At 63.0% G+C, this 57031-nt stretch carries 52 protein-coding genes (2 of these 52 cut by a window edge); 30 read left to right on the top strand and 22 right to left on the bottom strand.

Translation table 11 applies throughout. From position 1 onward, the window contains the following. On the bottom strand, nt 1-476 hold the 5' portion of the coding sequence (locus ABIE49_RS23455; protein WP_192736552.1) for a shikimate kinase. The gene continues 199 nt to the left of window position 1, outside the view; 476 of the gene's 675 nt are visible here — the first part of the coding sequence; it begins with the start codon at nt 474-476; its stop codon lies beyond the left edge, outside the window. A 189-nt stretch (nt 477-665) separates the two neighbouring features. On the opposite strand from ABIE49_RS23455, the gene ABIE49_RS23450 reads away from it, so the two are divergent. The 4 genes from ABIE49_RS23450 (at nt 666) to ABIE49_RS23435 (ending at nt 4781) form a co-directional block, all read left to right on the top strand. Further along, entirely contained in the window at nt 666-812 is a 147-nt protein-coding gene (locus ABIE49_RS23450) for a histidine kinase (protein ID WP_192736475.1), read from the top strand. Between the two features lie 17 nt (nt 813-829). Further along, entirely contained in the window at nt 830-1825 is a 996-nt protein-coding gene (xerD, locus tag ABIE49_RS23445) for a site-specific tyrosine recombinase XerD (RefSeq protein WP_192736551.1), read from the top strand. 187 nt (nt 1826-2012) lie between these two features. Continuing rightward, nucleotides 2013-2975 carry an acetyl-CoA carboxylase carboxyltransferase subunit alpha gene (locus ABIE49_RS23440; protein WP_192736474.1) on the top strand — a complete coding sequence of 321 codons (963 nt, stop codon included), beginning with the start codon at nt 2013-2015 and terminating at the stop codon, nt 2973-2975. A 288-nt stretch (nt 2976-3263) separates the two neighbouring features. After that, nucleotides 3264-4781 carry a L,D-transpeptidase family protein gene (locus tag ABIE49_RS23435; RefSeq protein ID WP_192736473.1) on the top strand — a complete coding sequence of 506 codons (1518 nt, stop codon included), beginning with the start codon at nt 3264-3266 and terminating at the stop codon, nt 4779-4781. Nucleotides 4782-4940: 159 nt separating this feature from the next. Here ABIE49_RS23435 and secA read toward each other — a convergent pair whose 3' ends face one another. Further along, nucleotides 4941-7778, bottom strand: a complete 2838-nt coding sequence (gene secA / locus ABIE49_RS23430) for a preprotein translocase subunit SecA (protein ID WP_192736472.1) — start codon at nt 7776-7778, stop codon at nt 4941-4943. Nucleotides 7779-8141: 363 nt separating this feature from the next. Here secA and ABIE49_RS23425 point away from each other — a divergent pair, with 363 nt between their 5' ends. Together ABIE49_RS23425 and argJ are read left to right on the top strand one after the other, a co-directional pair. Next, nucleotides 8142-9068: a peptidylprolyl isomerase gene (locus ABIE49_RS23425; protein WP_192736471.1), complete on the top strand. Its 927-nt coding sequence runs from the start codon at nt 8142-8144 to the stop codon at nt 9066-9068. A 188-nt stretch (nt 9069-9256) separates the two neighbouring features. Next, nucleotides 9257-10513, top strand: a complete 1257-nt coding sequence (gene argJ / locus ABIE49_RS23420) for a bifunctional glutamate N-acetyltransferase/amino-acid acetyltransferase ArgJ (RefSeq protein WP_192736470.1) — start codon at nt 9257-9259, stop codon at nt 10511-10513. 120 nt (nt 10514-10633) lie between these two features. Here the strand turns inward: argJ and ABIE49_RS23415 are convergent, their stop codons facing one another. Beyond that, on the bottom strand, nt 10634-11959 hold the full coding sequence (locus ABIE49_RS23415; RefSeq protein ID WP_192736469.1) for a TadE/TadG family type IV pilus assembly protein: 1326 nt from the start codon (nt 11957-11959) through the stop codon (nt 10634-10636). A 170-nt stretch (nt 11960-12129) separates the two neighbouring features. On the opposite strand from ABIE49_RS23415, the gene mutT reads away from it, so the two are divergent. Then, nucleotides 12130-12540 (top strand): 8-oxo-dGTP diphosphatase MutT, encoded by a 411-nt coding sequence (gene mutT, locus ABIE49_RS23410; RefSeq protein WP_192736468.1) that lies wholly within the window; start codon nt 12130-12132, stop codon nt 12538-12540. 825 nt (nt 12541-13365) lie between these two features. On the opposite strand, the gene ABIE49_RS23405 is transcribed toward mutT, so the two are convergent. Continuing rightward, complete coding sequence (locus ABIE49_RS23405) at nt 13366-13566, bottom strand: hypothetical protein (protein WP_192736467.1); 201 nt, start codon at nt 13564-13566, stop codon at nt 13366-13368. 1268 nt (nt 13567-14834) lie between these two features. On the opposite strand from ABIE49_RS23405, the gene ABIE49_RS23400 reads away from it, so the two are divergent. Genes ABIE49_RS23400 through ABIE49_RS23390 form a run of 3 tightly spaced genes read left to right on the top strand, consistent with a single transcriptional unit; the run spans nt 14835 to nt 19377 of the window. After that, complete coding sequence (locus tag ABIE49_RS23400; protein WP_192736466.1) at nt 14835-15770, top strand: class I mannose-6-phosphate isomerase; 936 nt, start codon at nt 14835-14837, stop codon at nt 15768-15770. Continuing rightward, entirely contained in the window at nt 15767-18049 is a 2283-nt protein-coding gene (locus ABIE49_RS23395; RefSeq protein WP_192736465.1) for a glycosyltransferase family 4 protein, read from the top strand. Before ABIE49_RS23400 ends, ABIE49_RS23395 begins: the two co-directional genes overlap by 4 nt. Before the next feature lie 32 nt (nt 18050-18081). Then, nucleotides 18082-19377: a glycoside hydrolase family 130 protein gene (locus ABIE49_RS23390; RefSeq protein ID WP_192736464.1), complete on the top strand. Its 1296-nt coding sequence runs from the start codon at nt 18082-18084 to the stop codon at nt 19375-19377. Between the two features lie 103 nt (nt 19378-19480). Here ABIE49_RS23390 and ABIE49_RS23385 read toward each other — a convergent pair whose 3' ends face one another. Together ABIE49_RS23385 and ABIE49_RS23380 are read right to left on the bottom strand one after the other, a co-directional pair. Then, nucleotides 19481-19609, bottom strand: a complete 129-nt coding sequence (locus tag ABIE49_RS23385; RefSeq protein ID WP_354066933.1) for a hypothetical protein — start codon at nt 19607-19609, stop codon at nt 19481-19483. Between the two features lie 184 nt (nt 19610-19793). Next, entirely contained in the window at nt 19794-20636 is an 843-nt protein-coding gene (locus ABIE49_RS23380; protein ID WP_192736550.1) for a methyltransferase domain-containing protein, read from the bottom strand. Nucleotides 20637-20854: 218 nt separating this feature from the next. Here ABIE49_RS23380 and ABIE49_RS23375 point away from each other — a divergent pair, with 218 nt between their 5' ends. From ABIE49_RS23375 to ABIE49_RS23355, 5 genes are all read left to right on the top strand, one after another. Continuing rightward, complete coding sequence (locus ABIE49_RS23375; protein WP_192736463.1) at nt 20855-21694, top strand: calcium-binding protein; 840 nt, start codon at nt 20855-20857, stop codon at nt 21692-21694. Between the two features lie 139 nt (nt 21695-21833). Then, nucleotides 21834-22643, top strand: a complete 810-nt coding sequence (locus ABIE49_RS23370) for a ComF family protein (protein WP_192736462.1) — start codon at nt 21834-21836, stop codon at nt 22641-22643. Nucleotides 22644-22687: 44 nt separating this feature from the next. Next, nucleotides 22688-22963, top strand: a complete 276-nt coding sequence (grxC, locus tag ABIE49_RS23365) for a glutaredoxin 3 (protein ID WP_192736461.1) — start codon at nt 22688-22690, stop codon at nt 22961-22963. Beyond that, nucleotides 22960-23838, top strand: coding sequence for a carbon-nitrogen hydrolase family protein (locus tag ABIE49_RS23360; protein WP_192736460.1), 879 nt, complete (start codon nt 22960-22962; stop codon nt 23836-23838). Before grxC ends, ABIE49_RS23360 begins: the two co-directional genes overlap by 4 nt. Further along, a complete protein-coding gene (locus ABIE49_RS23355; RefSeq protein WP_192736459.1) occupies nt 23835-24314 on the top strand; it encodes a DUF1178 family protein in 480 nt (159 codons plus the stop codon). The genes ABIE49_RS23360 and ABIE49_RS23355 overlap by 4 nt, the downstream gene beginning before the upstream one ends. A 135-nt stretch (nt 24315-24449) precedes the next feature. Here the strand turns inward: ABIE49_RS23355 and ABIE49_RS23350 are convergent, their stop codons facing one another. From ABIE49_RS23350 to ABIE49_RS23340, 3 genes are all read right to left on the bottom strand, one after another. Then, entirely contained in the window at nt 24450-25349 is a 900-nt protein-coding gene (locus ABIE49_RS23350; RefSeq protein ID WP_192736549.1) for a DMT family transporter, read from the bottom strand. A 341-nt stretch (nt 25350-25690) separates the two neighbouring features. Continuing rightward, nucleotides 25691-26449 carry a bifunctional 2-polyprenyl-6-hydroxyphenol methylase/3-demethylubiquinol 3-O-methyltransferase UbiG gene (gene ubiG, locus ABIE49_RS23345; RefSeq protein ID WP_192736458.1) on the bottom strand — a complete coding sequence of 253 codons (759 nt, stop codon included), beginning with the start codon at nt 26447-26449 and terminating at the stop codon, nt 25691-25693. Between the two features lie 3 nt (nt 26450-26452). Continuing rightward, nucleotides 26453-26932, bottom strand: a complete 480-nt coding sequence (locus ABIE49_RS23340; RefSeq protein WP_192736457.1) for a PH domain-containing protein — start codon at nt 26930-26932, stop codon at nt 26453-26455. Between the two features lie 198 nt (nt 26933-27130). Between ABIE49_RS23340 and ABIE49_RS23335 the strand changes: the two genes are divergently transcribed. The 5 genes from ABIE49_RS23335 to ABIE49_RS23315 all read left to right on the top strand — a co-directional run bounded on the left by ABIE49_RS23335 (nt 27131) and on the right by ABIE49_RS23315 (nt 34641). Beyond that, nucleotides 27131-28384 carry an aspartate kinase gene (locus ABIE49_RS23335; RefSeq protein WP_192736456.1) on the top strand — a complete coding sequence of 418 codons (1254 nt, stop codon included), beginning with the start codon at nt 27131-27133 and terminating at the stop codon, nt 28382-28384. A gap of 481 nt (nt 28385-28865) precedes the next feature. Continuing rightward, a complete protein-coding gene (ptsP, locus tag ABIE49_RS23330) occupies nt 28866-31133 on the top strand; it encodes a phosphoenolpyruvate--protein phosphotransferase (protein ID WP_192736455.1) in 2268 nt (755 codons plus the stop codon). A 54-nt stretch (nt 31134-31187) separates the two neighbouring features. Continuing rightward, on the top strand, nt 31188-32267 hold the full coding sequence (gene prfA, locus ABIE49_RS23325; protein WP_192736454.1) for a peptide chain release factor 1: 1080 nt from the start codon (nt 31188-31190) through the stop codon (nt 32265-32267). 196 nt (nt 32268-32463) lie between these two features. After that, on the top strand, nt 32464-33348 hold the full coding sequence (prmC, locus tag ABIE49_RS23320) for a peptide chain release factor N(5)-glutamine methyltransferase (protein ID WP_192736453.1): 885 nt from the start codon (nt 32464-32466) through the stop codon (nt 33346-33348). A gap of 531 nt (nt 33349-33879) precedes the next feature. After that, nucleotides 33880-34641, top strand: coding sequence for a DUF4167 domain-containing protein (locus ABIE49_RS23315; RefSeq protein WP_192736452.1), 762 nt, complete (start codon nt 33880-33882; stop codon nt 34639-34641). A 63-nt stretch (nt 34642-34704) separates the two neighbouring features. Here ABIE49_RS23315 and ABIE49_RS23310 read toward each other — a convergent pair whose 3' ends face one another. Further along, complete coding sequence (locus ABIE49_RS23310; RefSeq protein WP_192736451.1) at nt 34705-35442, bottom strand: methyltransferase domain-containing protein; 738 nt, start codon at nt 35440-35442, stop codon at nt 34705-34707. Nucleotides 35443-35650: 208 nt separating this feature from the next. On the opposite strand from ABIE49_RS23310, the gene gloB reads away from it, so the two are divergent. Beyond that, nucleotides 35651-36418, top strand: a complete 768-nt coding sequence (gloB, locus tag ABIE49_RS23305) for a hydroxyacylglutathione hydrolase (protein ID WP_192736450.1) — start codon at nt 35651-35653, stop codon at nt 36416-36418. Continuing rightward, on the top strand, nt 36418-36864 hold the full coding sequence (locus ABIE49_RS23300) for a cupin domain-containing protein (protein ID WP_192736449.1): 447 nt from the start codon (nt 36418-36420) through the stop codon (nt 36862-36864). Before gloB ends, ABIE49_RS23300 begins: the two co-directional genes overlap by 1 nt. A gap of 92 nt (nt 36865-36956) precedes the next feature. On the opposite strand, the gene yddG is transcribed toward ABIE49_RS23300, so the two are convergent. From yddG to ABIE49_RS23285, 3 genes are all read right to left on the bottom strand, one after another. Next, nucleotides 36957-37832, bottom strand: a complete 876-nt coding sequence (gene yddG / locus ABIE49_RS23295) for an aromatic amino acid exporter YddG (RefSeq protein ID WP_192736548.1) — start codon at nt 37830-37832, stop codon at nt 36957-36959. 156 nt (nt 37833-37988) lie between these two features. Then, a complete protein-coding gene (phbB, locus tag ABIE49_RS23290) occupies nt 37989-38714 on the bottom strand; it encodes an acetoacetyl-CoA reductase (RefSeq protein WP_192736448.1) in 726 nt (241 codons plus the stop codon). Nucleotides 38715-38943: 229 nt separating this feature from the next. Next, a complete protein-coding gene (locus ABIE49_RS23285) occupies nt 38944-40122 on the bottom strand; it encodes an acetyl-CoA C-acetyltransferase (RefSeq protein WP_192736447.1) in 1179 nt (392 codons plus the stop codon). Between the two features lie 315 nt (nt 40123-40437). Here ABIE49_RS23285 and phaR point away from each other — a divergent pair, with 315 nt between their 5' ends. Beyond that, nucleotides 40438-41037, top strand: coding sequence for a polyhydroxyalkanoate synthesis repressor PhaR (gene phaR, locus ABIE49_RS23280; RefSeq protein WP_192736446.1), 600 nt, complete (start codon nt 40438-40440; stop codon nt 41035-41037). Between the two features lie 187 nt (nt 41038-41224). Here phaR and ABIE49_RS23275 read toward each other — a convergent pair whose 3' ends face one another. Next, a complete protein-coding gene (locus ABIE49_RS23275) occupies nt 41225-42916 on the bottom strand; it encodes an EAL domain-containing protein (protein WP_192736445.1) in 1692 nt (563 codons plus the stop codon). 230 nt (nt 42917-43146) lie between these two features. Between ABIE49_RS23275 and ABIE49_RS23270 the strand changes: the two genes are divergently transcribed. Further along, nucleotides 43147-43434 (top strand): hypothetical protein, encoded by a 288-nt coding sequence (locus ABIE49_RS23270; RefSeq protein ID WP_249133637.1) that lies wholly within the window; start codon nt 43147-43149, stop codon nt 43432-43434. 26 nt (nt 43435-43460) lie between these two features. On the opposite strand, the gene ABIE49_RS23265 is transcribed toward ABIE49_RS23270, so the two are convergent. From ABIE49_RS23265 to mtgA, 3 genes are all read right to left on the bottom strand, one after another. Continuing rightward, nucleotides 43461-44096: a hypothetical protein gene (locus tag ABIE49_RS23265; protein WP_192736546.1), complete on the bottom strand. Its 636-nt coding sequence runs from the start codon at nt 44094-44096 to the stop codon at nt 43461-43463. A 143-nt stretch (nt 44097-44239) separates the two neighbouring features. Beyond that, entirely contained in the window at nt 44240-44425 is a 186-nt protein-coding gene (gene rpmF, locus ABIE49_RS23260; protein ID WP_027540899.1) for a 50S ribosomal protein L32, read from the bottom strand. 157 nt (nt 44426-44582) lie between these two features. Further along, entirely contained in the window at nt 44583-45260 is a 678-nt protein-coding gene (gene mtgA, locus ABIE49_RS23255) for a monofunctional biosynthetic peptidoglycan transglycosylase (protein ID WP_192736444.1), read from the bottom strand. Between the two features lie 187 nt (nt 45261-45447). Here mtgA and ABIE49_RS23250 point away from each other — a divergent pair, with 187 nt between their 5' ends. Both ABIE49_RS23250 and ABIE49_RS23245 read left to right on the top strand, forming a co-directional pair. Further along, complete coding sequence (locus tag ABIE49_RS23250; RefSeq protein ID WP_192736443.1) at nt 45448-46368, top strand: polyprenyl synthetase family protein; 921 nt, start codon at nt 45448-45450, stop codon at nt 46366-46368. A gap of 1 nt (nt 46369) precedes the next feature. Then, complete coding sequence (locus ABIE49_RS23245) at nt 46370-47059, top strand: DUF1345 domain-containing protein (RefSeq protein ID WP_192736442.1); 690 nt, start codon at nt 46370-46372, stop codon at nt 47057-47059. A 50-nt stretch (nt 47060-47109) separates the two neighbouring features. On the opposite strand, the gene ABIE49_RS23240 is transcribed toward ABIE49_RS23245, so the two are convergent. The 3 genes from ABIE49_RS23240 to ABIE49_RS23230 form a co-directional block, all read right to left on the bottom strand. Beyond that, on the bottom strand, nt 47110-48315 hold the full coding sequence (locus ABIE49_RS23240) for a serine hydrolase domain-containing protein (protein WP_192736441.1): 1206 nt from the start codon (nt 48313-48315) through the stop codon (nt 47110-47112). A gap of 370 nt (nt 48316-48685) precedes the next feature. Next, nucleotides 48686-50491: a caspase family protein gene (locus ABIE49_RS23235; RefSeq protein ID WP_192736440.1), complete on the bottom strand. Its 1806-nt coding sequence runs from the start codon at nt 50489-50491 to the stop codon at nt 48686-48688. A 220-nt stretch (nt 50492-50711) separates the two neighbouring features. Further along, a complete protein-coding gene (locus ABIE49_RS23230) occupies nt 50712-51140 on the bottom strand; it encodes a GFA family protein (RefSeq protein ID WP_192736439.1) in 429 nt (142 codons plus the stop codon). Between the two features lie 101 nt (nt 51141-51241). Between ABIE49_RS23230 and ABIE49_RS23225 the strand changes: the two genes are divergently transcribed. The 3 genes from ABIE49_RS23225 to ABIE49_RS23215 all read left to right on the top strand — a co-directional run bounded on the left by ABIE49_RS23225 (nt 51242) and on the right by ABIE49_RS23215 (nt 53700). Continuing rightward, nucleotides 51242-51616: a nuclear transport factor 2 family protein gene (locus tag ABIE49_RS23225; RefSeq protein WP_192736438.1), complete on the top strand. Its 375-nt coding sequence runs from the start codon at nt 51242-51244 to the stop codon at nt 51614-51616. A 32-nt stretch (nt 51617-51648) separates the two neighbouring features. Next, nucleotides 51649-52023 (top strand): nuclear transport factor 2 family protein, encoded by a 375-nt coding sequence (locus ABIE49_RS23220; protein WP_192736437.1) that lies wholly within the window; start codon nt 51649-51651, stop codon nt 52021-52023. Between the two features lie 69 nt (nt 52024-52092). Next, complete coding sequence (locus ABIE49_RS23215) at nt 52093-53700, top strand: Na+/H+ antiporter (RefSeq protein ID WP_192736436.1); 1608 nt, start codon at nt 52093-52095, stop codon at nt 53698-53700. Between the two features lie 48 nt (nt 53701-53748). Here the strand turns inward: ABIE49_RS23215 and ABIE49_RS23210 are convergent, their stop codons facing one another. Beyond that, nucleotides 53749-55089 (bottom strand): Rieske 2Fe-2S domain-containing protein, encoded by a 1341-nt coding sequence (locus ABIE49_RS23210; protein WP_192736435.1) that lies wholly within the window; start codon nt 55087-55089, stop codon nt 53749-53751. 143 nt (nt 55090-55232) lie between these two features. Here ABIE49_RS23210 and ABIE49_RS23205 point away from each other — a divergent pair, with 143 nt between their 5' ends. After that, entirely contained in the window at nt 55233-56369 is a 1137-nt protein-coding gene (locus ABIE49_RS23205) for a hypothetical protein (protein WP_192736434.1), read from the top strand. A gap of 168 nt (nt 56370-56537) precedes the next feature. Here ABIE49_RS23205 and ABIE49_RS23200 read toward each other — a convergent pair whose 3' ends face one another. After that, on the bottom strand, nt 56538-57031 hold the 3' portion of the coding sequence (locus tag ABIE49_RS23200; RefSeq protein ID WP_192736433.1) for a hypothetical protein. 271 nt of this gene lie beyond the right edge of the window; only the last 494 of its 765 coding nucleotides appear in the window; its start codon lies beyond the right edge, outside the window — the gene reads right to left on this strand; its stop codon occupies nt 56538-56540.

Below are 57031 nucleotides of genomic sequence, written 5' to 3'. Positions count from 1 at the left end.
GCTTCGAGCAGGCGGGCGACCGTCGCAACCGGATCCTCGGTCTGCAGCAGCGGCCGGTCGGCGCGACGTTTGACGCGCTTCATGATCACGTCGATGTCTGCCTTGAGCCAGACCGACACCGCTTTGTCGGCGATCCGCTTGCGGGTTTCCTCGCGCATGAAGGCGCCACCGCCGGTGGCAAGCACCGCCGGGCCTCCATCGAGCAGCCGGGCGATCACGCGGGCCTCGCCGTCACGAAAATAAGGCTCGCCATATTTCGAAAAGATTTCGGGAATCGTCACCCCGTCATGGGCAATCTCGATCTCGATATCGGCGTCGAAAAACGGCAACCGCAGCCGCGCCGCCAGCCGGCGGCCAATGGTGGATTTGCCGACGCCCATCATACCGACAAGCACGACCGAACGCCGCCCCAGTGCCGCCGCGATCTCGGCCTCCTGGGGGGTGCTTGCTTGTGCCGGTATGGCGGTCTCGGGCATCCCAAACTCTGTCATCAGCGGATTTTCCGCGTTTCTGCGCCACCTATACTACCCCCGCCGATACCCATGCCAGAGACTCTTGCAACGGAGATTGGAACATGTAGGTAGTCAGGCGCGTCCAACCCCGATGATTTCAATGGTTAATTCGCGGCCTAAAGTCACTTTCAAGCCCGCCCTCAAGGCGCCCTGATGCCCAGTCTGTTCCGCTTTTTGACGGTCGTCGGCATTATCGCCGGCATCGGCTATGGCGTGGTCTTCGCGCTGGCGAATTTCGTCAATCCGAAGCCACGGGAAATGACCGTGACCATCCCTCCGGATAGGTTCCTCAAGAAATAGGCACTATGGTCTCAAGGATGGGCCCCAGGAACACTTCCAAGACCACTTCGAACAAGACCACTTCGAAGACGAATTCAGACCCAAAGCTGACCAACCTGTTCCTCGACATGCTCGCGGCGGAACAGGGGGCGGGCGACAATACGCTCGACGCCTATCGCCGCGACCTCACGGATTTCTCCGAGTTTTTGGGCCGCGCCGGCCAAAGTTTTACCGGTGCCGAGACCCAGACGCTGCGCGATTACCTCGCCGACCTCGACACGCGCGGCTTCAAATCGTCCAGCGTGGCGCGCCGGCTGTCGGCGATGCGGCATCTGTTCCGCTTCCTGCTCAACGAGCGAATCCGCAGCGATGATCCCGCCGCGATCCTGTCCGGCCCGAAACGCGGCCGCGGCCTGCCCAAGGTACTGTCGATCGCAGACGTCGACCGCATGCTGACGCGGTCCAAGGAGCTCACCGAAACCGACGCCCCGCCCCAGCAGCGGCTTCGCGCGCTGCGGCTGCATTGCCTGCTCGAAGTGCTCTATGCCGCCGGCCTGCGCGTTTCCGAACTGGTGGCGCTGCCGCTGTCGGCGGCGCGCCGCGACGCCCGCATGATCGTGGTGCGCGGCAAGGGCAACAAGGAACGGCTGGTACCGCTGAACGAGGCGTCGCGGCAGGCGATGGCTGATTACCTCGCCGCGATGGAAGCGCTGAAGCCGGAGAAGAAGAAAAACGCCCCCGCCTCGAAATGGCTGTTTCCCTCCTTCGGCGAAAGCGGGCATCTGACGCGACAGCATTTCGCGCGCGACCTCAAAGAGCTCGCATCCGCCTCGGGGCTGGCGCCGCGGCTGGTCTCACCGCATGTGCTGCGTCACGCCTTCGCCAGTCACCTCCTGCACAACGGCGCCGACCTGCGCATCGTGCAAACGCTGCTCGGCCACACTGATATTTCGACCACGCAGATCTATACCCATGTGGTCGAGGAGCGGCTCAAGAGCCTGGTGCGCGACCTGCATCCACTGGCGGAGAAGTAGACTTCCGCGTATCCAGCAAGTATGCCGCCTTGACTTCGACGCCTTCTCCCCCGAAACAGCCTCACTCTATCGCCACCCGCCATGGGCCTCCGCCCAGAACGTCAGCTAAATCGTTGAAGAGACTAATCTTCTTTCTCAAAGACGAAACCACTTCGCCCGCAGCTAAGTTCCTCCCTATATTGGTTTGATGCCGGATCAGATGCGCAGCTACCTCGACTTCGAAAAACCCGTCGCCGAACTCGAGGCCAAGGTCGACGAGTTGCGCGCGCTGGCTGCGACCGGCAGCGACATCGGCGATGAGATTGCGCGCATCGAGGACAAGGCGTCGCAGGCGCTGACCGACCTCTATGCGAGCTTGACGCCGTGGCAGAAGACGCTGGTGGCGCGCCATCCGCAGCGGCCGCACTTCACGGATTTCATCAACACGCTGATCACGGAATTCACGCCGATGGCGGGCGACCGCAAGTTCGGCGAGGACGAAGCGCTGATGGGCGGCTTCGGCCGCTTCCGCGGCGAAGCCATCTGTGTGGTCGGCCAGGAAAAGGGTGCCACCACCGAAAGCCGCATCAAGCACAATTTCGGCATGGCGCGCCCTGAAGGCTATCGCAAAGCCGTTCGCCTGATGGAGCTGGCCGACCGGTTCGGCATCCCCGTGCTGTCGATCGTCGATTCGGCCGGCGCCTATCCCGGCATCGGCGCCGAGGAACGCGGACAGGCGGAAGCCATCGCGCGGTCCACCGACGCCTGCCTGTCGCTCGGCGTGCCCAATGTCGCGATCATCACCGGCGAGGGCATGTCCGGCGGGGCGATTGCGATCACCACCGCCAACCGCGTGCTGATGTTCGAACACGCGATCTACAGCGTGATCTCGCCCGAAGCGGCATCCTCGATCCTGTGGCGGGACGGCACCAAGGCCCAGGAAGCCGCCACCAGCATGAAGATCACCGCCCAGGACATGCTGCGATTCGGCGTCATCGACCAGATCCTGAAAGAGCCCCCCGGCGGCGCCCATCGCGACCCCGCCGCCATCATCGCCTCCACCGGCGATGCCATCGCCCAGGCCTTCAACGACTTCCGCAACCTCGATGCGGATGCGGTGCGCAAGCAGCGACGGCAGAAATTCCTCGATATCGGCCGCAAACTGGGCTGAACGGCTTCGATTCTTCACTTTTTGGGGAAATCGAGGGGCCGCGAGCCGCGACAGCCGCAGTCCCATCGCAAGATCGCCGATTTTTCGCCAAATCGTTGAATTTGGCCGCAATTATGCCCCGACCGTGTTCTTTAAGATCTGTTGACCATGCCCGCCAAGGTACCGGCTTGTGCGGCGGGTTCGAGTTGCGACAAATCGGCCTAAAGGGTAAGATTTTATACATCGGCTTCAGGGCATGACGCTGTGGTTGGGGTGCGAAAATTGCCCGATGGGTGTGGAGCTTAGCTTTTGATTTATCGCTCGCTGGTTCGCGCGCTCATCACGTCGGCTGCCCTCGCGGCCAGCGTCATGCTGGCCGGCTGCAACAGCGACGAGATTTCGCTGGCCAACAATGCCAAGGCCAACCAGCCGGTCCCGCCAAAGCTGATCCAGGCCATGGTCGAAAAGGACATGGACCTGAATTCGCCGATCCTGGTCCGGTTGTTCAAGCAGGAAGCTGAACTCGAAATCTGGAAACAGGATCGCGCCGGCCGCTTTGCGCTGCTGAAGACCTATCCGATCTGCCGCTGGTCGGGCGATCTCGGACCGAAGATCAAAGAGGGCGACCGCCAGGCGCCGGAAGGCTTCTATTCGATCTCGCCGGCGCAGATGAATCCGCAGTCGGCTTATTACCTGTCGTTCAACACCGGCTATCCCAACGCGTTCGACAAGGCGCTCGGCCGCACCGGATCGCAGCTGATGGTGCATGGCGATTGCTCCTCGCGCGGCTGCTACGCGATGACCGACGAGCAGATCGCGGAAATCTATTCGCTGGGCCGCGAGTCCTTCTTCGGCGGCCAGAAGTCGTTCCAGCTGCAGGCCTATCCGTTCAAGATGACGCCGATCAACATGGCGAAGCATCGCAACAATCCGAACATGCCGTTCTGGAGAATGATCAAGCAAGGCTACGATCATTTCGAGGTGACGAAGCGCGAGCCGAAGGTCGATTTCTGCGAGAAGAAGTACGTGTTCGACGCCATCAGGGCGCCCAACGCCACGCGCGACCCGGTGTTCGACGCGTCGGGCAAATGCCCGGCCTATGCGATCCCAGAGGAAGTCGCCGACGCCGTGCGTGACAAGCAGCAGGCCGAGGCCGCTGAAACCGCCAAGCTGATTTCGAAGGGCACGCCGGTCGCGCGGCTCAACACCGGCATCGACGGCGGCATGCACAAAGTATTCGCCGCGCGCGTTCCTGAAGCCAGCACCGGGCTCTCGGAAGGCGGCGACAGCCAGGGACTGGCGGCGCTTTCGCTGGCCCGCGCCCCCGGAACCATCCCCTCCCACGTCAACCCGCCGCGCGCGCCTTCCGACAATCTCCTGCTCGGCGCGCCGCAGGAGCCGAAGCTTGCGGCGGTCGCCAGCGCGCCAACGGCCGGACCGACAGCCTCCACCCCGGCCCCGACACGGGTCGCCAACGCCGCGCCGGCCACGCAATCCGACGGATGGTTCTCCAGCCTCGCCCGCAAGGTCGGCATTGGCGGCGGTGATGCGACCGCGAGCACCTCAAGCACACCGCAGCCCGCGCCCGCGAAGCCGAAAGTTATTGAAGCCAAGCGGTCCGAGCCGCCGCCGCGTCACGAAGCCGCGGTACCCAAGACCTCAGCGCCGAAGGCCGAACCCAAGCAGGCCGCAGCCCGGCCGCCGCTGAAACCGTCGGTGACCGATACGTCGGCGCCAGCCGCTGCGGCAGCTCCCGCGCAGGTCGCCGGATCCGCGCCGATCGTCTCGTCGAACTCGTTCGACAGCCGCTTCGGGGCGATGAAGTAAGCCTCCAAGCCGCAGAAGCGTAGGGTGGGCAAAGCGAAAGCGTGCCCACCATTCAACCTGAACTTATCGGGAGAGAAGATGGTGGGCACGGCGCTTTCGCGCCTTTTGCCCACCCTACGAATCCGCGTTCACGGATGTCAGCGCACGATGACAAGCAGCTCAGCCGTATTTGCCGTGGCAATGCTTGAACTTCTTGCCGGAGCCGCAGGGACAATCCTCGTTGCGGCCGACTTTACCCCAGGTGGCGGGATTCTTGGGATCGCGGTCGGCGGCGCTGACCTCGGGGACCAGCGAGGCATTGGCGAACGCCATCTCGTCTTCACCGGTGTCCGGATTGAGCTTGTGCGCTTCCATCACCGGCAACGCCGGCTGCTGCTCTTCCGGCGGAACGATCTCGACGCGCATCAACTGCGCCGTCACCGCCTCGCGCAGGTGCGCGATCATCGCCTCGAACAGGCTGAAGGCTTCCGACTTGTATTCCTGCAACGGATCGCGCTGGCCGTAGCCGCGCAGGCCGATGACCTGGCGCAGATGGTCGAGCATCACGAGATGCTCGCGCCAGAGATGATCCAGCGTCTGCAGCAGAATGGTCTTTTCGACGTAGCGCATCACGTCGGGGCCCCATTGCGCGACCTTGGCCGCCATGCGCTCGTCGACATGCTTCTCGATGCGCGCCAGCAATTCCTCGTCGGCGATGCCCTCTTCCTTGGCCCATTCATCGACCGGCAGGTCGACGTCGAGCACGCGCTTCAACTCGTCCTTGAGGCCGGTGACGTCCCACTGCTCGGCATAGGCGTGCTCGGGCACGTGCTTGGTCACGACGTCTTCGACGAAGGCGTGGCGCATGTCGGCGACGGTCTCGGCGACGCTGTCGTCCTTCATCAGGTCGACGCGCTGGTCGAAGATCACCTTGCGCTGGTCGTTCTGGACGTTGTCGAATTTGAGCAAATTCTTGCGGATGTCGAAGTTGCGCGCCTCGACCTTCTGCTGCGCCTTCTCCAGCGCCTTGTTGATCCAGGGATGGATGATCGCCTCACCCTCTTTGAGGCCGAGCCGCGTCAGCATGGTATCGAGCCGGTCAGATCCGAAGATCCGCATCAAATCGTCTTCCAGCGACAGGAAGAATTTCGAGCGTCCGGGGTCACCCTGACGGCCGGAGCGGCCGCGCAGCTGGTTGTCGATGCGCCGCGATTCGTGGCGCTCCGAGCCCATAATGTAGAGCCCGCCGGGCTTGGTGATGGTCTTGGCCGGCTTCGAACCCTTAGCGGGTTCGATTTCGACGACGTCCACGGCCTTCAGCACAATCTCGCGGAAGCGCTCGATGTCGGCCTTGATAAGTTCGATCTTGGCGGCCTTCTCGGCCTCGTCGGTGATGTGCGCGGTCTCCTGCAGGATCCGCATCTCGAGCGAACCGCCGAGCTTGATGTCGGTACCGCGGCCGGCCATGTTGGTTGCGATTGTGATCGCGCCGGGGACGCCGGCTTCCGCGACGATATAGGCTTCCTGTTCGTGGAAGCGCGCGTTCAGCACCGCAAACAGTTTCGCAGGCTTGCCCGCGCGCGCCGCGGCATAGAGCTTCTCCATGCCGGATTCCGAACCGAAATCGATCTGCTTGTAGCCGTGGTTCTTCAAATAGTCGGCCAGCACTTCCGACTTCTCGATCGAGGCGGTGCCGACCAGCACCGGCTGCAGCCGCGCATTGGCGCGTTCGATCTCGGCCAGAATCGCGGCGTATTTCTCGGTCTGCGTGCGATAAACCTCGTCGTCCTCATCGAGGCGCGCCACCGGCACGTTGGTCGGGATTTCGACGACCTCGAGCTTGTAGATGTCGAACAGTTCGTCGGCTTCGGTCAGCGCGGTGCCGGTCATGCCGGCGAGCTTGGCGTACATCCGGAAATAGTTCTGGAACGTGATCGAGGCCAGCGTCTGGTTTTCCGGCTGGACCTGGACATGCTCCTTGGCTTCCAGCGCCTGGTGCAGGCCTTCGGAATAGCGCCGGCCCTGCATCATGCGGCCGGTGAATTCGTCGATGATGATGACCTCGCCGTCGCGGACGATGTAGTCCTTGTCGCGATTGAACAGCGAATGGGCACGCAGCGCCTGATTGATGTGGTGGACCACCGAGACGTTCTCGACGTCGTAGAGCGACTCGCCCTTGAGCTGGCCGGCGTCGCGCAGCAGGGTTTCGATCTTCTCCATGCCGGCTTCGGTCAGCGTCACCGTGCGCTGTTTCTCGTCGACGTCGTAGTCGGTCTTGTCGAGCTTGGGCAGGAAGGTGTCGATGGTGTTGTAGAACTCCGAGCGGTCGTCGAGCGGGCCGGAGATGATCAAGGGCGTGCGCGCCTCGTCGATCAGGATCGAGTCGACTTCGTCGACGATGGCGTAGAAGTGGCTGCGCTGGACCATGTCCTCCAGGCGGTACTTCATGTTGTCGCGCAGATAGTCGAAACCGTATTCGTTGTTGGTGCCGTAGGTGATGTCGCGCGAATAGGCTTCCTTGCGCTCGGCATCGTCGAGGCCGTGGACGATCACGCCGACGGAAAGGCCAAGGAAATTATAGATCTGCCCCATCCATTCGGAGTCGCGGCGGGCGAGGTAGTCGTTGACGGTGACGACGTGGACGCCCTTAGCCGCAAGCGCGTTGAGATAGACCGCAAGCGTCGCGACAAGCGTCTTGCCTTCGCCGGTCTTCATCTCGGCGATGTCGCCCTCGTGCAGCACCATGCCGCCGATCAGCTGGACGTCGAAATGGCGCTGGCCGAGGGTGCGCTTGGCCGCCTCGCGCACAGTGGCAAATGCCGGAACCAGGAGGTCGTCGAGCGTCTTGCCGTTAGCGAGCTGCTCGCGGAATTCGGCGGTTCGGGCCTTCAGCGCCTCGTCCGACAGCGCGGCGAGCGTGGGCTCGAGCGCGTTGATGGCGCTGACGCGGGACTGGTATCCCTTCACCCGCCGGTCGTTTGCGGAGCCGAAAAACTTGCGGGCGAGCGCGCCGATCATGCCGAGTTCCTGTCTATGCCGTGTCTTGCTATGCCGTGTCTTGCGTTGCGGCCGTGACGTGATCCACCAAGTTGCCTATCAACTCACCGTGACGCATCGCGGCAAACGCCCCGATCCGGGGGTCATCCGCCAAGTGAGTGGGATTCAGGCAAGCTAAGGTTCAACGGCAAAAAGCCCAGTAAAATAAGCGCTATCGCCATCGATTGGTTCCGGCAGAGATATGGCTGGGCTTGAGCCTTGTCAACGCCGCCAAGATGTCAAGGAATTCATCATTTTGACAGACTTTTCGCGTTGCCAAGGTGCCATGATTGGGCGAGTGTCCCGCCGCCTCACACATACCCATCTTTAAGACAAGGATTTTGCATGACCTCCCCGTTCCCGGAAACGAAGACCGGCCTGCGCTTCGGCTTGGCCTCCTTGAAGGTTTCCTTGGCCCTGACGACCTGCATGGCTGCGGTTCTGGCCGCCGGCCTGCCGGCCCGCGCCCAGGACAACCCCGTTCTGGCGAAGGTTAACGGCGTGGAGATCCGTCAGAGCGACGTGGCGCTGGCCGAAGAGGAACTTGGCCCCAGCCTCGCCCAGATGGACCCGGCGACCAAGAAGGACAACGTGCTGGCCTTCCTGATCGACCTCAAGATCGTCGCCAAGGCCGCCGAGGACAAAAAGGTCGAGAATTCCGAGGACTTCAAGCGGCGCATGGCATTCACGCGCAGCCGTCTTTTGATGGACAGCCTGCTGGCCACCGAAGGCAAGGCGGCAACCACCGAAGAGGCCATGAAAAAGGTCTATGAGGAGGCCTCCAAGCAGATCACCGGCGAAGCCGAAGTCCACGCCCGGCACATCCTGGTCGAGACCGAGGACGAGGCCAAGGCGATCGCGGAAGAGCTGAAAAAGGGCGCCGATTTCGCTGATCTCGCCAAGAAAAAGTCCAAGGACCCCGGCGCCTCCGACGGCGGCGACCTCGGCTTCTTCACCAAGGAGCAGATGGTGCCAGAATTCTCGGCCGTGGCGTTCGTGCTCGAGCCCGGCAAGATCTCCGATCCCGTCAAGTCGCAGTTCGGCTGGCACATCATCAAGGTCGAGGAAAAGCGCAACCGCAAGGCGCCCGACTTCGAGCAGGTCAAGCCCCAGATCGAAACCTACGTGACGCGCAAGGCGCAGGCCGATTACGTGGCCAAGCTGCGCGAGGCCGCCAAGGTCGAGCGCATGGACAAGCCGGCCGAGCCGGCGGCGAAGCCTGCCGAGGCTGCCAAGCCTGACGCCTCCAAGATGGCGCCGGCGAAGAAATAAAATCGACTTCGCCGTCCGACTTCAGTATTTAGGCATCATGCCCGGCCCACTCAGGTGTGCCGGGCATCCATGTCTTAGGGCCTTCATCAACGGATGCTGAAGACGTGGATGGCCGCGAATCCCAAGGCGCCTCGCGCTGCTGGATCCGGCCACATCGCTTCCAGTCTTCCTGTCGATAAGGCGCCCCCATGTCATCAGCCGTTTCCCCCCTCGCCCCGACCGAAGTCCCCGACATGCCCGTGATCGCGGGCGTGCGGCTTGCCACGGCTGCCGCCGGCATCCGCTACAAGGGGCGCACCGACGTACTGCTCGCGATCATGGACAAGGGGACGAATGCGGCCGGTGTCTTCACCCAATCGAAATGCCCAAGCGCCCCGGTGGAATGGTGCCGCGCCCAACTCAAAGGCGCAGGCTCTTCCAAGGGGCTTGCGCGCGCGCTGGTGGTGAATTCCGGCAATGCCAATGCCTTCACCGGCAAGACCGGGCGGCAGGCCACGACCTTGACGGCGTCGATTGCCGCCAAGGCTGTGGGGTGCAAGCCAAATGAAGTGTTTCTCGCCTCCACCGGCGTGATCGGCGAGCCGCTTGACGCCACCAAATTCGACGGCGTGCTGGGCACGCTGGCCGACAGCGCTACGCCGGCGGACTGGATGGGCGCGGCCCGGGCGATCATGACCACCGACACCTTTCCGAAGGTCGCGACCGCGACCGTGAAACTCGGCAAGGCCAAGGTCACCATCAACGGCATGGCCAAGGGCGCCGGCATGATCGCGCCTGACATGGCGACCATGCTGTCGTTCGTGTTTACCGACGCGCCGCTGTCGTCGGCCGTGCTGCAAGCGCTGCTCAAGAGCGGCGTCCAGGATACCTTCAATGCGCTGACCATCGACAGCGACACCTCGACATCCGACACGCTGCTGGCGTTCGCCACCGGAACGGCCGCCACTGCCGGCGCGCCAAAAATCACTCGCGCCGGCGATCCGAGGCTGAAAGCCTTCACCAAGGCGTTCCGCGCGGTGCTCGCCGATCTTGCCGAGCAGGTCGCCCGCGACGGCGAAGGCGCGCGAAAACTGGTCGAGGTCATCGTCGAGGGCGCGACCACCAACATCTCGGCGCGCCGGATCGCGATGTCGATTGCGAATTCGCCGCTGGTCAAGACGGCGATCGCCGGCGAGGACGCCAATTGGGGCCGCGTGGTGATGGCGGTCGGCAAGGCCGGCGAGCCCGCCAACCGCGACAAGCTGTCGATCTCGTTCAACAGCATCCGCGTCGCCAAAAACGGCGCGCGCGATCCGTCTTACAACGAGGCGGAGGTTTCCGAGGCGATGAAGGCTCCGAAGATTCAGATCAAGGTCTCGCTCGGCCTCGGCAAGGGCCGCGACCGCGTGCTGACCTGCGACCTCACCAAGGAATACGTCGCCATCAACGGCGATTACCGGTCGTAGACACGTCGTCATTGCTCGTCATTGCGAGGAGCAAAGCGACGAAGCAATCCATCTGTTCGATCGTGCGGAGGCATGGATTGCTTCGCTTCGCTCGCAATGACGGGATTAGCCAGTTGAGCGTTAGCTGCTGATCCGCGCGTCGGCGATCGCCTTCTTGAACAACGCGTTCATCGCTTCCGCAATGCCCTGCGTCGGGCTGACCTCGAAATACAATCCGGTCGAGGCGCAGCTCTGCATGTTCTGCGCGATCTGGCTGTTCGGCGACGGCCCGTAGGGCCCGGTATTGAACGGCGCGATCCACGTGTTGTACCAGGCGTTGGTCGGCAGCGCGAGATAGGTGGTGTAGAGCACGGCGATCTTGATGCCGCGAGCCTTGATCGCCGTGCAGAGCGCCGCGTTGAGCGGCGACTGGCAGCGCCCGTTGCTGGTGGTCGGCTTGATGCACCCTCCCGGATTATACTCGTCGGCGACGCCATCAGACACGAAGAACAGATACTTCAGCGGCGCCGAGGAGGTGCCGGCGCCGGGCGCGCTGATCGCGCTGTTGATCGCGGGCATGATGTTGGTGAACTGGGTATCCTGGTCGTTGTTCTCATTCTGACCTTTGACGGTCATCAGGTCGATGTTGCCGGCCGCGCTCTTGGCGCTCGACAGGCTGGACGACAGTGAAAACAGGGCTCTTAGCCCGGCCGAGCTCGCAGATGCGCCGAAATCGTAGATCGCCATCCGGAACTGGCTCGAATAGGTCTGGGTCGCGGCCGCGGTGTCCATCAGCTGCTCGGTCGCGCTGCGCAGCACGTCGATCCGCGTGGTCACGCCGAGGGTTTTTGCAAGCTTGTAGTAGTTGTTGTTGTTATTGAGATCGTGACAGGCAAACGCACACTTGTCCGACGTGTTGTTGACCATCTTGCTGACATCGGCCGGCGTCGCGCCGACGCCCATCGACGGCGAATTGTCCATCAGCAGATAGAAATCGATATAGAGCGGCATGCTGGTGGTGGCGGTCGACGTGCCCGTCACGGTGACACTGGTCTTGCCGATCACGCCGAGGAACAGCATCGGAACCGTGGCGGAGAACTGAACCTTCGAAGTGATGATGTTCCCGGCCTTGGTCATTGCCGGCGTCATGCTGCTGAGTGTGTAGCCGACCACGCCGTTCATGTTGGCGTTGAAGATATTGGTGGCATCGGTGACGCCGGCCGGGATCGGCCCATCCGAGGTCATCGATCCCGCGGCGATGAAGCCGGGCGCGCTCTTGGCGACCGAGCCCACGCTGGCCGCGTCGATCGCCGCCTGCAATTTGCTGCGCAGCTGGGTGGCCCGCGAATAGTCGACCGCACATCCAACCGCCGATATGATGGGTAGCGACGCGATCGCAAATATCACGGCGATATTGCCGGAGCGATCGCGACGAAAGCGGTTGAGCAGAGAAGTGAAAGCGCGCATAGGATGCCTGTTCTGGGCTGGTCTTGCGCACATCTTGTCATCGAGAGATTAACTTATAACTTATAAGCATCGATCCTTCGCTACGCTGAACAAACCGTTTGGCCTCGCGACGATTGCTGGTTAATGAATGGCGTGCGGCGCTCCCGCGGTTTTCTGATTAGTTCTTGTGCATGACTAACATCAAACTCACCCTCGTCGTCGCCTGCGCGCTGATCGATGCCGACAAGCGCGTGCTGCTGGCGCAGCGTCCGGCCGGCAAGACGATGGCCGGCCTCTGGGAATTCCCCGGCGGCAAGGTCGAGCCCGGCGAACGCCCCGAGCAGACGCTGATCCGCGAACTGCATGAGGAGATCGGCATCGACGTCAGCGAGCCATGCCTGGCGCCACTGACCTTTGCCAGCCACGCCTACGAGACCTTCCATCTCCTGATGCCGCTCTACATCTGCCGGCGCTGGGAAGGCCAGGTGATCGCACGCGAAGGCCAGCAACTGGCCTGGGTGCGCGCGGGCAAACTGCGCGACTACCCGATGCCGCCCGCGGATATTCCGCTGATCCCGCATCTGCTGGATTTGCTGTTGTGAGGTGACGGCGCGGTCAAATCCCTCGTCGTCCCGGCGAACGCCGGGACCCATACGCTGCGGCGATCATTTTGCGAAAGGTATCTAACGCCAGCGCTCTCACCGATGGGCCGCGGCGTATGGGTCCCCCGATGCGCAATTGCGCATCTGAGGTCAAGCCCGGGACGACGGCAGTGTTTGTCGTTGCACCACGATCCAAACACACCTTCGCATTCTCGCGACGCATGCGCCCGAGCTTTGCCCAAATTTCCTTGCCCTCGAAATCAGAGGGCGCAGGGAAGACCGGGTGCGCGCTGCACCCGCGGTCTCGTGTGCAATCGTGCATAAGAACACGCACACGAGCATACAGGGCAGCGGAGAACACCCGGCCTTCCCTGCGCAATGGCTTTACGGCTTATAACGCGCTCTCCCCGGTGAGACGGCCTCTATTGCCACCGTCGCCCCTCGGAAGCGTTAGCTCCCGCGGGACTTGACGCCGTTACGGGCGCCAGGACCACACGACTTCGCCGTACGCATCAGCCGCGACCGTCAATCGCAGCGTCAGCGTCCACCGCTTCCCCGCCCCTCGTTGTGACGATGGCCAACGCCCCTCTGAATGGGACGGGATGGCGATAGATGCGCACTGATTTGGGTCGGACGACAACAGAAATATTTTTGATTTACGGAAATTTTTGACTTGACACCAATTCCGTAAATCAGAAGTGATTTGCCCGTCGGGCAGCCGGGGCTTTGTTCGACAGGCCGGATAGCAGCACCAAAATCCATGAGCTCATATCTCACCAACGTAAGGCGCGGCATCATTTGATCAATCTGCAATGTTGGTCGCCGCTATGGCGAAACGACGGTAACCAGCCATCGGACCGGAATACAGGAGCTGTCTTCCTTGACCGATCGGACCATGCCCCTCACGGTCGCCGAGCCAAAGGTCAGCGTGGCGACCTGTCCTCGATATTGGGCGTAGCGGCTGCGTCGGGCCTCGGTGGGGTCATTGGTTTCGATCTGCTGCACGTATTCCGCCAATCCGTTCATGAAACACAAATCGTGACCATGTGCTGAAACTGTAAGCACATGCAGTTAACGATTATCCGGCAGCGCCGCAGGCATCGTCCAAACAAATGCTGAAATAAGCCGGTTGCCATCTCGCTATTTGGGCAAATGAGACTATATGTAGAGTATCATCGCGCGCCCCCGGCAGTTATCGATGACTGAGAGCGTTGCGCTCCCGCCTCAACCAAGCAGGCGGTCCATTGTCAAATTCCCCAACATCCGACTTCCGTGAGCGGCTGGTGCCTCCGGTGCTGCTGCCGATCTGTTTCGTCATGCCGATCGCCGCCGCGGTAATTTTTCAAAGTTGATCCGTCTCAGCAAGATCGCAGAACAAAACCCATCGGAAGGTCGCAATGGCCAACAAAGCAACTGTCAGGAACGCGTATGGCGTGCCGGCCATGTTCGTCGGATCGAAAACGGGGAGTGATGACGCTGCCTTCGTTTTTGTCAGGGTTGGAAATGAGGAGCGCCGCATGCGATGGGCCGAATGGGATGCTCTCCCGGCATGGACCGGGCCTCGTCCCTCCTGGGGACCGAAGTCTGGCGCCCCAACATCCAACCTCGACCAAACATGACGGTCTTCCAGTTTCATTGTTAGAGGTTCGGCAGCTTCTTTCGGCAAAAATCGATACTGCTCAACAGCCCCGGCTCGAACCTCCCGGTCCGCGCCGGGGTTCTTCTTTCCCGGAGGCCGGGTACGGAGATTAGGCTCATCAAATGCTCACAGAGGAATCAAAGGCGCTAAAGCTGGGGCAGCCTGTCTCCTGGAACGGCAGCCGCAGGCACAAAGGAACGGTTCTATCGGTCGATTGGAGCGGCGTTGAAATCGATTGGAACGACGGCAAATGTGAGTATCGTCATCACACCAACATGGACGATATTCGGCACGAAACGGGCACTTGAGACCACCGCGACAGACGGGTCTCGTTGTTCACGCAAGTACAGGCATTCGGAACTGCACTATCTGCGACCACATCGCGCAACAGGCTTGGTAGGTCGCCATCAATCGGCGTCCGTGATCTTTCCCTTGTCGGCAAAAGCCTTGCATTGGAGGCGGCCCCGCCGGCGGAAGGAGAGTAAACAGACCGCGGCAGGTTGTAATCGCGTGATGGAGTAGCCACCTAAGGAACACTCAGCGTCCGATCCGCATTAAGTCCGGATACGCGACGCCTTAGCCATGCCAAATCCTAACGACGATAGCGGCCAACGGCACGTCGCCCTGACGTGCGCGTCATGGGTCAGGACATCCTATGCCTACCGAACATGCCGCCGTGCGGGTCGTCCACAAGCCCTGGGGGGCCCGTGATCTGCTCCCCTGGAGCAATATTGACGGGTCTGGCGACGCGATCGGCGAGCTGTGGTTCGAGCGGGCGGCCGAGGATGCGCCTGCCCCGGCCTTGCTCCTCAAGCTGCTGTTCACCAGCGAACCCTTGTCGATCCAGGTTCATCCGGACGACACCTACGCGCGCGCGATCGGGATGCCGAACGGCAAGAGCGAGGCATGGTATATCCTCTCGGCTGAGCCCGACGCGCAGATCGGCGCTGGGCTAAAGCACCAGGTAACGCCACAGCAATTGCGTGCGGCCATCCAGGACGGTTCGATCGCCGAACTGATGCACTGGCGACCGGTTGCGAAAGACGACGTGATCTACATCCCCGCCGGCACCATCCACGCCATCGGCGCCGGTATTGTGCTCGCAGAAATTCAGCAGCGCAGTGACGCGACATTCCGCCTGTTCGATTATGGCCGGCAGCGCGAATTGCACGAAGACGACGGGGTAGCAGTCGCTCACCCGTGGCCGCTTCGAACGCCCTGCAATCCGACGCGCCTTACCACGGAACGAACGGTTCTCGTCGCCAGCCGGCATTTCGTTCTCGAGCGCGTTGAGCTGCCCGAGGGTTCAAGCTGGGCGCTGCTCGCCGAACCGGAGACCTGGATTCTCGTTCTCGGCGGTCACGCCGCCATTGGACTGGCCGCGGCCTCGATCGGGGAAGCCATCTTCGTTGCCGGCGGCCGCACCAGCATCGAGGTCGGCAGCGATGGATTGAGTGCCTTGATCGCGTATCCGGCGAGCCGGCCGATCGATTCCCTGTTGCAAAGGCTTGGTGAAACTGCGGGCAACGCTGCCAATCCGGCTGCTCCTGCCAATCCGCAATTTGAAGGCGCCAAGGAGGCGCGAACATGACGCCGCTTCGCCGCATCGCCATCATCGGAAATTCGCTGCCCCGCCGCTGCGGTATCGCCACCTTCACGACCGACCTGGAACGCGCGCTTTCCAGTTCACGGCCGGATCTGGAGGTCAGCATTGTCGCGATGAACGACCACGGGCAAGCCTACGACTATCCCGCTTCGGTTGCCTTGCAGATCAAGGATGACACCATTGAAGACTATGTGCGTGCCGCGGCGTTCCTGAATGCCGGCCGGTTCGACGTCGTCTGCCTGCAACATGAATTCGGAATCTTCGGTGGCGAAGCCGGCGGGCACATCCTCGAGCTGCTTTCACGCCTCAGCATGCCTGTCATCACCACGCTGCACACGGTACTGGCCAAGCCGACCGCCGCCCAGCGTGCGGTCATGGAGCGCATCGTCGATGCTTCTTCGAAGATCATCGTGATGGCCAACAAGGGCCGCGAGATGCTGCGCAGCGTTTATCGCGTACCGGACACCAAGATCGAGGTGATCGCGCACGGCATTCCCGACTTTCCGTTTGTCGAGCCCGACGCGGCAAAGGCCAAACTCGGATTCAGCGACCGCTCCGTGATTCTGACGTTCGGCCTGCTCTCCCCCAGCAAGGGCATCGAGGTCATGATCGACGCCATGCCCTTGATCCTGGAACGCCGCGCGGACGCGGTCTATGTCGTGCTCGGCGCGACCCATCCCAATCTGGTGCGCGACCAGGGCGAAGCGTATCGCGAGAGCCTGATGACGCGCGTGCGCGAACTTGGCGTCGAGAACCATGTCGTCTTCCTCGACCAGTTCGTCGATCAGGCCACATTGCTAGAGTTCATTTCGATGTGCGATGTCTACGTCACGCCCTATCTCAATGAAGCGCAGATGACGTCCGGAACGCTGGCCTACAGCTTCGGATTGGGCAAGCCGGTGGTGTCGACGCCCTATTGGCACGCGCTGGAGCTGCTGGATGACGGCCGTGGCGTCATCGTTCCCTTCGGCAACGCGGTCGCGATCGGCAAGGAAATTGCGCAATTGCTCACCAATGCCCCGCGTCGGCAGGCAATGCGCGAGCGTGCCTATTCGATCAGCCGATCGATGACGTGGGAGCGCACGGCCGAATGTTACATGGCCACTTTCGAACATGCGCGCCATGGGGACTGGCTCAAGGTGGTGGCGCGTACCGGGCCGGTCGCGATCGCGCACAGCCCTGCGGCATCAGACATGCAATTGGATCACTTTCTTTCCATGTGCGACGATACCGGCCTGTTCCAGCATGCGGTGCATTCGGTGCCCAATCGCGCCCACGGCTATTGCGTTGATGACAATGCCCGTGCGTTGTTGCTGGCGTGCGCGCTTAACAATCCGGGCGAAACGCGCTTGTCCGAAGTTTTGACGGCCCGTTTTGCCGCCTTCGTGCAGCATGCGTGGAATCCGGACACCAGACGCTTTCGCAATTTCATGGGCTTCAATCGAACCTGGCTCGAAGATCGCGGCTCCGAAGACAGCCATGGGCGAACATTATGGGCGCTAGGTGAGTGCGCGCGCAGGGACGCAAGCCCGTCGCGACGCCGATGGGCGGCCGCCTTGTTTGCCGAGGCATTGCCGGCCGTCGAGGCTTTCAGTTCGCCCCGCGCACTGGCTTTCACCCTGCTGGGTCTGGACGGCTATTGCGCCGTTGTTCGCGATGATGCGCGCGCCCGGGAAATCCGACATTGTCTCGCCGACAAGTTGATGGCGGGGCTCGCGTCGGTCGAGACGCCGGACTGGACCTGGTTCGAGGAAGGCCTGGCGTATGACAATGCGCGCCTGCCGCAAGCCTTGATGCTGACAGGCATGGCCACGCAAAGCCCCATTTATCTCGCTGCCGGATTGCGATCCCTGCGTTGGCTGATGACTCAACAAACGGCTTCAACAGGACATTTCCGTCCCGTCGGCACCACCGGCTTTGGCGAACTGCGCCAACCGCCGCGCGCGTTCGACCAGCAGCCGGTAGAGGCAGCGGCGACGATCGCGGCCTGCCTGACCGCCTGGCGCGCGGAGGGCGACGCGGAATGGAAGACGATCGCAAGCAACGTTTTCGCCTGGTTTCTCGGCCGTAACGATTTGTCGATCGCCCTGGTCGATCCCGAGACCGGCAGTTGCCGGGACGGACTGCATCCCGACCGCGCCAACGAAAACCGCGGCGGCGAGTCGGTCGTGTCCTATCTGCTCGGTCTTGCCGATATTCGCCAGCTTGCCCGCGTCAATGTCAGCGTGACACCCCCCGTGGCGCTTCGCGCCATCGGCGCCTGAGTCCAGTTTCCCCCCAACGAACCGAGGACATCTTGTTGCAAGCCACTTTCCTGCATCGGCAAGCACTCTATCTGCGCCCCGACCCGGCACGCGTGATCGTACGCCCGTTCAAGCCGACGACTGAACCGCGCGACCTCAACCCGACCGACAAGACCCGCGCCAACCATATCGTCGAGCGCGTGCTCGCACTCGATCCGCAAGTCACAGCCAGCCTGTTGGCCGACGTACTGGAGAACTTCCAGGGCCGCCATCGCAACCTGCTGCAGGAATTCGAGTTCCGCGCCGACGAGATGGAAGAGGCACTGGCGGCTCACGGCGCTTTTTCCAGCGTGCAGCGCCAGTTGATCGGCGCTTATTTCCTGAACGAATACTCGTTCGAGGCCTCGGCGCTGTTCAATCCCAGCATCGTGCCGCATCCCGACCAGTCAGGCGCGCCGAAGGGCGGTCTCCGCTTCGTGCTCAGCCTCCGGGCCGTTGGCGAAGGCCACGTGTCTTCACTGACATTTCGCACCGGCACCATTGCCGCCGACGGCAGTCTGGCCGTCGATCCGACCGCGCGGCTGGCCTCCAGTCCCCGGGTCGGACGTCGCGTATCCGGACCATCAGGCGAAGAGGTTGAGATCACCTTCAAGGAGGAACAGGATATCAGCGAGCGCGTGATATTTCCGGTTACCGCATCCCAATCCCAGGGCATCGAAGACGCCCGCTTCGTCGAATTCAGCGATGGTGACCACAAGACTTACTACGCGACCTTCACCGCCTATACCGGCAGAGCGATACGATCGGAGTTGATCGAGACCAGCGACTTCCTGTCATTTCGAATGTCGCCGCTGCAGGGGACCGCGGCCCACAACAAGGGCATGGCGCTATTCCCGCGCAAGATCGACGGCAAGTACGCCATGATCGCGCGTCAGGATAATGAGAACCTCTATCTGATCTATTCGGATGACCTGCATCAGTGGGACGGCGGTCAGGCGATCCTGAAACCACAATTCCCCTGGGAGTTCGTGCAGATCGGAAACTGCGGATCGCCGATCGAACTGGATGAAGGGTGGCTGCTGCTCACCCACGGCGTCGGGCCGGTCCGGAAATATTCGATCGGCGCGGCGCTGCTCGACAAGAAAGACCCGTCCAGGGTGCTGGCGCGTTCGGTAGAGCCGTTGCTGCATCCCGAACAGTCGGAACGCGAAGGCTATGTTCCCAACGTGGTCTATACCTGCGGCGCGATGCGCCACAATGACCAGATCATTTTGCCCTACGCCATATCCGACACCTACTCCAACTTTGCGACCATCAAGATCGCAGCCCTGCTGCAAGCAATGTCCTGATGGCGCGGAGAAGCCGTTCGTACGGGAGGCCTACTTCGACGTCCGCTTTTCTCGTCAATCTGCTCGGCCGCTCTTCCCTGCAGCGTTTCGAACAATTGCCCGGTTACCGGTCGGCGCTCATGCGGTCGGCCCTGATCTCGTCTGATTCCTCAAAGGTCCGATGTTCGATGATGACATAGCGATTGCCTGCGTCATCCATGGTCGTAAATCGGCGAACCACGCTTCGGGTCATCGGGTGCTCCTTCGCTTCGGCCTATCGATCTATCATTCGCAACCGCTTAGCCTTCCACCCTTATAGCCAGATTCGGTGCGGCTGAGATCGGAATTGACCACGCCGGGTCGCGCGAGCGTGTAGAGTGGATAGATACCCACGGTGGCGGGTTCGGGGATGAAGTTGCATCGCGTGGCTGGCCTGCCTACTTCGTCTTCCGCTTCACCGCCGCTTCCAGACTCGCCTTCGCCGAACCCGGCCGCAACGGTTTGGGCTGGCTTTCATGCGGCGCCCAGCCGGACAGCCAGATCACGTCGAAGGTGGCGCGGATGCGGCCGTCCGGATCGGCAAAGCGCTCGCCGTAGATCTCTGCCATCCGCAGCAGCGTGGCGCGGCGGGTGGGTGCCCGCCGCCGCTCGACCAGGATATTGGTCGCGCCCATCCTTCTCAGATCGGCCATCAGCGCCAATGCGCTGTCGTAGCGCACTATGAGGCGATCGACGTCGGTGACCGGTAGCGCAAAGCCCGCGCGTTGCAGCAGCGCGCCGACATCGCGCAGATCGGCAAACGGTGCGACGCGCGGCGACACCCCGCCCTCGCATTCGGCCTCGGCCTCCGCAAAGGACTGCCGGAGTTCGGTCAGCGTATCGCCGCCGATCATCGCCGCGAGCAGCAATCCATCCGGCCGCAGCGCGCGCCTGACCTGCGCGAGCACACCGGGCAAATCGTTGACGAATTGAAGGGCGAGCGCAGAGACCGCAAGATCGAGCGATTCCGGCGCGAGCCTCAACGTTTCCGTTTCATCCGGATCGATTCGGGTGACGGATTTGAAACGATCGGCGACCGGTTTGCGCAGCAATTCGCCCGGCGTCCAGATTTCGGCGGCGTCGGAAAAATCCCGCGTCACCGCCTGCAAGCGCTCTTCGAGGTCTTCGGTGACGCGATCGAGCAGGAACGTCGCTGGCCCAAGGCGCCGCGCACGATCCTGCCGCGCGCGCAACAGCGCGCGATCAAACAGGATGGGTGCGGCGGTCGGGTTTTGAGCCATGGCGGTTGGTACGCTGATTGGCGCGTCTCTGGCAATCCGGTGCCGGCGCCGAGACATCACCACCACGCTCCCTTGCCGCATCCCCAGCGCCGTCTTCTGTGGTGCAGATCACATCTCACGCTTGATCCCCGTCACATAAGGAGCGTGCCTTCACGTGAAGGTGACCGCTGGGGCTTCCTTGCAAGGGAGTTTGCAGCTTCATTTCAAGGAGAATGGCAATGGCAGTTTTGGGACTGGAACGCTTTAACAGATATTTCGGCACGCAACTCCTGGGGGCCGACGAGGGTGACAGCATCTTCGGCTTCGGTGGCAACGACCGCATCTACGGCGGCATGGGTGTCGACTACATAAGTGGCGGCAATGGCGACGACCAGATCTACGCGGAAAGTGGTGCACGGCCGAACGTCTTCGAGTTCTGGGGCAACGACACCGTCAGGGGTGGAAACGGCAACGACACCATCAGCTATTACCACTCAGTGGACCCCGTGACGATCTACGGCGATCACCAGCAGGCGTCGGAGGCCAACCTTGAGGATGGCAACGACACCATCTGGGGCGGCTGGGCGCGCGATACGATCATTGGCGGTGGAGGCGATGACACGATCATTGCCGGTCGTGGCGACGACTACATCATCACGGACTACGGATACGGCACCACGCCGGGCTACTACGGCACCAATACCGTATGGGGCGGCGCGGGCCAGGACACGGTCATCGTCAGTGGTTGGGACACGCTCGTGATCAACAGGGGCGACAGCAATCCCGTCGACGGGGCGCAAGACATCGTCGCGCATTTCGACCGCGCGCATGCTCATCTCGAGTTGCCTGGCGATGCGACCGCGTCGAATTACGACGAAACCTATATATCGGGCCGCGGGTTCGACGCTGCGCTCAACATGGCCAATTACATGTTGAAGTCGGTGGACTATGTTTTCATCACGGATGGCCAGAACGGCTACGTGTTTGCCGATACCGATGGCGATACGCGAGCCGACATCGGTGTCACGATGGCCGGGCTGACATCCACCGATCAGTTCAGTCACTATCACATCACCTGAGACCTGAGCGGCGTATCGGGAGCGGCGGCTCGTCACTGGGCTACCGCTTCCGAACGTTACGAGACTCGATCGTCCGCAAGGTCGCCGATCGCGGCTGGAGGCCTTGTCGATGGTACTGCCTTGGCGCTAGCCTCACCCCATGGACGCCGAGGCATCACCACCACGCTCCATTTCCACCCATTTGCGCGGCGTGCTGAACGCGGCGCGCGGCGTGTTCGCGCATATTCCAAGGCTGGCGCTCGACATCGCGCTGCCGACGCTGTGTGTTTCCTGCCGCGAGCCGGTCGATGGCGAGGGCGTCTGCGCGGAATGCTGGGCCAAATTGTCGTTCATCGAACCGCCCTTCTGCCCGCGGCTCGGCATTCCCTTTGTCTACGACCCCGGGCCCGATCTGCTGTCGATGGAGGCGATCGCCAATCCGCCGGCCTACCAGCGCGCCCGCGCCGCCGTGCGCTACGACGATGTCGCGCGCACGCTGGTTCATTCGCTGAAGTACCAGGACCGCACCGATCTGGCGCCCGCGATGGGCCGCTGGATGGCCCGCGCGGGCCGGGAATTGCTTGGAGAAGCCGACGTGCTGGTCCCGGTTCCCCTGCATTGGCGACGTGGCTGGAGCCGCCGTTACAACCAGTCCGGCGCGCTGGCGCGGGTGATTTCGCGCCAAACCGGGGTGAAACTAGCCTCCGAGGCGCTCCGGCGGGTCCGGGCGACCGAACAGCAGATCGGGTTGTCGCGCTCGCAGCGCGCCAGCAATGTGCAGGGCGCGTTCAAGGTAGCCCCTGACCGCAGCGCCGACATCCAGGGCCGCCGCGTGGTCCTGATCGACGACGTCCTGACCTCCGGCGCCACCACCGACGCCTGCGCCCGTGCCTTATTGCGCGCCAAGGCCGCGCAGGTCGACGTGCTGGTATTCGCGCGGGTTGTGGACACCCACCGGGCTCCCATATAATTCAATGACTTGCCATTCCCGGAACTTGCGAACCAGAGCGCTCCATGACCGCTGCCATTGAAATCTACACCCGCCCGGGCTGCGGTTACTGCACCGCGGCCAAATCGCTGCTGACGCGCAAGAATGCCGCGTTTACCGAACTCAGCGTATCCAGCGACCCTTCCTATCGCGAACAGATGTACGATCGGGCCGGCGCCGGCTCGACGTTTCCGCAGATCTTCATCGGCGCAACCCATGTCGGTGGCTGCGACGAGCTTTACGCGCTGGACCGCGCGGGCAGGCTCGATGCGTTGCTGGCGGGAGAAAAGGCCTCGTCATGAGCGCTGCCACGACCTTCACCGCCGCGATGGTGCAGATGCGCACCGCCCTGCTGCCGGAGCCGAGCCTCGAGCAGGGCATGAAGCTGATCCGCGAAGCGGTGGCACAGGGCGCTGATTATGTGCAAACCCCCGAGGTGAGCAACATGATGCAGCTGAACCGCAAGGCGCTGTTCGAGCATCTGGCGAGCGAAGAGGACGACAAGTCGCTGAAAGCCTATCGCGCGCTGGCGGCGGAGCTGAAGATCCATCTGCATGTCGGCTCATTGGCGCTGCGCTTCTCGCCGGAGCGCGCGGTCAACCGTTCGTTCCTGATCGGGCCCGACGGCAATCTGCTCGCCAGCTACGACAAGATCCATATGTTCGACATCGACCTGCCCGGCGGCGAGAGCTATCGCGAGTCCGCCAATTACCAGCCGGGCGAGACCGCCGTGATCTCGGACCTGCCATGGGGCCGGATCGGGCTCACGATCTGCTACGACGTGCGCTTTCCGGCGCTCTATCGTGCGCTCGCCGAAAGCGGCGCGTCGTTCCTCACCGTGCCGTCGGCCTTCACCAAAAAGACCGGCGAGGCGCATTGGCATATCCTGCTGCGCGCCCGCGCCATCGAGACCGGCTGCTTCGTGTTCGCCGCCGCGCAATGCGGCATGCATGAGAACAAGCGCGAGACCTACGGGCATTCGGTGATCGTCGCGCCCTGGGGCGAGATCCTCGCCGAGGGCGGCGTCGAGCCCGGCGTGTTCCTGGCCGAGATCGACCCTTCAAGGGTCGAGACTGCGCGGAAAACCGTGCCGTCGCTGCAGCACGGACGTCGCTTTGGCATCGCCGATCCCAAGGCCGGCCCGGAACATCTGCATCTGGTCCGGGGCTCGGCATGATCCGCTACAACCTGCGCTGCGAGCGGGGCCATGCTTTCGAAAGCTGGTTTCAGAGCTCGACTGCCTATGAGAGCCAGGAAAAGCGCAGGCTGGTGAGCTGTCCGTCGTGCGGCTCGGTCAAGGTCGAGCGTGCCATCATGGCCCCGCAGATCGTCAGCAAGAAGGGCCGTGAAGATTCGCGTCGCGTGCCGGCTGCGGAAATCGCAGGTACGGAAGGTGCGGCGCCTGAGGCCACGCCGCTGTTGATGGCGCAGGAGCTCGAACTGCGCGCCAAGATCAAGGAATTGCGCGATCACATCACCAAGAACGCCGACAATGTCGGCGAGCGCTTCCCCAACGAAGCGCGCAAGATGCATTACGGCGATATCGAGCACCGCCCGATCTATGGCGAGGCGTCGCCCGACGAAGCCCGCGCCCTGATCGACGAAGGCGTCGAGGTCTCGCCGCTGCCGGTGCTGCCGGACGATCGGAATTGATTTCCGCTACCTCATGGTGAGGAGGCGCGCTTGCGCCGTCTCGAACCATGAGGCCCGTGGCCCATCCTTCGAGACGCCGCTACGCGGCTCCTCCAGCGACAACGGCGAAGCCGTTGCGCGGGGATGAGGACCGCGCTACGCCGCCACCAGCAGCGCCACACCCGCCACGATCAGAACGATCCCGGCCAGTTCACGCGCCGATAGCGGCTGCTTGAACGAGTAGTACGCCACGCCCTGCGCGAACAAGACCTCGACCAGCGCAAGCGTGCGGACATTGGCGGCCGCCGTCAGCGCGAACGCCAGGAACCAGAACTGCGAGGCAAACGCGCCCATGAAGCCCGCCAGCATCGAGGGCCTCCATAAGCCCAGGATTTTCCGGAGCACGTCGGGCGCGCGAAACAGCAGATAGACCGACAGCACCAGCGTCTGCACGAACAGGCCGAACACCAGCGTGTAGGACGCCGCCGTCACGAAGGAGACGCCGGGCACCGCAATGACGGCACCGCGAAAGCCGACCGCCGACAGCGCGAACGCCGCGGCGGCGCCAAGGCCGAGCAGCGTCGGCTTCAGATCCGCAAAACCCTTGCCCCCAGCCGGCCGCAGCGCCGCGATGACGACACCGGCGGTCGCAATCAGGATCGCGACCACCTTCAGCACCGTCAGATGATCGGCCAGAAAGATGAAGCCGAAGATCGCGGTCTGGATCGCCTCGGTTTTCAGGTACGCCGTGGTCACCACGAACGAGCGGTCGTTCATCGCGAGCAGCATCATGCCGGTGCCGACGATCTGGCTCAGCGCGCCGAGCAGCAGCCAGGGCCAGAACGCCGCCGTCGGCCACGAGATATGGTCGCCGGTGACGGTCACGACAACCGCAAAGAAGATGATCGAAAACGGGAAGCCGAACAGGAAACGGATATTGGTCGCGCCCCAGGTCCCGAGCGGCCCCGTCAACGACCGCTGCATCGCATTGCGCGCGACCTGGCCGAGCGCAGCAACAATGGTGAAGGGAATCCAGAGCGAGGCAATCGTGAACATGAAAATACCGGCGGAAGGGTGCCGCACCGTGCCGGTCGCAACGGGTGCGGTCAACCGAATCGGCGCATGACAGGATTGCGATTACGCCGAAAAGCCTCAACTCCATCGTCGTCCCTGCGAACGCAGGGACCCATAGCCACCGGCCGCCGTTTTGCGGGAGACATCAGCCATTTCGCGCTATCGATAGATCACGCGGTATGGGTCCCTGCATTCGCAGGGACGACGTGGAGAGAGGTCTCGGGCTAACGCGGGCCACAGAGCGAAGTGCGACAGGACTGCGATTGAGCGGAAAAGCCCAACTCCATCGTCGTCCCTGCGTTCGCAGGGACGACGATAGACTTTTACATCTCCTCCGCGACCACCATGTAGTTCACGTCCATGTCGGACGAGATGCTCCATTTGTCGGCGAGCGGGTTGTAGACCACGCCGGCCTGTTCGGTGATGGCGAGCCGGTTGTTGGCCAGATGCTGCGCGAGTTCGTCGGGGGTGACGAACTTGTTCCACTCATGGGTGCCGCGCGGCAGCCAGCGCAGCACATATTCGGCGCCGACGATCGCCAGCGCAAAGCTCTTCCAGTTGCGGTTCAGTGTCGAGAGCACCATCATCCCGCCCGGCTTGAGCATCGCCGCGCAGCGGTTGAGGAAGACGCCGACATCGGTGACGTGCTCGACCACTTCCATCGCCAGCACGATGTCGAAGCGCTCGCGAACGTCCATCTCCTCGGCCGTGGTGCAGCGGTAATCGATCGACAGATGCCCCTTGTCGGCATGCAGCTTGGCGGCGGCAATGTTGGTCGCGGAGGGATCGATCCCGATCACCTGCGCGCCCAGCCGCGTGAACGGCTCGCACAACAGGCCGGCGCCGCAGCCGATGTCGAGGATGCGCAGGCCGCCGAGGCAATTCAGGCTTTTGACGTTACGTTCGAACTTGCGACAGGCGGCGTCGCGGATATAGGTCAACCGCAGCGGATTGATCTTGTGCAGCGGGGCCATCTTGCCCTTGGGGTCCCACCACTCGTCTGACAGTTTTGAGAATTTCGCGACTTCGGCCGGATCGACCGTGCTTCCCGATGCGCCGGCGTGATTTGTTTGCATGGCCATGATTTACGCGCCGGCCGGTCGTGCCGTGATGGCATTGCGAAATGCCAACGGCGAAGCAATGGTGTCGAGGGTCTTGCCGCCCTCGCCGACCCCCAGGACGGTCACGTCGCCGTAGTTGAAGATGCGACCGAGAATGCTCTGGTTGACGTCGACGCTCTCGACCTTGTCCACGCTCATCTCGAACGTTTGCCGCTTAACAAAGCCGGTCTTGTGGATGACACGGAAATTCGTGACGTCGGTTTCGGTGGTCCAGCGGTGGAACCAGGCGGTAGCCGTCTTGTAGAGCGCGAAAATGGCGACAATTGCCGCCAGCGACCAGAGCGCCAACACCAGAGGTCCAGACGGGATCATGCCCGAGATCACGAAGAGCGCGATCGCCACGAACCAGCCCACAATCGCCGGCAGGAAGAATATCCAGTGCGCATTGGTGGAATACAGCACCTTCTCATCCGGCTGCAGGATATCGTCGATATAACGCCCCATAACCTGACCTTGCACCTGACCTAAATGCGCCCGACCCGAATTAACCCGCTACCACAGCATTTTGCGCCATTTTAGACCGAAAATGCACCCGGATGCTTGCCCCGGGACGCGCCGCTATGTATACGCCGCTTTCGGCCCGGACGCTCCATTTTCGTGCGGGCCACCATACTTATCCTCACAGGGAATGCACGCGTCGTCATGGGCCGCCTCGTGATGAAATTCGGCGGTACATCCGTCGCCAATATCGACCGAATCCGCAACGTCGCGCGTCACGTCAAGCGCGAAGTCGATGCGGGGCATGACGTCGCCGTGGTGGTGTCGGCGATGTCCGGCAAGACCAACGAGCTGGTGGACTGGTGCCGCGACGCCTCGCCGATGCACGACGCCCGCGAATATGACGCGGTGGTCGCGTCCGGTGAACAGGTCACGTCCGGGCTGCTGGCGATCGCGCTGCAGACGATCGGCATTCAGGCCCGCTCCTGGCAGGGCTGGCAAATCCCGATCCGGACCTCGGACGCGCACGCCTCGGCGCGGATCCTCGAAATCGACGGCACCGAGATCATCAACCGTTTCAAGGACCGCAAGGAAGTCGCCGTCATCGCCGGCTTCCAGGGCATCAATCCGCAGACGGGCCGAATCACCACGCTGGGGCGCGGCGGTTCGGACACTTCGGCGGTGGCGATCGCGGCCGCCATCCATGCCGACCGCTGCGACATCTACACCGACGTCGACGGCGTCTATACCACCGACCCGCGCGTGGTTCCCAAGGCGCGGCGGCTCGATAAGATCGCCTTCGAGGACATGCTGGAACTGGCCTCCCAGGGCGCCAAGGTCCTGCAGGTGCGCTCGGTGGAACTCGGCATGGTGCACAACATGCCGGTGTTCGTCCGCTCCAGCTTCGACAAGCCCGAGGATATCGACCCGCACGCCACGCCGCCGGGCACGCTGATCTGCAGCGAGGAGGAAATCATGGAAAACCACGTCGTCACCGGCATCGCCTTCTCCAAGGACGAGGCCCAGATTTCCGTGCGCCAGATCGAGGACAAGCCGGGCGTTGCCGCCGCGATCTTCGGACCGCTCGCGGACGCCAACATCAATGTCGACATGATCGTGCAGAACGTCTCCGAGGACGGCAAGACCACCGACCTGACTTTCACGGTGCCGGCCTCCGACTATGCCCGCGCCAGGGACACCATCGCCTCGGCCAAGGACAAGATCGGCTATAAGCGGCTGGACAGTGCCACTGACGTCGCCAAGGTTTCGGTGATCGGCAGCGGCATGCGCAGCCATGCCGGCGTCGCCGCCCAGGCGTTCACCGCACTTGCCGCGCGAAACATCAATATCCGCGCCATCACCACCTCCGAGATCAAGTTCTCGGTGCTGATCGACGCTGCCTATACCGAGCTTGCGGTGCGCACGCTGCACACGCTCTATGGGCTCGATCAGGCGTAGCTCCCGATTCGTCCAGGCGGGGATCGCGGCCTCATGGTTCGAGACGCGCTGCATTTGCCGCGCTCCTCACCCTGAGGGTCTAAGTCGCCTTCTGGTCGGCTAATAGACCTCATCCCCGGATGAGCGCTTTGCCCTCACCGAGGGAGCGGCCCACTTGGCCGCGTCTCGAAGGATGAAGCCACGGTATCAAGGGGCACTCTGGAACGATTTTCTCTTAGCGCCCGCAGCATTGGCCTGACACAGACGTTATTGCTACTGGCAGGCGTTTTGCTTGGCAAAGCAAGCCTTGATTGGCTATACGGCCTGACAGGTGGGCTGCCGCAAACTGTGCCACAGTTTGGCGATCCCGATTCGACCGGGAACGATGGTTTTGGTGGCGGCTTGCGGCGGCGCCGAATGAATAAAATTGTTGCTATTGTTGAGTTTCACGCCAGCGCCCGGCCACCCGGCACGCTGGCCTCGCGGGGGAGGATTTTGGCAGATGCGGAGCACGTCGGGAGGCCCCCGCGTCTTGTTGAGACGGCTCCGCGAAACCATGGCGGAGCAGGTCTCCGCCCAGGAGCGGCTGGACAAGATCGTGGTCCTGATCGCGGCCAACATGGTGGCCGAGGTGTGCTCGACCTACGTGCTGCGCGTCGATAACACACTCGAACTCTACGCCACCGAGGGTCTGAACCGCGACGCCGTCCATAGAACGGTTCTGAGCGCGCATGAGGGCCTGGTCGGCCTGGTCGCCAGCGAGGCCACCCCGCTCAACCTGTCCGACGCGCAAACCCACCCGGCGTTCTCGTTCCGCCCGGAAACCGGCGAAGAAATCTATCATTCGTTCCTCGGCGTGCCGATCCTGCGCGCCGGCAACACGCTCGGCGTGCTGGTGGTGCAGAACCGCGCCAAGCGCACTTACGTCGAGGAAGAGGTCGAGGCGCTGCAGACCACCGCGATGGTGGTCGCCGAGATGATCGCCTCCGGCGAGTTGGCGGCGCTGGCGCAGCCCGGCGCGGAACCTGCGGCGCGGCATTCCCTGCACAAGGCCGGCGCGATCCTGTCCGACGGCATCGCGCTCGGCCACGTCGTGCTGCACGAGCCGCGCGTCGTCATTACCAATTACATTGCCGAAGACCTGCCGAAGGAAATCAAGAAGCTGGACGCGGCGCTGACCAAGCTGCGCGCCGATCTCGACCGCATGCTGGAGCGCGGCGACGTCGCCGAGGGCGGCGAGCACCGCGAGGTGCTGGAAGCCTACCGCATGTTCGCCAACGACCATGGCTGGTCGCACAAGCTGCACGAGGCGGTCGCCACCGGCCTCACCGCGGAAGCCGCCGTCGAGCGCGTGCAGTCCGACACCCGCGCGCGCATGCTGCGTTCGACCGATCCATACTTGCGCGACCGCCTGCACGACCTCGAGGACCTCGGCCACCGCCTGATGCGGCAACTGGTCGGCCAGGACCACGCGCCGTCACGCGAACAGCTGCCCGACAACGCGATCCTGATCGCGCGCGCGATGGGCCCGGCCGCCCTGCTCGACTATGACCGCAAGCGCCTGCGCGGCCTCGTGCTGGAGGAAGGCACCGCCAATTCCCACGTCTCGATCGTGGCGCGCGCGCTCGGCATTCCCGCGGTCGGCGAAATCCCCAACGCGCCGGGGCTCGCCGATCCCGGCGACGCCATCATCGTCGATGGCACCTCGGGCTCGATCTATGTGCGCCCTTCGGCCGAGATCGAATCGGCCTATGCCGAGCGGGTGAGATTCCGCGCGCGTCGGCAGGCGCAATATTCGGCGCTTCGCGACAAGCCCTGCGTGACCAAAGACGGCCAGAAGATCGAGCTGATGATCAATGCCGGCCTCGTCATCGACCTGCCGCATATCGACGACACCGGCAGCGCCGGCATCGGGCTGTTCCGCACCGAACTGCAATTCATGGTCGGCCAGAGCCTGCCGCGCACCTCTGACCAGCTCGCGCTGTATCGCACGGTGCTGGATGCGGCGGGATCAAAACCGGTCACGTTCCGCACGCTCGACATCGGCGGCGACAAGGCGCTGCCCTACATGGAGACCGTGATCGAGGAAAATCCCGCGCTCGGCTGGCGCGCGATCCGGCTCGGGCTCGACCGGCCCGGCCTGTTGCGCGGCCAGATTCGCGCGCTATTGCGCGCCGGCGGCGGCCGCGCGCTGAAGATCATGTTCCCGATGATTTCGGAAGTCGCCGAGTTCGATCAGGCCAAGGCCATCGTCGAGCGCGAGCTGACCTATCTGCGTCAGCACGGCCACGCGCTGCCCGAACGCATCGACGTCGGCACCATGGTCGAAGTGCCGGCGCTGCTTTACCAGATGGACGAGCTCCTGAAGAAGGTCGATTTCATCTCGATCGGATCGAACGACCTGTTCCAGTTCATGTTCGCGGTCGACCGCGGCAATGCCAAGGTCTCCGAACGGTTCGACACCATGTCGGCGCCGATCTTGAGGGCCTTGCGCGACATCGTGCGCAAAGCCGATGCGGCGAAGAAAAGCGCCTCGCTGTGCGGCGAGATGGCGTCAAAACCGCTCGGCGCGCTGGCGCTGATCGCGCTTGGTTACCGCTCGCTGTCGCTGTCGGCGACCGCGCACGGCCCGGTGAAAGCGCTGATCCTCGATCTCGATGCCAGGAAGGCCGAGGCCGTCATGATGCCGCTGCTTGATGCGCCGGCCGGCAGCGTCTCGATCCGGCAGAAGCTGACGGAATTCGCGGAAGCCGAGGGGTTGTCGTTGTAGCGAGGCTCTGCCCCCGCAACGCCCCCTTCCCTTTGCGCCATTGAGAACTCCGACATGTTACCCGAAGCCAAACTCGATATCCTGCTCGCCCATCACGCTTCGCTCGAGGCGGAGCTGCTCGGCCAATTGAGCTCGGAGAAATACGTCCAGATCACGCGCGAGCTCGCCGAGCTCAATCCGCTGATCGATGCCGTCAAGGCCTATCGCGCGGCGCGCGCCGAGATCACAGACACCGAAACGTTGCTGGCGGATTCCGCCGCCGATCCTGACATGCGCGGCATGGCGGAGGCCGAGCTCGAAACGCTGCAGGCGCGCGTTGGCGAACTCGAGCAGAAGATCCGCGTCGCGCTGCTACCGAAAGACGCGATGGACGACCGCAACGTGATGCTGGAAATCCGCGCCGGCACCGGCGGCGACGAGGCCTCGCTGTTCGCCGGCGACCTGTTCCGGATGTATGAGCGTTTTGCCGCGCTGCAGGGCTGGAAGGTCGAGGTGATCTCCGCCAGCGAGGGCACCATGGGCGGCTACAAGGAAATCATCGCCGAAGTGCAGGGCCGCGGCGCGTTCGCCAAACTGAAATTCGAATCCGGCGCGCACCGCGTGCAGCGCGTGCCCGACACCGAAACGCAGGGCCGCATCCACACCTCGGCGGCTACCGTTGCTGTCTTGCCCGAGGTCGAGGATGTCGATGTCGACATCAAGAACGAGGATTTGCGGATCGAGACCATGCGCGCACAGGGCGCCGGCGGCCAGCACGTCAACAAGACCGAATCCGCGATCCGCATCACCCATATCCCGACCGGCATCGTGGTCATGATGCAGGACAGCCGCTCGCAGCACAAAAACCGCGCCTCGGCGATGAACATCCTGCGCTCGCGCATCTATGACGCTGAACAGCAGCGCATCAATGCGACCCGCGCGGCCGACCGTCGCGAAAAAGTCGGCTCGGGCGACCGCTCCGAGCGCATCCGCACCTATAATTTCCCGCAAGGCCGCGTCACCGATCACCGCATCAACCTGACGCTCTATAAATTGCCGCAGGTGATCGCGGGCGAATCGCTGGGCGAATTGATCGACGCGCTGACGACCGAGCATCAGGCCGCCCAGCTCGCCGCCCAGGGCGCCGCGGCGTGAGCGCTTCGTCGTCCCGGTTATGGCCGCGGCGTCCCAACAATCTCCGTGTCGTCCCTGCGAACGCAGGGACCCATAACCACAGGCGTTCGTTGTTGCGCGAGATGTCAACGTCCACCGCCCACACCGAGAGGCCGCGGCGTATGGGTCCCTGCGTTCGCAGGGACGACGGATGGATGGATTTTTGCGGGGTCGTCAGGTGACCGAATCCTTCGCCGGACAAACCGTCGAGACCGCGCGGCGCATACTCACCGCGCGCTTCAAATCCAATGCGATCGAATCCGGCGAAATCGATGCGCGGCTGCTCGTCGGTGAAGTGCTTGGCCTCGATCTGACCGGCCTGATCACGGCCGCACAGCGGCGGCTTACGGCAGACCAATCACTGCGGCTGGAAGATTTCGCGCATCGCCGCCTGCACGGCGAGCCAGTCGCGCGTATTCTCGGCCACAAGGAATTTTGGGGGCTGCCGCTAAAACTTTCGGCGGCGACGCTGGTGCCGCGGCCTGACACCGAGACGGTGGTCGAGCTGGCGCTGGAATTATTGCGTGCTGGCGGTGCGCTCAGCCGCAAATTGCGTATCGCCGACCTCGGCACCGGCTCCGGGGCGATCTTGCTGGCGTTGTTGTCGGAGCTGCCAAACGCGCACGGGTTCGGCACCGACATTTCGCCAGCCGCCCTGCAGACCGCCGATACCAATGCCGCGTCGGCGGGGCTCTCGGATCGGACGACGTTCATCGCCTGCGATTACGCGTCCGGATTGACCGGGTCGTTCGACCTGATCGTGTCCAACCCGCCCTATATCCGCTCGCTGGATATCGCCGGTCTCGCCATCGATGTCCGGGAATACGACCCGCTGGCGGCGCTCGATGGCGGCGCCGACGGGCTGGATGCCTACCGCGCGCTGATCCCCCAGGCCGCGCCGCTCCTGGCGCCGGGTGCGGCCCTGGTTGTGGAGGCCGGGGAGGGCCAAAGCGGGCAAATCCAGGCCCTGATGGCGGCGGCGGGGCTCATCCCGGCAGGCGCCCCCAAGGCCGATCTGGCGGGCATTCCGAGGGCGGTCGCGGGCGGCAAAATGCCCCGATAAGGCCCTATTGGAACGCAAAAAAACCGCTTGGAATATTGCCCGGGAGCGACTACGTTCCGCTCACAACATCGGTCCAGGGTTGCCGCCCCCGTAATAACGGGTGGGGGCCTGAGTTCTCGAAACGAGAGCCCGCCGAGTGAAAGGTTCCAAAACGCAGGTCCAATCGAGCGCAATAGCCTGAGCTGTGCTGCTCTCGACCGCAAAGCGAACGAAAGCCTGATATTGCGCTTGAATACCTACGCAAGAAACAGTCACGCAAAACAGTTACGTAGAGCCTGTGCTCCAGCGGCTGTTGAGCTTGTTTCGGTCGGGCGTGTTTCTGTTGGGCTGGTTTTGGCAGGCTAAGTAATTTGGTCCGGCTGGCTGTGAAGGCCGGCGGTTGGGGAACGCGTCCTTGTTGAACGCGAGGGTTGGCGAAATCGACGTCATGAATTTGAACGACACCGTGAATCGGTGCGCACAGTCGTGTGCCCGGTCCGGTGAGGCTACGACGGCAACGGCATAACTTCAGGGCTGGAATAAAGGCAAGACATGAGAAACGGTCAGAACAACAAGCGGATGCGTAACCGGAATAACAACAATAATAACAACAATAATAATAACCGGCGCGGTCAAAACCCGATGACCCGGGTGTTCGAATCGAACGGACCCGACATCAAGATTCGCGGCACCGCCTCCCACGTTGCGGAGAAATACGTCCAGCTGGCGCGTGACGCACGCTCATCCGGCGACCCGGTTGCGGCCGAGAATTACTACCAGCACGCCGAGCATTATTTCCGCCTGATCGCTGCCGCCCAGGAACAGTTCCGGCAGAACCAGCCGCAGCCGCGCACCGAAAACGAAATGCCGGCCGAGGAGCACGAGGACGAGGGCGAGAACTTCAACCATTTCGGCCAGGAGCCGGGCTTCGTGCCGCAGCAGCAACAGCCGTTCGTGCCCCGCGAGAACAATCAGCAGCGCGATTTCCAGCCGCGTGAGGGGCAACCCTTCCAGCGCGACCGCGACCAGCAGCCGCGCGAGCATCATCGCGAGCAACGCGAACATCGTCCGCAGCCGCAATATCAGCCGCAGCCCCAGCCGCAGCCGGTGATTGCCGATACCGGCGGCGTCGACCGTCTGCCGTCTTTCATCACCGGGCCGCAGCCGCAGGTGAACGCCGCGCCCGGCGCCTTCGAAGGCAATGGCGGCGGTGAACGTTTCCCGCGCCGGCGCCGCCGGCCGCACGGCCCGCGTCCCGACAACGCAGCCGCCGCGCCGGTCCCGAGCGAAGATTTCAATCCGGGGAATGAGTAGGTAGCGTCAGCGCTATCTGCTGTTTTCAAAGGGTGGGCATCGCGCAAGCGTGCCCACCCTTTTTCATGCCCGCGTCGTTGACGACGGCACCAGCACCGGCGGCAGCGACGGAATCAGGCGCGTGCGTTCGCGATGCGCGGGAATCGCACGGTAGACCTGCTTGGTCGCCTCCACGATGTGCACGCCGGCGAACGGCAGCGACAGCGCCGCACCGACGCGCTCCCACGCCATCGCCGAACGCAGGAACCAGCCTTTGCCTACCGGCGGCAGGAACAGCGCCTCCCCCCACGCCGTCGGCGTGAACCAGGTCTGCCGCAGCAATTGCGTGATCTGCGCGCGCGAATAGGGCCGGCCATGGCCGAACGGCGTGTTGTCGGTGCGGGTCCACACGCCGCGGCGATTGGGAATCACCGCAATCAGGCGCCCCGACGGCGCCAACACGCGCCACACCTCGCGCAGCAAACGTTCCGGATCGTCGGACATTTCCAGCGCATGCACCAGCAGGATGCGATCAACGGCTGCGTCCGGCAACGGCATCGAGAATTCATCGATCAGGGTCGCCAGCGCGGGCCGCGCCGTCGGCCATTTCAGCACGCCCTGCGCCGCAGGCATGAACGCGATGCAGCGTTCGGAATCTTCGCGAAACAGGCCGAGATAGGGCGTGGGATAACCTAGCCCAAGTACGCGAAGCCCATCCGCATCGGGCCATCGCGCCCGGATGCCGCGATTGATCAGCTGCCGCGCCACGATGCCGAGGCGGCGCGAATAGAAATCGCGGAGGTCGATGACGTCGATGGTCATGGCTCAATCTATCATGCCGCTGTTCCACGCGGGGTGCGGAAATTTGCATTGCCGCAGGAGCGTTAACGCCATATTTCCTGCCCATATGTGGCGTGTTAGAGCTTGATCGGGAAAGGCGCGCTCCGCACTTCGATGGCGGGACGGGCCCCGGTTTTCCGAAGAGATCATGCTCAGGCAAGAAATCACTCATACTGTTCGTGGAGATACCATGGCTTCGGAAATTCGTACCTTTACCTGCCTCAACGACAATTTCGGCTATCTGATCCACGATCCCGCGACCAAAGCGACCGCCTCGATCGACGCGCCGGAAGCCGGCCCCATCCTCAAGGCGCTGGAACGCGAAGGCTGGACGCTGACCGATATTCTGATCACCCATCACCACCACGACCATGTCGGCGGCGTCGCCGAGCTGAAGCAGAAGTACAATTGCCGCGTCGTCGCCCCGCACGACAGATCCGCTGCGATCGCCAATGTCGATCTGCGCGCCGCCCATGGCGACGTCATCAAGGTAGGCAGCCTCCTGGTCCGCGTGCTGGAAACGCCCGGCCACACGCTCGACCACATCTCCTATGTGTTCGACAGCGAAAAAGCGCTGTTCGCCGCCGACACGCTGTTCTCGATCGGATGCGGCCGGGTGTTCGAAGGCGACTATCCCATGATGTGGGATTCGCTGCTGAAGCTGCGCGCGCTGCCGGATGATTTCAAACTCTATTGCGGCCACGAATATACCGCCTCCAACGTCAAATTCGCGCTCACCGTCGAGCCCGACAATGCCGCGCTGGTCGCGCGTGCCGCGGAAGTGACGAAGTTGCGCGCGGAGAACAAGCCGACCATTCCGGTGCTGCTCGGCGAGGAAAAGAAGGCCAACGTGTTCCTGCGCGCCGACGAGCCGTCGGTCGCCGCCAAGCTGCACATGAAGGGCGCCAACGCCGCCGACGTGTTCGGCGAGTTGCGTGAACGCAAGAACAAGTCCTGATGACGTTCCCGGCAAGTACTGCCGAGACAAGTGCCGCCGAGATCATCGCGCGGCTCGCGCTGAAGCCGCATCCGGAAGGCGGGCATTATCGCGAGACGTTTCGTGATTCCCGCACCGATGCCAGCGGCCGTTCGCGATCCACCGCGATCTATTTCCTGCTGGCGCGCGGCGAGCGCTCGCACTGGCATCGCATCGATGCCGTCGAGGTCTGGCATTACTATGCCGGCAGCGCGCTGACGTTGAAAATCGCCGACGATGACGGGCAATGGAGTTTTAGACTAGGCCCCAATCTCGCGGCAGGCGAGCAGCCGCAGGCGATTGTGCCACCGCATACCTGGCAAGCCGCCGAGAGCACCGGCGACTGGACATTGGTCGGCTGCACCGTGGCACCGGGATTTGATTTTGCGACATTCGAGATGGCGCCGAAGGATTGGGAGCCGGAGTGATTTTGTAGGGTGGGCAAAGCGGAGCGTGCCCACCATTGAGCTACAATCGCGGATCGATGGTGGGCACGGCGCAAGAGCGCCTTTGCCCACCCCTACGGGCTTCGCTTCCAGACCATATCTTTTGCCGCGATCAGGCCACCGCCGGCGATCAGGATCGCGGCAATCGCGATCGTGGCGCTCGCCGTGGCAAAGCCCGCGAGAATCAAGAACGCGGTCGACAGTAACGGCGTCGCATACGATGCCGCACCCAGCACCCGGATGTCGCCGCGTTTCATGCCGATGTCCCAGGTAAAGAACGCAGCGCCGACCGGACCGACGCCGAGTGCGACAATGGCAAGCCATTGCCCTGACGTTTCCGGCCAGACCGTGGTTTCGACCATGCCGTGGACGAGAGCCGCGAGCAGTGCGGTGGCGAGGCAAAAGCCGGCCACCGCGTCGGTCGGCACCGCCTTGAGCTTGCGCGACATCACCGAATAGGCCGCCCACACAAAGGCGGCGACGAAGGCCGCGGCCAGTCCCGGAATCTGGGCCGGCGTAAAGCCGCCGCCGCTATTGCCTGACAACAGCAACACCGTGCCGGCGAGACCGAGCAGCGCGCCGATGATGTGATGCGCCGCCAGCCGCTCGCCGGGCAACAGCGAGGAGAACAGCACGATCAAGAGCGGCCAGAGATAATTCAACAGCCCGGCTTCGGCCGGCGGCGCAAAGCGCAGCGCCAGGAAATACAGCGCGTGATAGCCGAACAGCCCGCCGACGCCGACCACCCACGCGGTCGGCGATTGTCGCAACGCGGCGAAGGCTGCGGGCCGCCAGATGAAGCTGATGAAAGCGACCGCCGCCCCGATCGCGAACGTCATCGCCGCGAGCTGAAACGCCGGAATTTTCCCGGTCGCAACCGTCAGGACCGACAGCAGCGACCACATCAGGATCGCGGTCAGTCCGATAAGTGTGGCGGTACGGGGAGTCATCTTGGCACGGTGCGAGATTTTTCCGTCATGGCCGGGCTTGTCCCGGCCATCCACGTTTTTCTAACGTCGTTGTAAAGACGTGGATGCCCGGCACAGGCCGGGCATGACGACTTTCTTGATACGGTGGCTGCCAGCGATCCGGTGGGACCCCGGCAATCACACCATGTACTGCCCGCCGTTGATCGTCAGCGTCGAGCCGGTGATGGCGCCGGCCTCGTCGGCGGCGAGGAAGACCACCGCGCGGGCGATTTCTTCGGGCTCGCCGAGGCGATTGACCGGGATCAGCGGCAGGATGCTCTTCTCCAGCACGTCCTTTGGCACCGCCTGCACCATTTCGGTGTTGATGTAGCCGGGGCAGATCGCGTTCACGGTGATGCCGCCCTTGGCGTTCTCCAGCGCCAGCGCCTTGGTGAAGCCGATGTCGCCGGCCTTGGCCGCCGAGTAATTGACCTGGCCGAACTGACCCTTCTGGCCGTTGATCGACGAGATGTTGATGACGCGGCCGAACTTGCGGGCGCGCATGCCTTCGATCACCTGGCGGGTCATGTTGAACAGCGAGCCGAGATTGGTGTTGATGACTGCGTTCCACTGCTCAAGCGTCATCTTGTGGAAGGCGCCGTCCTTGGTGATGCCGGCATTGTTGATCAGCACGTCGACCGGACCGAGATCGGCCTCGACCTGCTTGACGCCGGCCGCACACGCGTCGAACGAGCTGACGTCCCATTTGTAAACGGGAATGCCGGTCTCCGATTTGAATTTCTCAGCCGCGGCGTCATTGCCGGCATAGCTCGCCGCAACCTTGTAGCCTGCCGCCTTCAGCGATTTGCTGATCGCAGCACCAATGCCCCTCGTGCCCCCCGTAACCAATGCAACACGTGCCATGCGTAGTCCTCCTTGGTGGTCTTTTTACGAGCCGGAATTGTCCCGGTCTTTTGACGAAGCCTGCTCTTCAAAGTGCGGCGCGTTTACTCACTCGATAACGCACCAGAGATGAAAATGCCCGGCGCAAGACCGGGCATTTCAGTTTTATCGATTTGAGCCGTGGTTGACAGATGAAGTTTTCATCAACAACGCATCCTAACTGCCTTTAGTTCAATCGCATGCAACGCACTCAGTCGCGTGCAATGCACATGGCGATGCCCATGCCGCCGCCGATGCACAGCGTGGCGAGGCCCTTCTTGGCATCGCGCTTCTGCATTTCGTGCAGCAGCGTCACCAGCACGCGGGCGCCGGAAGCGCCGACGGGATGGCCGATCGCGATCGCTCCGCCATTGACGTTGACCTTGGACGTATCCCAGCCGAGGTCCTTGTTGACCGCGCAGGCCTGCGCTGCGAACGCCTCGTTGGCCTCGATCAGATCCAGATCGGCGATGTTCCAGCCGGCCCTCTTCAGCGCGGCGCGGGAAGCCGGGATCGGTCCGGTGCCCATGATCTTGGGATCGACGCCGGCCTGGCCCCAGGAGGCGATGCGGCCGAGAACTTTCTTGCCTTCCTTGGCCGCCTGCTTGGCGGTCATCAGCACCACCACGCCGGCGCCGTCATTGATGCCGGACGCGCTGCCGGCGGTGACGGTGCCGTCCTTTTCGAATGCGGGCTTCAGCTTGGCCATCGCATCGACGGTGGCGCCATGGCGGGGATATTCGTCGGCGCTGACGATGATGTCGCCCTTGCGCGACTTGATGGTGACGGGGACGATCTCGTCGTTGAACTTGCCGGCCTTCTGCGCGGCCTCGGCCTTGTTCTGCGAGTGAACCGCGAACTCGTCCTGCTGCGCGCGGGTGATCTGGTACTGCCGCGCGACGTTCTCGGCGGTGTTGCCCATGTGGTAGCCGTTGAAAGCATCCCACAGGCCGTCCTTGATCATGGTGTCGACCAGTTCGAGGCCGCCCATCTTGACGCCGCCACGCAGATATTGCGCGTGCGGGGCCATGCTCATGGATTCCTGGCCGCCGGCGACGACGATTTCCGAATCGCCGTTGAGCAGCGCCTGATAGCCGAGCGCAACGGTGCGCAGGCCCGAGCCGCAGAGCTGGTTGACGCCCCAGGCCGGGCTTTCCACCGGGATGCCGGCCGCGATCGAGGCCTGGCGGGCGGGATTCTGGCCCTGCGCCGCGGTCAGGATCTGGCCCATGATGACTTCGGACACGCGGCCCGGCTCGATGCCAGCCCGCTCCAGCGCGGCCTTGATGGCAATGGCGCCAAGATCATGGGCCGGGGTGGTGGCGAACGCGCCGTTGAAGCTGCCGACCGGGGTGCGGGCGGCGCTGACGATGACGACATCGTCTGACATGGACATCTCCTGTGAGCTTGAGGTTTCTCGACGGCGGGCGGCCGGATGGCGGGCCTGTCTCTTGGGACTATCCTGTTAACCTAGGCATCCTGTGTCAATCGGCCAGAGGGGAAAATCACGCCGCGGCGCATTCAAAATAGCGTCTCTGGCAGTTTCCATAGCAGTACCCATGCCTTGGAATTAACCGTGCCGCACAAAACGGTAGCCGAGCCGCATTGAAAATGCTTACTTTGCTGCGTTGCGTTGCTCGTCTGCCCGCCGGCGATGCCCGTCGGGTTCCCCGCTCTCGGTATGGATTGTGTGAGCCCCATGGCCATGGCCAAGTCAGAACAACCCACCACGATCAAGAAATACGCTAACCGGCGGCTCTATAATACCGGCACCAGCACCTATGTAACGCTCGAGGATCTCGCAGCGATGGTGAAGGATGGCGAGGATTTTCTCGTCTATGACGCCAAGACCGGTGACGACATCACCCGCTCAGTGCTGGCGCAGATCATCTTCGAGCAGGAAAACAAGGCGGGGCAGAATCTGCTGCCGACCACGTTCCTGCGCCAGTTGATCCGCTTCTACGGCGACAGCATGCAGATGGTGGTTCCGAAATATCTGGAACAATCGATCGACACGCTGACGCGCGAGCAGGAAAAGTTCCGCAAGCAGCTCACCAACACGTTCTCGGGAACGCCATTCGCGCCGCTCGAAGAACACGTCCGCCGTAACATGGAACTGTTTCAGCAGACGTTCTCGATGTTCAAGCCGTTCGTGCCGCCGCGCGGCGGCGTGACGTCAGCCGAACCCGAGAAAGCGCCGGAGCCGGCGGCCAACGAAGACAATATCGACGACCTTCGCCGTCAGATGAAAGACATGCAGGACCGCCTCGAGCGCATGTCGAAAGAGCCGAAGAAGGAAGAGTGAGACGCTTCGGCGCTCGCGCTGTTCTCTCCACGAGTCGTCCCGGCGAACGCCGGGACCCATAACCACAAATCTTTGTCGTTATGCAAAGGCGTCTACCACATCGCCTCATCGATAGGCCGCGGCGTATAGGTCCCGGATCGCGCTTCGCTTGTCCGGGACGACGGCTGATAGTTCAGCGCAAGAGGTTTCAACTCGCCGCCGGCAACACCGTCTCGGCCGGCACGGCCCACGGCCGCTCCGGTGACGCGAGGCCGATCAGGCGGCCCTGGATATAGTCGCAGCCCCATTCGCGCAGCATGACCGCGGACTCTTCGTCCTGCACCCATTCCGCCACCGTCTTGATCTGCAGCCGCCGCGCGAGATCAATCAGCGTCTGCACGAAGGCGCGGTCATCGGCCGAGCGCGCGATGTTCTGCACGAAGGCGCCGTCGATCTTGACGATGTCGACGCCGAGCTTGCGCAGATTGCGGAACGAGGTGTAGCCGGCGCCGAAATCGTCGATCGCGATCCGGCTGCCGAAATTCTTCAAGCGGGTGACGAAACCCCTGATGTCGTCGATATCCTGGATCGCCACGGTCTCGGTGATTTCCACGATCAGCCGTTCGGCCACGCCCGGATGCGCACGCATCAAGGATTCGATCGAGGCCGACCAGTCCGGATCCATCGTGGTGTCGGGTGAGATGTTGAGGCTGAGCTGCACGTTGGGTGACGCCGCGAGTTCGGCGACCGCGAGTTCCAGCACGCGGTGATCGACCAGCCGGATCAGGCCAAGTCGTTCTGCGACGGGGACGATATCCGGTGCCAGCAACGCCTGGCCGTTGTCCTGCTCCATCCGAACCAGGCATTCGTAGAACGCCGGCTGGCGCGAGCGCGCCTCGACCACCGGCTCGAACGCGGTCACGATCCGGCGCTCGTTCAGCGCGGTGACGATTTCATCGGTGACGCGGATGTTGACGCGGCGCTGCGCGTCGCGCTCGACATTCGGCTTCCACAGCGAAAATGATCCGGCGCGGCGGCTCTTGGCGCCATCCAGCGTTTCCTGGGCGCGGGTGACCGCCTCATCGGCGCTGCGGGCGTAACGCGGGATGCTGATCGCGCCGATCGACGCCGTTACCGACACCGGTCCTGATACGGTCGGCACCACCTCGTCACGAATACCGGCGAGAAACCGCTCGGCCGCGACATTGGTGTCGTCGACGGTGCAGTTGCGCAAGATCAGCCCGAACTTGTTGCCGGAGAATCGCCCGAGCACGTCGCCGCCGCGCAGCCGCGCACGAATGCGTTTTCCGACTTCCGCGATCACGCCATCGGCAACATCGAAGCCGAAAGCGTCGTTGATGCGCGCCAGATGGTCGATGCCGATCAGCATGAAGGCACAGGACGAGCGGAAGCGCGCGGCTTCCTCGATCGCCTCGGCGAGCGCGGCGATCAAATGGGTGCGATTGAGTTCGCCGGTCAGCGGGTCGTGCCGCGAGAGCCGCACGAGTTGCTCGTCGCGGGCGCGGCGCTCATTGTCGACGCGGACGACGCCTTGCGCGCGCGCCGGCTTGCCGTCGGCGCCGGCGAACCAGCAGCCGGTTTCCTCGATCCAGATCACCGGCGCGGAGGTCGAGGCCCGCACGCCATATTCGACCCGGTAGGCGACACCCTCGCCACCGCGTGCCGGGGCCGTGTGACCCAGCGCGTCTGACCGGATCGACCCTTTCGGCTCGATCAGCTTGGCGAACGCGGCGCCGCTCGCCAGCGCTTCCGGGGCGATGTCGGTAAAGACGGAGGCGGCGTTGCCGCTCCAGGCGATGCTATCAGCGGCGACATCCCAGACGAACGTGGCCTGCCCGAGCGAAGCGAGGATGCTGGAGGCTTGCGGGACAGCAGACATCAAAGTCGCCTCGATTCGGGACAGGCACGGTGATTCTGGCTAGCCTGAGGATAGTGGTTCTATCGAATCAGAGGCTAGGCAAAGTTCATAAATAATCTGGAAACCACGTTTTACGGCTGTCGCAAACCTTGAGGGAACCAACCAGGACGCATCGGCATAGGCCTTGCGAGGAGCAGATCAAAGTAGGGTGTCACGTCCCAAAACGTGACAGTTTTAGCCGGTTCAGTGCGATGCTCGATACCGAACGATCAGAAGATATTTTGGACGTAGACGTCTCCGACGCCGACGCGCCGGCCTGTGTCGCGCTCGTGCCGGTGACCCAAACGGTGCACTGGTCGCGGAAAGCGACCATGGCGCGACCCGACCCGACCTTTCTGACTCAATTGATCGCGACCGCCGACCAGGCCCCACAGACGCGCTGCATGCGACGTGCCTCGATCGAGGATGCGCAGGCGGCCTATGGCGCACACCCGCAGGAACGCCGCAGCGTGGCACGGCGGACCCGGCAGGTCATCTGAAGCAAGCAATCTGATCCGACGACCGGTCAGCGCGGCGGCTTGTCCGGGGACGGTGTCGCACCGCTACCCGGCTGTATCCCCGGCGAGGGGACTTCCGGCGAGGCCGCATGGGGCGCGACTTCAGGCGCGGGCGCCGGTTCCGGGCGATCCAGCAACACTGATTCAGCGACCGATGCCGCGGGCGGCGCTGTCGCTTGTGCCGGCGCAGGTTCAGGCTTCGGCTCGGCCACTGGGGGCTCGACCTGCGGCTCGGGTTTTCTGGTGCCCTTGGCGGACACCGCCGGCGCCGCGACCGCGCGACGCCGCGTGCGCAAGGCAAGACCGGACAGGAAGTCGACCAGCGCGAGCGCCGTCAGCAGGAAATAGGTCGAGGTGCCGAACTTCGGCCACAGCACGAATTCGGCAGCGGCCGCACCGAACACGATCAGCGACAGCAGATGGTCGGTGAGATATTTCGCGCCGGGACGCGCGCCTTTGATGACTTCGAACATCAACAGGAAGATGCCGACAGCGATCAGGACGTCGCTCAGCGTCACCTGCCATTCCACGCCCGACATCAGCGTCAGCTTGAAAAGCGTAACGCCGAAGGAAACCTCCGGCATCAGGAAGGCGATGATGTTGTAGATCGCGAGCGGAATCAGGAGTAGCGGAAATCCGACCATGGACATCGGCAAGGCCTTAACTAAAGGAAACTTGAACGCTCCTGAGGCGAAGCATCGCGCTTCGCCACCGGAACCGTCTTACCCCATCCGTTGGCCGAATTCAGGCAGGCACGGCTGAATCGCCGCGCCAAGCCTGGGCCCGATCAGGATTCCTTCTTGGCCTTCAGAACCTGCCGGCCCTTGTACATGCCGGTCTTCAGGTCGAGGTGGTGCGGACGGCGCAATTCGCCCGAATCCTTGTCTTCGGCATAGGTCGGCTTCTTCAGGGCGTCCGCCGAGCGGCGCATGCCACGCCGCGAGGGCGATGTTTTTCTTCTGGGAACGGCCATAACGGTCCTCTAGGGGTGTTGTCGGAGGGCATCGTGCTAGGTAGCGGACCGCCCAGCGCTTCAAAGCACGGGCTGCGATGCCGATAAGGCCGCGCTTATAGAGGAAGGGATGACGTAAAGCTAGGCTTTGCCAAGGTTAAATCGGCCGAAAATTGGCTCAAAATGCACGATTTTCGCTCCAGCACCGCTGCAGCGCGGATGCATTGGCCCGGGCCATGTAGGTGCCGGCCAGACGCCGCACCCCGGGACCGGGATTACGGGCGCTGCGCCTGACCGGATTGGGCAGGATCGCCGCCAGCAGGGCCGCCTCGCGCGGCGACAAGGTCGCAGCCGAACGGCCGAACGCGTATTGGGACCCTGCCTCGGCGCCGAACTGCCCGGAGGGGCCGAGTTCGGCGATATTGAGGTAAATCTCGAGAATCCGCTGCTTGGACAGCACCAGGTCGATCCACATCGCCAGCGGCAGTTCCAGCGCCTTGCGGACCACGCTGCGGCCCGGCCACAGGAACAGGTTCTTGGCCACCTGCTGGGTGATGGTCGAACCGCCGCCCGACTTCTCACCCTCTTCGTGATCCTCGATCGCATCCTGCAGCGCGCTCCAATCGACCCCGCGATGGGCGCAGAATTTGGCGTCCTCGGAGCCCACCACCGAACGCGGCAGCGCCGGCGAAATGGCCTTGAAATCGATCCATTGCCGCGACACCGGCGCGCCCTTGAGCCAGCGCCAGGCCATCAGCGTCGAGACCGGATGGCCGGTGCGATAGAACGGCGTCACCAGATACGGCAACAGCAGCAGCACCAGCAAAATCAGCAATAAGATTCGGACAAAGCGCAAATTCGGATGCTTCCGGTTCAGCCGAGCCGGCTCAAGGATCGGTCAACAGACCCCTTAATAGGTGACATCACCATGATATTTCGTGGGTTTTCCAGCACTTTTAAGGCGGCTCAAGCCGGGAAGCGGAATTGACTGACGCCGTGCCATCAACGATTGTCCGGCAAAATTGATCTGGAGCCTTTCTTAAATGACGACCGCCACTGCCGATTTTACCAAACGATTGGATCAGACCGCCGAAGATACCGAGGCCCTGCTGGCCAAGCTGCTGTCGGATACGCTGTTATCAGACGAGATCGCGCGGCCGAAGCGGCTGATGGACGCGATGCGCTATTCAAGCCTCGGCGGTGGCAAGCGCCTGCGGCCGTTTCTGGTGGTCGAGAGCTCGGCCGTGTTCGGTGTTCCGCGCGACGCGGCGTTGCTGGCGGGCGCCGCGCTGGAATGCATCCACTGCTATTCGCTGATCCATGACGATCTGCCGGCGATGGACAACAGCGACCTGCGCCGCGGCCGTCCGACCCTGCACAAGAAGACTGACGATGCCACCGCGATCCTCGCCGGCGACGGTTTGCTGACGCTGGCGTTCGACATCGTGACCCGCGACGAGATTCATTCGGATCCCACCGTGCGCCTGCTGCTGACCCGTGCGCTCGCCCGCGCCTCGGGGATCGGCGGCATGGTCGGTGGACAGATACTCGACCTCGCCGGCGAAGGCCGGTTCGGCGACCGCGAACCGGTCGACGTGGCGCGACTGCAGCAGATGAAGACCGGCGCGCTGCTGCGTTATGGCTGCATCGCGGGCGCGATCCTCGGCCAGTCCACGCAACAGGAATATCAGGCGCTCGACGATTACGGCCGCGCGCTCGGCGAGGCGTTCCAGATCGCCGACGATCTGCTCGACGTCGAGGGCGACGCCGCAGCCCTCGGCAAGCCCGCCGGCGCCGATGCGGCGCTCGGCAAGACCACCTTCGTCACCCAGCTCGGCATCGACGGCGCCAAGCAGCGCGTGCGCGACTTGCTGGCGCGCGCGGATTCCGCGCTGTCGATCTTCGGCGCCAAGGGTGACGTGCTGAAGGCCGCGTCGCGCTTCGTCGCCGATCGCAAGAGCTGACGTGCCATCGCAGAAGAAGGAACTCGACGAGCTCGTCGACCGGTTCAGGAAAAAGCCGGTTCTGCTCCGTGTGGTCTATGGGCGGCCACGCACCTTCATCGCGATCGCGGTCGGTATCGTAGCGTTCTTTTTGCTGCCGGGCTCGCTGCGGCTGGTAACGCGGCTGCTGGTTAGCTGGGACATCTTCGTCGCGCTGTATCTGACGCTGGTTTTCACCATGGTGTTTCGCAGCGGCATCTTGCACATCCGCCGCAACGCGGCGCTGCAGGACGACGGCCGCTTCCTGATCCTGCTGCTGACGGCGCTCGGCGCGTTTGCCAGCATCGCGGCCATCGTGTTCGAACTCGGCGCCTCCAACCGCAGCGCGCTGGGACTGGTGCTGGCGACGGTCACCATCGCCCTGTCATGGGCGGCGGTGCACACCGCATTCTCGTTGCACTACGCGCATGAATATTACCGCGGCGGCAAACCGGGCGGCTTGCAGTTTCCGAGCGGCGACCAGCATGAGGACGCCGATTACTGGGACTTCGTCTATTTCTCGTTCGTGATCGGGATGACCGCGCAGGTTTCCGATGTCGGAATCACCGACAAGGTCATCCGCCGCACCGCGACCGTGCACGGCATCATCTCGTTCGTGTTCAATACCGCGCTGGTTGCGCTGATGGTCAATATCGCCGCGAGTGCGATCTAGGGTGCGTACTCATAAAGGCGGTTGCTGCGAGTCGGCCAGGGTCCGGGGGCCTACGACGCTGGCTCCGTTCGGAGCGCGCGCACCGCAGCTCTGATCATCGCAACGATTTCGAGCTTGGCGTCGCCGTCGTCAGGCTGACGCCACGCGCTCTGGATTGCGACGACCACCTGCTCGGCCGGATTGACGACGATAATCTGGCCATAGTCGCCATTCGCCGAAAAGACACCGTTGCTGACGCCGCCCGGCAAGGGCGGCATCGCCCACCAGTGGTAGCCGTATCCCAACGGCGAACCGGGCATGAGCCGGCCGAAGCCGGTGGACGCGCTGTCGGGCTGTCCGGCGAGATCGCGCCAGCCGGGCGGAAGGACCCGCCGCCCATTGAAGGCTTCGCCATCCTCCAGCACCAGCTGGCCGAAGCGGCCGAAGTCGCGCAGGCGTGCGCTGACGCCAAACCCGGCGAGCTCCAGGCCGCCCTCGGACTCGAGTTGCCAATGCCCGTCGGCCTCCATGCCGGCAGGTCCCCAGATCTTCTCAGCGCAGTAGTCGGCCAGGGGCCGGCCCGTAGCGGCCACGACCAGCGCGCCGATCAGGCAGCTCTCGCCGGTCGAATAGTTGAAGACGGCGCCCTGCGGATGAGCGCGCGGCAGTTTGCATAGCAGGTCCAGGACGGAGCCTGGCCGCCGGCTCACCATGGCCCTGCCGAGGCGATAGTCCTCTGAGCGTCCGTCTGCATCGCTTTTCTGGCGCCAGGCCACACCGGAGCACATCCGCAGGAGGTTACGAATCGTGACGCCCTCGTAAGCGGAGCCGCGCATCCGCGGCAGGTATTGCTCGCAGCGATCGTCAAGACTGCCGATCGCGCCATCGTGGAGCGCAGCCCCGACGAGCGTCGCCGTGATCGACTTCGCGGTCGACATGTTGGCCCACCGGCTCTCCGGGCCGTTGCCCATGCCGTAGCGCTCCAGCGCGATCTCACCACGCTTGAGGATCAGGAGTCCGGCCGTGCGGCGGCGGGCCATGTGGTCGCTGAGGCCGACGCTGACCCCACCCACCTCGAAGGTCAGGTCCGCGAGCGAACGGGCGTGCGGTGGCAGCGGCCGCACTGCGTCGCCGCGCCGGATGACGCGGTGCGGCCAGACCTGGTCCTGGTTGCGGAAGGTCGGCGCCTGGTTTTCCGGTGTCGTGTTCCAGATCTTCGGAGCCGCCCGCTCCGGATCGGTGTCATCAGCGGCATTCGTCGGTGCAGGATTGGCCATGGACACATCCTCGTTCGTTGAGACGACGCCAAATCGCCCGGGGACGGCGCGTTTGCAAAGCAAATCAAGTTGGTTTGACCTGGTCTTGTCCCGCTGGCATGCTGACGGCCTACCGTAGCGGAGACATGGCGTAGCGGAGACATGGCCACGTCAGGGGATGTGCGAATGTCCGCTTTGGGTCACGATCGACAAAACTCAAAGTGAGCATAACGCGTCCGCTTTCGCGGCCAGAGCCCACCTGCCGACGATGATTCAAGGCCCCTAGATCGAGGGGCCGAATCATGCTTCTGCGAACTCACCGACAATGAGTGGTCTGCTATCAAGTCGTGCGATCAGGCTATGGCTGCGGGCTAATGAGTCCGCGTCCTGGTCAGCGGCATATCTGGATATTGCCGCCGCTTGGATAGGGGCCGCCCGCCTCAAACGTCCTGTACTCGACGCGACAACCGGTGTTCGCGGAACGGCAGCCGCCCTGATCGCACACGACCTGGCCAGATGCCCGGCCGGATGCCTGAGGCGATGCTTGAGGCCTGGGCGCGCTGACCTCGGGCCGCGGCCGTTCCCGCACCGGACGCTCGGGGCGATCATCGGTATCGCGCTTGGCCACAGGCTTGTTGGCGCGGCGCTTTTCGCATTCATTGTCGTCGTTGAGCACCGAACCCTGGGCGCAAGTGATCTTGCTGCAGCGGTCGCCGTCGGCCCTGAAGCCATGTTCGCAGACCGGCGGACAGACGCGTGACGGTTTCAGCTTGATCGCATCCAGCGCGTCGACGCTGGCCACTTTGGCATCAAGCCTGGTTCCTGCGTAGCGGTTGAACAGCGTCAGCGAGCGCTTCGAAGCCGCGTTCCAGTCGCCATCGGCAGCGCCGGTCAGGCAGCCAACACGGCGCAGTTCGGCCTGCACCGACTTGGTGATGTCAGCCGGGGCCGCTGCGGGGGGCAGAGCCGCGAGATTGACGGCCTTTTCCTTCACAGCTTCCTTGGCGGGCGCGGGTGCTTCAGCCGCGAGGCGCTTTTGTTCGGCCGCCGCAGCCTGGTCCTGCGCAATCTGCTTGGCCTTTTCGGCGGCGATGCGCGCCTGCTCGGCGGCCCTGACATCAGCCTCGGCCTTCGACTGCTCCGATCTCTGAGCCCCTTCGGCGACGAGCCGTGCCCGTTCCTGCTCGGCCAGCCGCGCCTTCTCGGTGGCGGCGATGCGGATTTCCTCGGCGGCGATCTTGTCGAGCTGCAGCTTGGCGAGGCTGGCATAGAAGCCGTCGGGATATTGCTTGAGGAAGGCATCGAGCGCGTTCTTGTTGCCGAGTTGCAGCGCCAGTTCGTAATCGCGGCGGGCTTCGGCCTGCGCGCTGAGCGCCGGCGCGGGCGCCGCGGCGGCGGGCGCCGGTTTGGCAGGGGCCGGCACCAGCGGCACGTCTTCGCCGCCCAGCGAACCATAGACAAACGGCTCCTGCCGGTTGCCGGTGGTCTTGAGCACTTCGTCGCGGACGAATCCGAAAGCGCGGCGCACGTCGAGCCCCGGGGTTGCGATATGGCGCGACAGCGCGGCTGTGAACGGGCTGTTCTGGCCGTCGCCATCGGCCGCGGTGAATCCGGCCTTGGCCGAATAGGCGATCAGCACGTTCGGGCTGCTCGGCTCCACCTTGGCGAGGCCCTGCCCGATCGCGCGCGAGGCAACCGTCCGCTTCATGGTCTTGGCAAACGGATTGTCCCGGCAGGCGTCGAGAATGACGAGCCGCAATTTCTTGGCCGGCTCGATCGCGATCAGCACGCGATCCAGCGAGAGGGCCTCGTCGTAAACGTCCGTGTCGCGTTCCAGTTTTGCATCGACCGGAATCAAATAGTTCGAGCCGTCCACCTCGATGCCGTGGCCGGCGTAATAGACGACGGCGATGTCGGCGTCCCGGGCACGGTCGGCGAAGTCGCGCAGCGCGCGCCGGGTTTCGGCCGCGGGCAGATCGCGGCGGGAATCGACGACATCGAAGCCGGCCTCCTTCAGCGTCGCGGCGATCTTGGCGCTGTCGTTAACCGGATTGGCAAGCTGCGGGACATTCCTGTAGGCGGAATTGCCCAGCACCAAGGCGACGCGCTTCTCGGCAAACGCCGGCTGGCACACAGCCAGCAGCGCCGCGGCGGCGAGCACCCATCGATGCAATTTTAGAGATCCAGACCTGATCATGACGCTTCCGGAGCCTCGCACTTTCGCACCGGATATACCTATCATAAGCATAGGGCCGGCTTTGTGAGTTGGGTCACGAACCGCATCGACCCGGATCGCGCCGCCATTTTACCGCCAATCCGGCAAACAGGCCACGGGTTCGCCCGTTGGCAGGTCATGTTTGACGCCGGGCTCATGCGGCCGGCTTCGTCCCGCCAATTGCTACGCCTATTCCGGGCGTTCAGCGCGGGACAACGTGACCCTGGTACTGCGGCAAATCGTCGGTGATGGAGAACCAGGACGCTTTGGAACCCACGAAGATGTGCGCGGTCGGGCGGATCGAGGGAGCATCGACCAGCGTCCCCATCGCGACATGGACGAAGGCGCCGTCGCGCACCACCGAATAGAGCAAGGAGCCGCATCGCCGACAGTGCGCGTTGTGGCCGGCATCGTCGCCATGGATCATCACGATATCGTCACCCGCGGTGATACTGAGCCTGTCGCGCGCGATGCCGGCAAACGGCTTGAACGCCGACCCGGTGGTCCGCCGGCAATTCGAACAATGGCAATTGAGGGCATATTCGAATGAATCGGCCACCGCGTAACGCACCGCGCCGCAGAAGCATTCTCCGGCCAGAATGCGAGCATTCGAATTCGCTGAACCCGTCATGATTCAATTCCCTGCTGCGGTCTTGAACTCATCGATAGCGCAATGCATCTGTTCGTGGCTTACTTCAACTCGAACAATCCTGCATCCTGGGGAGGACTATTGTGAGCGAAGACCGATCGAGCGTCGAAGCCGTCGTCCAAAATTATTTCGACGGCCTGTATGAAGGCAATGCCGACAAACTCGGCGCGATCTTCGATCCCACCGCTGATTTGCGCTGGGTGGAGAAGGGCGAATTGCAGGTGCTGACCGTACCGGACTGGCTGGACCGCGTGCGCAAGCGCCCGTCAGCCAAGGCCGAAGGCAAGCCGCGCGAGGATTTCATCGTCACCATCGACCGCTCGGACGAATCCACCGCCTTCATCAAGGTGCGCTGCCAATTGCCGCCGCGTTATTTCACCGACTATCTGGTGGCGATGAAGCTCGCCGACGGCTGGAAGATCGTCTCAAAATCCTATCGCTACGATCTGCGCGAGTGACGGCTGCTTAAGCCTGCATAGGAGAACGCGCCGTGAGCTACGACCGTTCGACCGTCGAAGCCGTGGTCCAGCATTATTTCGACGCCGTCTACGAAGGCGACGTCGACAAGCTCGGTGCGATCTTCCACCCCTCCGCCGATTTGCGGTCGCTGGAGAAGGGCAGACTGAAGGTCCTCGCCATGCCCGACTGGCTGGATTACTTCCGCAAGCGGCCGTCGGCGAAGGCCGAAGGCAAGCCGCGCGAGGATTTCATCGTCACGATCGACCGTTCGGATGAATCCACCGCCTTCATCAAGGTGCGCTGCCAATTGCCCCCGCTGTATTTCACCGACTATCTGGTGGCGATGAAGCTCGCCGACGGCTGGAAGATCGTCTCGAAGGCCTACCGCTACGATCTGCGCGGGTAGTCTCCCCCGTCCGCGGGTCCATCCGACCGGATTGACGTCCAAGGGGTTTCCCTGCGAATTGGGGAGATCATGGACACCAAGTTTCAGATCTTTTTGATCCTGCTCGCCGTGCTGGCGGGCACCGCCCTGCTGGCGCGGCGAATCAATGTCGCGTCGGCCATCCTGATGATGCTCGTCGGCATCGTGCTCGCCTTCGTGCCGGGCATGCCGTCGATCGAACTGCCGCCGGAACTGGTGCTGCTGGTGGTGCTGCCGCCGCTGATCTATTCGGCCAGCGTCGCCATGAGCTGGCGCGAATTCAAATTCAACCTCCGCCCGATCACGCTGCTGGCGGTCGGCTGCGTGATTTTCACCGCTTTCGCGGTCGCCGCCGCCACGCATTACCTGATCGGGCTGCCATGGACCGTCGGCTTCCTTTTGGGTGCCATCGTCGCCCCGCCCGACGTGGTGGCGCCGCTGGCGATTGCCCGCAAGCTCGGCATGCCGCGCCGGATCCTCGTCGTGCTCGAAGGCGAGGGCCTGGTCAACGATGCGACCGCGCTGATCCTCTATCGCTTCGCGGTCGCGGCGATCCTGACCGGCATGTTCTCGCTGCCGAAGGCCACCGGCACCTTCGCTGTCATCGTCGTCGGCGAGTTGCTGTTCGGTCTCGCGGTCGGCTGGCTCAGCCTGCGCATGCGCCACCGCGCCCGCGATCCGCAGGTCGAGATCACGCTGTCGCTGATCACGCCCTATCTCGCCTTCTGGATACCGCACCATCTCGGCGGTTCCGGCGTGATCGCCACCGTCGCCTGCGGGCTCTATATGAGCTGGAACGGGCCGCTGTTGATCTCGTCGGCGACGCGCCTGCAGGGCATCTTCTTCTGGGACCTCGTGATCTATCTGGTCGAGGGTTTTCTGTTCTTGCTAACCGGCTTCCAGATGCGCTCGCTGTTCGAGAAATCGAAGGCGTTCCCGCTGGACGAAATCCTGTTCGCCACCGCGCTGGTCACGGTCATCGTGATCGTCGCGCGGTTCGCCTGGGTCTTTCCTGCCATCTATCTGCCGCGCCTCTTGAACCCGCGCCTGCGGGCGCGCGATCCCAGCCCGCCATGGCGAAACACCTTCGTGATCGCCTTTACGGGCGTGCGCGGCGCGGTGTCGCTTGCCGCGGCGCTGGCACTGCCGCTTGCGCTGCCGAATGGCGACGCGTTCCCGCATCGCGACCTGATCCTGTTCGTTTCCTTCGGCGTCATTTTCATCACCCTGGTCGGACTGGGGTCAGGCCTGCCGCTGCTGGTGCGGTGGCTCGGTCTGGCGCAGGCCGGCCGCAGCGAACACATCGCCGAGCACGAAGCCGAAATCGCGGCGCGGCGCGAGGCGCTCAATGCCGCGCTCAAATCGCTCGATGCCATCACCAACGACCGCGAATTGACCGACGAAGTCGTCAAGCTGCTCCGCGCGCGGCACGAATCCCGCACCAACCAATTGCCCGATTCGTTCAATCCCGACGTGGAGGACGCATCGGCAGCCGGCACCGACCTGACACGCGAGCTGATCGCGACGGAACGTAAATTCATTCACGCCTTGCTGCGCGACGGCAAGATCACCGACGAGACCCGGCGCCGGATCGAGCGCGACCTCGACCTGGAGGAAGCGAGTTTGAGCAACCGCGAATATCGAAGGATTCCGTTGTAGGCCCGCATCCATCGACACGTCGTCCCGGCCTTGAGCCGGGACGACACGTCACTCCGCCGCAACGTTCCGCCCGGGACCACCGACGAAACCTGCCGCATCGCCGAAGCGCTCGATCATCACGGCGGTGAGGTCTTTCGTCTTGCTGGTGACGCAGGCACCGGAGCGTACGGTGTAGCGGTCCTGATACCGGGCATGCGGCGGCGCCTCGCCCTGCTGCAGCGCGCGGGCGGCCTCCATCACAAGTTTGCGGAAATGCATGATGCCCAAATCGGTCGGGCCGAGATGTTCTCGCGTCCGGTCGGCTATCGGGCCCTGGCTGTCCTGCACCGCAGCATCCTGTTCGGAAACGCCCTTGATGCCGGTGTAGCTTTTCGTCTTCTGCAGCTTGCGATCGATCAGATAGTCGTTGGCCTTGTTGCGCAGCGGAATGTAATTCTCGTCGACTTCCGACATCACGCCGTTGCCGCGGTCATAGCCGTCGCGCTCTGCCTGCGTCAGCGGGCGCTCGGGATTCCACGCATAGGTGTAGATCCAGCAGCTGGTATCGGTCACCGGTACAAAACTCTGACCAAAAATGTTCTCGCCCGGCATCGAGCTCGGCGCATAGGCATGCACCGGCATCAGGAATTGGGCGATGCGCCAGTAGATGTTGTCGGACCCGGTGAGCCGCCCACCGGCGACGGTGAGGCCGGCCGCGTGCGGGCTGATCTTGATCACCGGACGCGGGTCCTCGGCGATCCAGCGCATATGGTCGGTCGCAACCCGCGTGAGCGGATTCACAAAATGCTTCTTGATGTCGAGGATCTCGTTCTCTTCCTTCTCGAAGCTGAGATGCGCGAAGGTGAAGTGCGCGGTGTCGATCGATCCTTCGAGCGCCTGCACCCAGTTGCAGTCCTGCCATTTCTTGGTGACGTAGCGGTGCGAGGCCGGCACCAGCGCCATTTCCAGCGCCGGCAATTCCGGCATCTGGTCCGCCGGGCCCATATAGGCCCAGATCATGTCGCCCCATTCGCGCACCGGATAGGATTTGATCCTGATCAGGTCCTTGGCATTCAGATCGGGATAGGAGGTCGGCATGTCGACGCAGTTGCCATCGGTGTCGAACTTCCAGCCGTGATAGACGCAGCGGATGCCGCACTCCTCGTTGCGGCCGAGCCAGAGATTGGCGCCGCGGTGCGGGCAATACTGATCGATGACGCCGACCACGCCGCGCGTGTCGCGGAACGCCAGCAGTTCCTCGCCCATCACGACGATCTTCTTCGGGGTGCCATCAGCATCAGGCAGTTCCGCCGACAGCAGTACCGGCATCCAGAACCGGCGCAGCAATTCGCCCATCCCCGTTCCCGCCCCGCTTTCGGTCAGGAAGGCGTTGTCTTCCGCGCGGAGCATGGCGTGACCTCCGGGGGCTTGTTTTGATTTTGGCTGAGATTGACGCAGGTTGTGTGGGGCGTCAACGCGATCATCGATATTATAGATTGCATTAGTCAAAACACACAACGAAGATGCATTTCGCCATCAGCCCTCGAGGTTTAATGACAATTCGCAGGTTCAATCACGTCTTCTTACCTAGCTCGCAAGGAACAGGAAGTCTCCCAATCATCGAGCTGACAACGACGGAAATCGCCCATGCTGCGATTCGCGAGATAGTGCAGATTTCGCTTTCCGCTGCTCCGTTTGACTTGTTTGTTGATCAATTGCTCGTTCCCTCCGATGCTTGGTTTCGATGGGTTAGCCCGTTGGGACAGATTCGGGAGACCAAAACAGCATTATCGGGATTGTTTGGACGCTTTGTTGCACGCGCGTACTTGGCTCGATATTGCCAATTTCGATACTTCGAACCGATCCGATCCGACACGCAGACACTTTCGGGCTGGCCTAGCTTTACAGTTAAGCGCGTTGACAGCGGCGACTTGCCGGATTGGATAGTCGCCACCGCAGGGGGAGCAAACTCTATCGCAATTGCCGAGGCTAAGGGATCGCACAATACGAGCGGCTACAGTGCCCCACTGAGCGCGGCCAAGACTCAAGCGCGACGAATCGTGATAAAGTCAGGAACGACAACGCTGGCAGTCAAGCGCTACGCGATAGTAAGTCGATGGTCCGTACAGGGAATTCCTAACCTCAACATGCCATGGCTTGCGGTAGATGACCCTGAGGAGGGTGAACGTCCGCCGAGTCCAGATGAGCGGAAACTACTAGCAAGGAGTATTGCACTTGGACATTTCGCCGCGATGGCGGAGGGTCTTGGTGCCACTGCAATTTCGATGGCCCTGCATCAAGCGAAACAAGGCAGTCCAGGCAGTTTGCAACTGCCCGAGCAGGAGCTGGTCCAAGTCGAGCGGGAGGATGCAAGCGCGAGAATAGTTCTGGGCGCGGCGGTTACTAATTCAGGCATCATACCATTGCCCCGCTACGGAGAACTTGAAGAGTTCCGTTCTTCCCTGCAGACGGTTTTCGGAGGCAAAGTAATGCTGCTGACAATCGATGGCGCAACGCTCAAGCAAATCGATGCTGGCACATTTCCGACCGAAGCGGAGCAACCTAAGGAGCCAGTCGGCGAGCCATCATTTTGGACGGAGGAACGACAACATTTTGACGGAACCGAACTGATCCCAATGAGTCTGGTATCGCTTTCAAGACCGCCGACAGCAGATCAGTTGGGGGGTTAGATTTCCAGCAGACAAGCGTTCTGACGGGTTCTCGACGCTTACTGCTCGTCGTCAACACCGTGTCACACCGGCTGCTCGCCCTTCACGGTCACGCACCTGAACGGTAATCCCACATCGCGCGGTGCCAGGAGCAGAAGCTAATCAACAGGATTGGCCCGCAGCTTAGCGTCAACTCGCGCCTTTCAAATGGTACCGACCATCACCATCGTGGCAAACGGGGAGATCGGTTCCGAGTTTTTTCTTCAGCTTGTGTACGATTGCGTGTGGGGCCTTAAAGAACTTGTTGTAGGAAGGACTCTCAGTCGTCTCTGGTCCGTGGGAGAGCAGAGTAAGGAAATCAACTTCCTGCTGAGTCAATCCGATCCTCTGACCGTCAGCATCAACGGCGGCCTTCTCGTGACCAATGATCTTCCACTTCCCGACAATCTTGGTTTCCTTTCGCCCTAGAGAGATGATTGATTCTCGCTCCAGCACTTCCTGGGAAGTGTAAGTAGCTACAAATCGCCTCATCCAAGAATACATACGCATATGTTTCCGCGAGTCATCACCCTGCAGATCAAACGCATCGTCGAATCCAACCGTAATAAGTTCCTCAAAAGCCGTATCAGAGAGAGTTAAGAAGGAGAACGCAAAGAGCAGCCCGCGCTTGTCCGCGCTTGCGA

This window comes from Bradyrhizobium sp. OAE829 (assembly GCF_040546575.1).
Classification (GTDB): domain Bacteria; phylum Pseudomonadota; class Alphaproteobacteria; order Rhizobiales; family Xanthobacteraceae; genus Bradyrhizobium.
This window is presented reverse-complemented; position numbering and strand designations above follow the sequence as displayed.

Coding starts and splice junctions, on each gene's coding strand:
- ABIE49_RS23450 (WP_192736475.1), top strand. CDS start 666: ATGCCCAGTCTGTTCCGCTTTTTGACGGTCGTCGGCATTATCGCCGGC.
- xerD (WP_192736551.1), top strand. CDS start 830: ATGGGCCCCAGGAACACTTCCAAGACCACTTCGAACAAGACCACTTCG.
- ABIE49_RS23440 (WP_192736474.1), top strand. CDS start 2,013: ATGCCGGATCAGATGCGCAGCTACCTCGACTTCGAAAAACCCGTCGCC.
- secA (WP_192736472.1), bottom strand. CDS start 7,778: ATGATCGGCGCGCTCGCCCGCAAGTTTTTCGGCTCCGCAAACGACCGG.
- ABIE49_RS23425 (WP_192736471.1), top strand. CDS start 8,142: ATGACCTCCCCGTTCCCGGAAACGAAGACCGGCCTGCGCTTCGGCTTG.
- argJ (WP_192736470.1), top strand. CDS start 9,257: ATGTCATCAGCCGTTTCCCCCCTCGCCCCGACCGAAGTCCCCGACATG.
- ABIE49_RS23415 (WP_192736469.1), bottom strand. CDS start 11,959: ATGCGCGCTTTCACTTCTCTGCTCAACCGCTTTCGTCGCGATCGCTCC.
- mutT (WP_192736468.1), top strand. CDS start 12,130: ATGACTAACATCAAACTCACCCTCGTCGTCGCCTGCGCGCTGATCGAT.
- ABIE49_RS23405 (WP_192736467.1), bottom strand. CDS start 13,566: ATGAACGGATTGGCGGAATACGTGCAGCAGATCGAAACCAATGACCCC.
- ABIE49_RS23400 (WP_192736466.1), top strand. CDS start 14,835: ATGCCTACCGAACATGCCGCCGTGCGGGTCGTCCACAAGCCCTGGGGG.
- ABIE49_RS23395 (WP_192736465.1), top strand. CDS start 15,767: ATGACGCCGCTTCGCCGCATCGCCATCATCGGAAATTCGCTGCCCCGC.
- ABIE49_RS23385 (WP_354066933.1), bottom strand. CDS start 19,609: ATGACCCGAAGCGTGGTTCGCCGATTTACGACCATGGATGACGCAGGC.
- ABIE49_RS23380 (WP_192736550.1), bottom strand. CDS start 20,636: ATGGCTCAAAACCCGACCGCCGCACCCATCCTGTTTGATCGCGCGCTG.
- ABIE49_RS23375 (WP_192736463.1), top strand. CDS start 20,855: ATGGCAGTTTTGGGACTGGAACGCTTTAACAGATATTTCGGCACGCAA.
- ABIE49_RS23370 (WP_192736462.1), top strand. CDS start 21,834: ATGGACGCCGAGGCATCACCACCACGCTCCATTTCCACCCATTTGCGC.
- grxC (WP_192736461.1), top strand. CDS start 22,688: ATGACCGCTGCCATTGAAATCTACACCCGCCCGGGCTGCGGTTACTGC.
- ABIE49_RS23360 (WP_192736460.1), top strand. CDS start 22,960: ATGAGCGCTGCCACGACCTTCACCGCCGCGATGGTGCAGATGCGCACC.
- ABIE49_RS23355 (WP_192736459.1), top strand. CDS start 23,835: ATGATCCGCTACAACCTGCGCTGCGAGCGGGGCCATGCTTTCGAAAGC.
- ABIE49_RS23350 (WP_192736549.1), bottom strand. CDS start 25,349: ATGTTCACGATTGCCTCGCTCTGGATTCCCTTCACCATTGTTGCTGCG.
- ubiG (WP_192736458.1), bottom strand. CDS start 26,449: ATGGCCATGCAAACAAATCACGCCGGCGCATCGGGAAGCACGGTCGAT.
- ABIE49_RS23340 (WP_192736457.1), bottom strand. CDS start 26,932: ATGGGGCGTTATATCGACGATATCCTGCAGCCGGATGAGAAGGTGCTG.
- ABIE49_RS23335 (WP_192736456.1), top strand. CDS start 27,131: ATGGGCCGCCTCGTGATGAAATTCGGCGGTACATCCGTCGCCAATATC.
- ptsP (WP_192736455.1), top strand. CDS start 28,866: ATGCGGAGCACGTCGGGAGGCCCCCGCGTCTTGTTGAGACGGCTCCGC.
- prfA (WP_192736454.1), top strand. CDS start 31,188: ATGTTACCCGAAGCCAAACTCGATATCCTGCTCGCCCATCACGCTTCG.
- ABIE49_RS23315 (WP_192736452.1), top strand. CDS start 33,880: ATGAGAAACGGTCAGAACAACAAGCGGATGCGTAACCGGAATAACAAC.
- ABIE49_RS23310 (WP_192736451.1), bottom strand. CDS start 35,442: ATGACCATCGACGTCATCGACCTCCGCGATTTCTATTCGCGCCGCCTC.
- gloB (WP_192736450.1), top strand. CDS start 35,651: ATGGCTTCGGAAATTCGTACCTTTACCTGCCTCAACGACAATTTCGGC.
- ABIE49_RS23300 (WP_192736449.1), top strand. CDS start 36,418: ATGACGTTCCCGGCAAGTACTGCCGAGACAAGTGCCGCCGAGATCATC.
- yddG (WP_192736548.1), bottom strand. CDS start 37,832: ATGACTCCCCGTACCGCCACACTTATCGGACTGACCGCGATCCTGATG.
- phbB (WP_192736448.1), bottom strand. CDS start 38,714: ATGGCACGTGTTGCATTGGTTACGGGGGGCACGAGGGGCATTGGTGCT.
- ABIE49_RS23285 (WP_192736447.1), bottom strand. CDS start 40,122: ATGTCAGACGATGTCGTCATCGTCAGCGCCGCCCGCACCCCGGTCGGC.
- phaR (WP_192736446.1), top strand. CDS start 40,438: ATGGCCAAGTCAGAACAACCCACCACGATCAAGAAATACGCTAACCGG.
- ABIE49_RS23275 (WP_192736445.1), bottom strand. CDS start 42,916: ATGTCTGCTGTCCCGCAAGCCTCCAGCATCCTCGCTTCGCTCGGGCAG.
- ABIE49_RS23270 (WP_249133637.1), top strand. CDS start 43,147: ATGCTCGATACCGAACGATCAGAAGATATTTTGGACGTAGACGTCTCC.
- ABIE49_RS23265 (WP_192736546.1), bottom strand. CDS start 44,096: ATGGTCGGATTTCCGCTACTCCTGATTCCGCTCGCGATCTACAACATC.
- rpmF (WP_027540899.1), bottom strand. CDS start 44,425: ATGGCCGTTCCCAGAAGAAAAACATCGCCCTCGCGGCGTGGCATGCGC.
- ABIE49_RS23250 (WP_192736443.1), top strand. CDS start 45,448: ATGACGACCGCCACTGCCGATTTTACCAAACGATTGGATCAGACCGCC.
- ABIE49_RS23240 (WP_192736441.1), bottom strand. CDS start 48,315: ATGGCCAATCCTGCACCGACGAATGCCGCTGATGACACCGATCCGGAG.
- ABIE49_RS23235 (WP_192736440.1), bottom strand. CDS start 50,491: ATGATCAGGTCTGGATCTCTAAAATTGCATCGATGGGTGCTCGCCGCC.
- ABIE49_RS23230 (WP_192736439.1), bottom strand. CDS start 51,140: ATGACGGGTTCAGCGAATTCGAATGCTCGCATTCTGGCCGGAGAATGC.
- ABIE49_RS23215 (WP_192736436.1), top strand. CDS start 52,093: ATGGACACCAAGTTTCAGATCTTTTTGATCCTGCTCGCCGTGCTGGCG.
- ABIE49_RS23210 (WP_192736435.1), bottom strand. CDS start 55,089: ATGCTCCGCGCGGAAGACAACGCCTTCCTGACCGAAAGCGGGGCGGGA.
- ABIE49_RS23205 (WP_192736434.1), top strand. CDS start 55,233: ATGACAATTCGCAGGTTCAATCACGTCTTCTTACCTAGCTCGCAAGGA.